This is a genomic window from Chitinophaga sp. 22308 (genome assembly GCF_052045305.1).
GTDB lineage: Bacteria > Bacteroidota > Bacteroidia > Chitinophagales > Chitinophagaceae > Chitinophaga > Chitinophaga varians_A.
The window spans coordinates 576,714-634,384 of sequence record NZ_JBQEOP010000002.1 but is presented as its reverse complement, the minus strand read 5'-3'; the positions used below and the strand labels follow the sequence as shown (position 1 = coordinate 634,384).

The 57,671-nt window shown below is 49.2% G+C and carries 46 protein-coding genes and 1 tRNA gene (2 of these 47 cut by a window edge); 19 read left to right on the top strand and 28 right to left on the bottom strand.

Features of this window, described 5'->3' with window-relative positions:
• A protein-coding gene (locus ACTJJS_RS09275; RefSeq protein WP_440663432.1) for a leucine-rich repeat domain-containing protein crosses the window boundary here: on the top strand, positions 1 to 279 show its end. It extends 2,199 nt beyond the left edge of the window; 279 of the gene's 2,478 nt are visible here — the last part of the coding sequence; the start codon falls outside the window, past its left edge; the stop codon is at positions 277 to 279.
• Between the two features lie 49 nt (positions 280 to 328).
• On the opposite strand, the gene ACTJJS_RS09270 is transcribed toward ACTJJS_RS09275, so the two are convergent.
• Positions 329 to 2,182, bottom strand: coding sequence for an outer membrane protein assembly factor BamB family protein (locus ACTJJS_RS09270; RefSeq protein ID WP_440663431.1), 1,854 nt, complete (start codon positions 2,180 to 2,182; stop codon positions 329 to 331).
• Positions 2,183 to 2,185: 3 nt separating this feature from the next.
• Complete coding sequence (locus tag ACTJJS_RS09265) at positions 2,186 to 3,265, bottom strand: AI-2E family transporter (RefSeq protein WP_440663430.1); 1,080 nt, start codon at positions 3,263 to 3,265, stop codon at positions 2,186 to 2,188.
• A 172-nt stretch (positions 3,266 to 3,437) separates the two neighbouring features.
• Here ACTJJS_RS09265 and ACTJJS_RS09260 point away from each other — a divergent pair, with 172 nt between their 5' ends.
• Positions 3,438 to 4,244 carry a hypothetical protein gene (locus ACTJJS_RS09260; protein ID WP_440663429.1) on the top strand — a complete coding sequence of 269 codons (807 nt, stop codon included), beginning with the start codon at positions 3,438 to 3,440 and terminating at the stop codon, positions 4,242 to 4,244.
• A gap of 51 nt (positions 4,245 to 4,295) precedes the next feature.
• On the opposite strand, the gene ACTJJS_RS09255 is transcribed toward ACTJJS_RS09260, so the two are convergent.
• Together ACTJJS_RS09255 and ACTJJS_RS09250 are read right to left on the bottom strand one after the other, a co-directional pair.
• Positions 4,296 to 5,849: a S41 family peptidase gene (locus ACTJJS_RS09255; RefSeq protein ID WP_440663428.1), complete on the bottom strand. Its 1,554-nt coding sequence runs from the start codon at positions 5,847 to 5,849 to the stop codon at positions 4,296 to 4,298.
• A gap of 62 nt (positions 5,850 to 5,911) precedes the next feature.
• A complete protein-coding gene (locus ACTJJS_RS09250; RefSeq protein ID WP_440663427.1) occupies positions 5,912 to 6,355 on the bottom strand; it encodes a hypothetical protein in 444 nt (147 codons plus the stop codon).
• Positions 6,356 to 6,485: 130 nt separating this feature from the next.
• Between ACTJJS_RS09250 and ACTJJS_RS09245 the strand changes: the two genes are divergently transcribed.
• Positions 6,486 to 6,986 (top strand): DinB family protein, encoded by a 501-nt coding sequence (locus ACTJJS_RS09245; RefSeq protein WP_440663426.1) that lies wholly within the window; start codon positions 6,486 to 6,488, stop codon positions 6,984 to 6,986.
• A 51-nt stretch (positions 6,987 to 7,037) separates the two neighbouring features.
• Here the strand turns inward: ACTJJS_RS09245 and ACTJJS_RS09240 are convergent, their stop codons facing one another.
• Together ACTJJS_RS09240 and ACTJJS_RS09235 are read right to left on the bottom strand one after the other, a co-directional pair.
• Entirely contained in the window at positions 7,038 to 7,406 is a 369-nt protein-coding gene (locus ACTJJS_RS09240) for a hypothetical protein (protein WP_440663425.1), read from the bottom strand.
• A 203-nt stretch (positions 7,407 to 7,609) separates the two neighbouring features.
• A tRNA-Arg gene (locus tag ACTJJS_RS09235) sits at positions 7,610 to 7,683 on the bottom strand.
• A 134-nt stretch (positions 7,684 to 7,817) separates the two neighbouring features.
• Here ACTJJS_RS09235 and ung point away from each other — a divergent pair.
• Together ung and ACTJJS_RS09225 are read left to right on the top strand one after the other, a co-directional pair.
• The gene (ung, locus tag ACTJJS_RS09230) at positions 7,818 to 8,489 is read left to right on the top strand and encodes a uracil-DNA glycosylase (protein WP_440663424.1); all 672 of its coding nucleotides are present in this window, start codon (positions 7,818 to 7,820) and stop codon (positions 8,487 to 8,489) included.
• Between the two features lie 42 nt (positions 8,490 to 8,531).
• Positions 8,532 to 9,278 carry a lysophospholipid acyltransferase family protein gene (locus ACTJJS_RS09225; protein WP_168872649.1) on the top strand — a complete coding sequence of 249 codons (747 nt, stop codon included), beginning with the start codon at positions 8,532 to 8,534 and terminating at the stop codon, positions 9,276 to 9,278.
• A gap of 71 nt (positions 9,279 to 9,349) precedes the next feature.
• Here ACTJJS_RS09225 and ACTJJS_RS09220 read toward each other — a convergent pair whose 3' ends face one another.
• From ACTJJS_RS09220 to ACTJJS_RS09200, 5 genes are all read right to left on the bottom strand, one after another.
• On the bottom strand, positions 9,350 to 10,933 hold the full coding sequence (locus ACTJJS_RS09220) for a RagB/SusD family nutrient uptake outer membrane protein (RefSeq protein ID WP_440663423.1): 1,584 nt from the start codon (positions 10,931 to 10,933) through the stop codon (positions 9,350 to 9,352).
• Between the two features lie 10 nt (positions 10,934 to 10,943).
• Complete coding sequence (locus ACTJJS_RS09215) at positions 10,944 to 14,231, bottom strand: TonB-dependent receptor (RefSeq protein WP_440663422.1); 3,288 nt, start codon at positions 14,229 to 14,231, stop codon at positions 10,944 to 10,946.
• A 114-nt stretch (positions 14,232 to 14,345) separates the two neighbouring features.
• Complete coding sequence (locus ACTJJS_RS09210; RefSeq protein ID WP_440663421.1) at positions 14,346 to 15,467, bottom strand: FecR family protein; 1,122 nt, start codon at positions 15,465 to 15,467, stop codon at positions 14,346 to 14,348.
• A 69-nt stretch (positions 15,468 to 15,536) separates the two neighbouring features.
• On the bottom strand, positions 15,537 to 16,157 hold the full coding sequence (locus ACTJJS_RS09205) for an RNA polymerase sigma factor (RefSeq protein WP_440663420.1): 621 nt from the start codon (positions 16,155 to 16,157) through the stop codon (positions 15,537 to 15,539).
• 247 nt (positions 16,158 to 16,404) lie between these two features.
• On the bottom strand, positions 16,405 to 19,188 hold the full coding sequence (locus ACTJJS_RS09200) for a putative LPS assembly protein LptD (RefSeq protein ID WP_440663419.1): 2,784 nt from the start codon (positions 19,186 to 19,188) through the stop codon (positions 16,405 to 16,407).
• A gap of 184 nt (positions 19,189 to 19,372) precedes the next feature.
• On the opposite strand from ACTJJS_RS09200, the gene ACTJJS_RS09195 reads away from it, so the two are divergent.
• The 8 genes from ACTJJS_RS09195 (at position 19,373) to ACTJJS_RS09160 (ending at position 30,488) form a co-directional block, all read left to right on the top strand.
• A complete protein-coding gene (locus tag ACTJJS_RS09195; protein WP_168872643.1) occupies positions 19,373 to 20,596 on the top strand; it encodes an N-acetylmuramoyl-L-alanine amidase family protein in 1,224 nt (407 codons plus the stop codon).
• Between the two features lie 126 nt (positions 20,597 to 20,722).
• Positions 20,723 to 21,721 (top strand): MlaD family protein, encoded by a 999-nt coding sequence (locus ACTJJS_RS09190; RefSeq protein ID WP_168872642.1) that lies wholly within the window; start codon positions 20,723 to 20,725, stop codon positions 21,719 to 21,721.
• 9 nt (positions 21,722 to 21,730) lie between these two features.
• The gene (locus tag ACTJJS_RS09185; RefSeq protein ID WP_440663418.1) at positions 21,731 to 23,614 is read left to right on the top strand and encodes an OstA-like protein; all 1,884 of its coding nucleotides are present in this window, start codon (positions 21,731 to 21,733) and stop codon (positions 23,612 to 23,614) included.
• A 93-nt stretch (positions 23,615 to 23,707) separates the two neighbouring features.
• Positions 23,708 to 24,904 (top strand): Na+/H+ antiporter NhaA, encoded by a 1,197-nt coding sequence (gene nhaA, locus ACTJJS_RS09180; RefSeq protein ID WP_168872640.1) that lies wholly within the window; start codon positions 23,708 to 23,710, stop codon positions 24,902 to 24,904.
• Between the two features lie 120 nt (positions 24,905 to 25,024).
• Positions 25,025 to 25,552, top strand: a complete 528-nt coding sequence (locus ACTJJS_RS09175; protein ID WP_168872639.1) for a hypothetical protein — start codon at positions 25,025 to 25,027, stop codon at positions 25,550 to 25,552.
• A gap of 104 nt (positions 25,553 to 25,656) precedes the next feature.
• Entirely contained in the window at positions 25,657 to 27,174 is a 1,518-nt protein-coding gene (locus ACTJJS_RS09170) for an NAD(P)H-hydrate dehydratase (protein WP_440663417.1), read from the top strand.
• 246 nt (positions 27,175 to 27,420) lie between these two features.
• Positions 27,421 to 29,613 carry a sodium-translocating pyrophosphatase gene (locus ACTJJS_RS09165; RefSeq protein WP_440663416.1) on the top strand — a complete coding sequence of 731 codons (2,193 nt, stop codon included), beginning with the start codon at positions 27,421 to 27,423 and terminating at the stop codon, positions 29,611 to 29,613.
• A gap of 245 nt (positions 29,614 to 29,858) precedes the next feature.
• Entirely contained in the window at positions 29,859 to 30,488 is a 630-nt protein-coding gene (locus ACTJJS_RS09160; RefSeq protein WP_440663415.1) for an NAD(P)-dependent oxidoreductase, read from the top strand.
• 134 nt (positions 30,489 to 30,622) lie between these two features.
• Here ACTJJS_RS09160 and ACTJJS_RS09155 read toward each other — a convergent pair whose 3' ends face one another.
• Positions 30,623 to 31,624 carry a helix-turn-helix transcriptional regulator gene (locus ACTJJS_RS09155; RefSeq protein WP_440663414.1) on the bottom strand — a complete coding sequence of 334 codons (1,002 nt, stop codon included), beginning with the start codon at positions 31,622 to 31,624 and terminating at the stop codon, positions 30,623 to 30,625.
• Between the two features lie 108 nt (positions 31,625 to 31,732).
• Between ACTJJS_RS09155 and ACTJJS_RS09150 the strand changes: the two genes are divergently transcribed.
• The 4 genes from ACTJJS_RS09150 (at position 31,733) to ACTJJS_RS09135 (ending at position 36,384) form a co-directional block, all read left to right on the top strand.
• Positions 31,733 to 31,945: a hypothetical protein gene (locus ACTJJS_RS09150; protein WP_343744086.1), complete on the top strand. Its 213-nt coding sequence runs from the start codon at positions 31,733 to 31,735 to the stop codon at positions 31,943 to 31,945.
• Between the two features lie 216 nt (positions 31,946 to 32,161).
• The gene (locus tag ACTJJS_RS09145; protein WP_440663413.1) at positions 32,162 to 34,543 is read left to right on the top strand and encodes a TonB-dependent receptor; all 2,382 of its coding nucleotides are present in this window, start codon (positions 32,162 to 32,164) and stop codon (positions 34,541 to 34,543) included.
• A gap of 21 nt (positions 34,544 to 34,564) precedes the next feature.
• On the top strand, positions 34,565 to 35,428 hold the full coding sequence (locus ACTJJS_RS09140) for a DUF4249 domain-containing protein (protein ID WP_168872633.1): 864 nt from the start codon (positions 34,565 to 34,567) through the stop codon (positions 35,426 to 35,428).
• 98 nt (positions 35,429 to 35,526) lie between these two features.
• Positions 35,527 to 36,384 (top strand): sterol desaturase family protein, encoded by an 858-nt coding sequence (locus ACTJJS_RS09135; RefSeq protein ID WP_168872632.1) that lies wholly within the window; start codon positions 35,527 to 35,529, stop codon positions 36,382 to 36,384.
• Here ACTJJS_RS09135 and ACTJJS_RS09130 read toward each other — a convergent pair.
• Entirely contained in the window at positions 36,370 to 38,745 is a 2,376-nt protein-coding gene (locus ACTJJS_RS09130; RefSeq protein WP_440663412.1) for an ABC transporter permease, read from the bottom strand. The genes ACTJJS_RS09135 and ACTJJS_RS09130 overlap by 15 nt on opposite strands.
• A 369-nt stretch (positions 38,746 to 39,114) precedes the next feature.
• Here ACTJJS_RS09130 and ACTJJS_RS09125 point away from each other — a divergent pair, with 369 nt between their 5' ends.
• Positions 39,115 to 39,504 carry a BlaI/MecI/CopY family transcriptional regulator gene (locus ACTJJS_RS09125; protein WP_168872630.1) on the top strand — a complete coding sequence of 130 codons (390 nt, stop codon included), beginning with the start codon at positions 39,115 to 39,117 and terminating at the stop codon, positions 39,502 to 39,504.
• Between the two features lie 21 nt (positions 39,505 to 39,525).
• Positions 39,526 to 41,772 carry a M56 family metallopeptidase gene (locus ACTJJS_RS09120; protein ID WP_440663411.1) on the top strand — a complete coding sequence of 749 codons (2,247 nt, stop codon included), beginning with the start codon at positions 39,526 to 39,528 and terminating at the stop codon, positions 41,770 to 41,772.
• 298 nt (positions 41,773 to 42,070) lie between these two features.
• Here ACTJJS_RS09120 and ACTJJS_RS09115 read toward each other — a convergent pair whose 3' ends face one another.
• The 15 genes from ACTJJS_RS09115 to ACTJJS_RS09045 all read right to left on the bottom strand — a co-directional run.
• Positions 42,071 to 42,355, bottom strand: coding sequence for an acylphosphatase (locus ACTJJS_RS09115; protein ID WP_168872628.1), 285 nt, complete (start codon positions 42,353 to 42,355; stop codon positions 42,071 to 42,073).
• A gap of 417 nt (positions 42,356 to 42,772) precedes the next feature.
• A complete protein-coding gene (locus tag ACTJJS_RS09110; protein WP_168872627.1) occupies positions 42,773 to 43,369 on the bottom strand; it encodes a 2'-5' RNA ligase family protein in 597 nt (198 codons plus the stop codon).
• A gap of 185 nt (positions 43,370 to 43,554) precedes the next feature.
• On the bottom strand, positions 43,555 to 44,316 hold the full coding sequence (gene tpiA / locus ACTJJS_RS09105; RefSeq protein ID WP_440663410.1) for a triose-phosphate isomerase: 762 nt from the start codon (positions 44,314 to 44,316) through the stop codon (positions 43,555 to 43,557).
• An 18-nt stretch (positions 44,317 to 44,334) separates the two neighbouring features.
• Complete coding sequence (locus ACTJJS_RS09100; protein WP_440663409.1) at positions 44,335 to 45,516, bottom strand: putative sugar nucleotidyl transferase; 1,182 nt, start codon at positions 45,514 to 45,516, stop codon at positions 44,335 to 44,337.
• A 69-nt stretch (positions 45,517 to 45,585) separates the two neighbouring features.
• Entirely contained in the window at positions 45,586 to 45,837 is a 252-nt protein-coding gene (locus tag ACTJJS_RS09095) for a type B 50S ribosomal protein L31 (protein WP_168805214.1), read from the bottom strand.
• Positions 45,838 to 45,911: 74 nt separating this feature from the next.
• Entirely contained in the window at positions 45,912 to 46,403 is a 492-nt protein-coding gene (locus ACTJJS_RS09090) for a YajQ family cyclic di-GMP-binding protein (RefSeq protein ID WP_168872624.1), read from the bottom strand.
• 97 nt (positions 46,404 to 46,500) lie between these two features.
• Positions 46,501 to 47,235 carry a head GIN domain-containing protein gene (locus tag ACTJJS_RS09085; RefSeq protein ID WP_440663408.1) on the bottom strand — a complete coding sequence of 245 codons (735 nt, stop codon included), beginning with the start codon at positions 47,233 to 47,235 and terminating at the stop codon, positions 46,501 to 46,503.
• 76 nt (positions 47,236 to 47,311) lie between these two features.
• Complete coding sequence (locus tag ACTJJS_RS09080; RefSeq protein ID WP_440663407.1) at positions 47,312 to 48,394, bottom strand: hypothetical protein; 1,083 nt, start codon at positions 48,392 to 48,394, stop codon at positions 47,312 to 47,314.
• Positions 48,378 to 48,938, bottom strand: coding sequence for a hypothetical protein (locus ACTJJS_RS09075; RefSeq protein ID WP_168872621.1), 561 nt, complete (start codon positions 48,936 to 48,938; stop codon positions 48,378 to 48,380). Before ACTJJS_RS09075 ends, ACTJJS_RS09080 begins: the two co-directional genes overlap by 17 nt.
• A complete protein-coding gene (locus ACTJJS_RS09070; RefSeq protein WP_168872620.1) occupies positions 48,938 to 49,483 on the bottom strand; it encodes an RNA polymerase sigma factor in 546 nt (181 codons plus the stop codon). Before ACTJJS_RS09070 ends, ACTJJS_RS09075 begins: the two co-directional genes overlap by 1 nt.
• A gap of 338 nt (positions 49,484 to 49,821) precedes the next feature.
• A complete protein-coding gene (locus ACTJJS_RS09065) occupies positions 49,822 to 52,296 on the bottom strand; it encodes a TonB-dependent receptor domain-containing protein (RefSeq protein ID WP_440663406.1) in 2,475 nt (824 codons plus the stop codon).
• A 183-nt stretch (positions 52,297 to 52,479) separates the two neighbouring features.
• Positions 52,480 to 54,957, bottom strand: coding sequence for an outer membrane beta-barrel protein (locus tag ACTJJS_RS09060; protein WP_440663405.1), 2,478 nt, complete (start codon positions 54,955 to 54,957; stop codon positions 52,480 to 52,482).
• 468 nt (positions 54,958 to 55,425) lie between these two features.
• The gene (locus tag ACTJJS_RS09055; protein WP_440663404.1) at positions 55,426 to 56,349 is read right to left on the bottom strand and encodes a DUF2167 domain-containing protein; all 924 of its coding nucleotides are present in this window, start codon (positions 56,347 to 56,349) and stop codon (positions 55,426 to 55,428) included.
• A gap of 182 nt (positions 56,350 to 56,531) precedes the next feature.
• Positions 56,532 to 56,960 (bottom strand): hemerythrin domain-containing protein, encoded by a 429-nt coding sequence (locus ACTJJS_RS09050; RefSeq protein WP_440663403.1) that lies wholly within the window; start codon positions 56,958 to 56,960, stop codon positions 56,532 to 56,534.
• Between the two features lie 8 nt (positions 56,961 to 56,968).
• Positions 56,969 to 57,671, bottom strand: partial view of a prolipoprotein diacylglyceryl transferase gene (locus ACTJJS_RS09045; RefSeq protein ID WP_440663402.1) — the 3' portion only. The gene runs 596 nt beyond the window's last position; only the last 703 of its 1,299 coding nucleotides appear in the window; its start codon lies beyond the right edge, outside the window; the stop codon is at positions 56,969 to 56,971.

Sequence of the window (57,671 nt, the reverse complement as noted above, 5' to 3'; positions counted from 1 at the left end):
CTGACCGATTTTTATGCTCATCACAACCAGATTAGCGAACTGCCGCCAATAGCCGCTAATACCCGTTTTGATGATTTCTGGGTGCAGAATAATCAGCTGACTGAACTGCCGGCACATATGGCACACATCTTCATCCATAATGCTGATTTCAGTAACAACCAGATCAGCCACATTCACCCTGACTTTAACCAACATGGCGCTGACAACTATGGCCGGTTATTCTGGAAAATAAAAAACAATCCGCTTCCTAAAGGCAAAGTGGGTGGCATGTATCTCTAAATAAAAAAGAGCGGGCAATGTGCCCGCTCTTTTCATATATGCCATACAGTTAGTACCCTATACAGGCCAGTTTCCCGTCCATGGTGCTTACCAGCACTCTCCGGTTGCCTATCGGCAATACCGCGTTTACCAGGCAGTTGGACAGCTTGTGTTTCCATAACAACGTATAGTCCTTACGGTTAACCGCGTACACCACGCCTGAATGCGTGGGCGTGAAGATGACGCCATCGCGTTCTATTGTTGCTGCAGGGTCCAGTTCATAGCCCATCTCGATCGGTGATTTCCACAGCAGTTGCATGGTATCGGCGGTGGCGGACACCCCGTAGAGGTTGCCGTCCATCGTTTTGATGAAAGTCTGGCTGCTGTCTGCCGCCAGCCCGATGGATTCACGCATTCTTACACCTGGCACTGTTTTACGCCAGATAACGCTGCCGGTCTGACTGTCAAATGCCGTCATGTAGCGGTCCGGCGCCACGATGAATACTTTGCCCTGTGCGCCCACCGGGTAGCAGGCTGCAGGGGAAAACATGCGGTTGGAGGCGCCGTTGTTCCATTTCCACTTCAATGCGCCGGTAGCAGCGTCGAGAGCATAAAAATCGTTGCCCCAGCTGCCGAAGTACACGTTGCCCTGGTATACCAATGGCTTATCTTCCACGAAGCCGTTCACGCCGGAAAATTCCCACACCAGTTTGCCCGTTGCCACATTGATGGCCCGGAAATGCCCGTCGGACGCGCCCACATAGGCGATACCGTTAGCCACCTCAGCACTGGCCACCACTGGTTTGCCGGTTTCAAAACGCCACCGTTGTTTACCGTTGGAAGCCTGGATACAATAGATATAATGGTCGGAAGAAGCCACCACGATGTTGTCTCCGGTTACTACCGGTGTGGCATATACTTTACCGCCGGTTTTGAACGTCCATTTCTTTTTTCCGTTGGCAGCCTGCAGCGCATAAACTTCGCCGGCCGTATTGGTAGAGATCACCAGGTCTTTCACCACTGCCATACCGGAGCCGATATCGCTGTTGTCCTGGAAAGTCCAGAGTGCTTTTACACCGGGGAATGAGTCGTTCATCGCGAAGGACGGGCGTTCAAACGGGGCCGTGTCGTAGCGGGCATGATGGCTTTTCAGCGGTTGGACCGTCCATTGCCGGTTTTTACCGATCAGTGGCGTTCTTTCTTCGAAAGTTGCCTGGTTGTTGGCCACGGTGATGATATTATAACCGCCGATGCTGTCTTTCGCGCGCAGGTTGGAGCGGCACATTACGCCGGGGATATTTTCGAAATCGTATGTTTTGTTGGTATGGCCGTGGCCGCAGAGGACCAGCTGAACGTTGTGTTGCTTCAGACGGTCGAGCGCTTCGTACCAGTTGTTGAGGTCAGCATTTTGCGGGTAGTGGTTGATATAAATAATGGGCGTGGTGGTATCTTTTGTTTTCAGCAAGTTATCGAGCCATACCACATTTTCGCGGGGCACCTGTCCGGGGCCCATGCGCATATTGGGACCGCAGTTGGTACCGATGAACCAGTAGCCGCCATGCTTAAACGAAAACGTTTCGTTACCGAATACGCGGCGGAAGGTATTGCCGCCGCTTTCAGACCATTTGGTATCATGGTTGCCGGGAATGATGTACCAGGGCTTGTTGAGGCTGTCCAGCAGCCGTTTGGCCAATTTCAGTTCTTCATCAGCGCCAAATTCGGTAATGTCTCCGGAGATGATCACAAAAGCGATGGAAGGGTTTTGATTGATGTCGGCCACGCTGCGCTGTACGTCTTCAGCTGCATGATCGCTGCCCACGTGGATGTCTGTCATCAGCGCAAACTTGAACGCGTTTTGGGCCATTGTCACTGTCCGGCATAGTGTCAGCACTGTCAGGGTGCTCAGCAGGAAAAATTGTTTCATTACTTATTCTTTAGGTGCATAGTATTTCGTTTTTTCCAGCCAGGAATTAAAGACAGTATAGAACACCGCCAGGATAATGGCGCCTTTGAACATGCCGGTAAATCCCCATGCGATCATACCACCGATAACTCCGAGGAAAAGCACAAGAAACGGAAGTTTTCCGCTTTTTGCAATGAGCACCGGTTTTAATACGCCGTCCAGCAGCAGTACGCCGGCGCCGTAAATCGCCAGGAAGATGGCCCATCCCGTATTTCCCTGCATGGCCATCCAGATAACAAGGGGTATCCACACCCACAACGGCCCTACCTGTATCAGCACCAGGAAATACACGATGGCCGCGAGTGCCAGGGCGAACGGGATACCTGCTATAGTGAAGCCTATCCATGATACCACGGCAGCGGCCAGCGCGGTGCCCATCACCCCGATGGAAACACCTTTCACCGCCTGTGCGGTGGCTGCCAGCAAGGCATAACCATCTTTGTCGCCAAACATATGGGTCATAGTAGCGCGTACCGGCCGCATCAGCCGGTCACCGCTGACCAGGAAAATAGCGGAGACCACAATCCCCAACACCACCTGCAAAGCCATTCCCAAGATGCCCACTCCCGTGGTCACTACATGATGAATGCTATGCATGATCTGCCGTTCGTAGATACCGGCCGTCTCCCGCGGCCGCAATTGCAATTCATGCCAGAACTGCGCCGCCTCCTTTCCTACCAGCGGCAGATTGGTGATCCACCCCGGGAGGTCCGGAATACCTTCGTCCCTGGCTGTTTCCAGCCAGTAGCCGATTTCTTTCAGATGATCATTGACCGTGGAGACCGCATAGGCGAAAGGTAACGCTACCACAGCCACCAGCAGCAGCGAATAAATAACGGCCGCCAGCTTACGCCGGCCCCCCAGCCACACAACACCTTTTTCGTAAAGACTGAACAGAGAAACCGAGAAAATAATGGCAAAGGTAAATACACCGAAAAATACTTTCAGTACATCATACAAGGCATACATGAGCCCCAGCAGTAGCAGCAACACAATGATCGTTTCTATGATCCTCCGGGAGGTGGATGGAATACGGGTGCTCATAACGGAAAGCCGGATTTATTTCGGACACAATCAATTTACTAAAAGATTAGCGAATAAGCAATGATTCCCGTTAGCGGTACCTTCGCGAATATTTATCCAATACCGGTAAATATCAATCCACCGGTCATCGGTATGCTTTTTTTTACCATATTGCTACCATCAGAAAACAAAAATGAAAAAACTCCTGAAATACGTCCTTATTCTCCTCGGCATCTTCCTGGTACTGGTACTGTTCGTGGCCGGATGCTTCTGGGTAACCTCGGAACAAAAACGCCGGCAGGCGAAAGAAGATGGTGAAAAGTACAGTAAAATATGCGATACCGTCAGTATCATTACCGAACAACCGAAAATTCAGCTTTCAGGGTTCAGGCCGAAAGAAATCCGGCAATTGCGCTTTAAAATCCTCAGAAACGGGCAATTTATCAGGGATACCCTGGTCAAAACCCAATTCTCCTATATCTCAGATGACAGTACTTATTTTTCGACCAATATTCCCTACCCCGTCTTTTTAAAAAAAGACACTATCGTGGTAAATACCGAAGGAGGCCTACACTATTATATTTCAGGCTACCATCACTATGCTTACCTGCATTATGGCATGATGGGCTATGTAGGTGGCCATGACTGCCGTTTTTCAGAAGACTGTGTAGTCAACAATGCGCCATCAGGTGGCACGCTCCTGAAAAACGACGGTTGGCTGCATCCGGAAAAAGACAGGTTTAAACAGATGATTGCTCCCCAAACACCGGCATTTGACAGTATCTCCAAAGCAGCTGCCATCTCCTACGAAAAAGCACAGGAGATATTTGATCAAAACAAAGCCAACAAACATCTCTTTTCGCGGAGCACCTACCGGATTGAAATTGGAGAAGAAGGCAGTTTCTACGTTTTTGGAGAAGAGAATGAGAACAATAGAAACCAGGTTGATCTGATTAAAATAAATACACAAACGGGGGAATATAAAAGAGAGAAACGATAAAGCCCTACAACGCTGAGTTATAAGGCTTTACCTTGGCTGTATTTACAAATGTTATTTCTTTTCGCTGATAAGCCGGAGCACATAAGCTACCTGGCTATCCTTCTGTTTCATATAATCCTCATAGTTCTGCCATACCTCGTAATCAGGCATGATCCCTCTTCCTTCCGGCTGGTTGGGTTTTACGGGCGCATCCTGCTCCACATACATGATGGAAAACTTCGTCTTGATTTTAGAGTGCGGCAGTTCATATACCAACCCTGCATGTCCGTTGTGGCAGTAGTAACCGCCAACGGTCTCCACACCTACGATGGTGGTATTCCTTGCATATGCCCTCACCAATGAAGCCAGGTGGGAGGCAGCAGAAGCGGTGTTTTCATCAATCAGCAGGTACAAATGTCCTTTGTAGGCCGGTTGTTTAGGATAATAAACCGGGTTGTGGACACTGTCCTGATAGCTTTTTCCGTCTTTGTAGGGCAGCAGATATTCTTTCAGGAACTTTCTGCCCTCTTTTATTTGTTCCGGTCCCCATTTGGTGTCAGTGCCTACACCCCAGAAATACTGCATATAGGGGATGGTGTCCCGGTCGAAGTTGGCATAGGCCGATTTGTTTTCTTTGAAGGGATGGTCTGTCAGGTACATCATGGGCTGCTCGAAGGTGGGATCACTGCCACCTGGATTACTCCGGATATCCAGGATCAGGTTCGGTACGGCGTTTTTATCCAGCGCCTGGAACACACTGTCAATAAAACGTACGTATCCCGGGAACCTGGGATCGTCTGCTCCGTCAGCCATGCTGAAAATGCGGAAGCTGAGCAGTCCGGTGCCTTGGTCTATCATCCGGAAGCTGTACTTGGGTTGTGTGTTATAGTCGATAAGGCTGTCGACACCGGCGCTGTAGCGGCTCTTCTGGTTCTCCTTCCGGGCGTCCAATGTTACTGCCGGCAGGGTGACTGTCTTCACTTCTTTGCTGTAGGGTGGATTAAACGTAACGGTGAACTTGTCCTTCACGCCATACTCGATCATATAACGGTAATTGAAAGACCGTTGCACGCTTCCGCTCCATTTCTGTGTGGTGTTAAACCCATCAGCAGAAAAATACTTGTAGAAGGACTGCATCAGGGAGGTGTCAGGCACGCCGTTAATGCTCAATACGCGCGAACCTGCCGGGATCTCTTTTGTCTGATTGTTGAAGATGATCTTCCCCTCAATATATTTCAGATCATAAGGGAAATACCCGCGTTGGCGGGCGTAAAAGTCCATCAGGTCTTTTCCCACCTCCGTGTAGTTATGGCAACTGCCCTCAAAATCGGTCAGCCGCAGTATTATCTTGAAGTATTCAGTGGTGCTCAGCGGCTTCCTGATCTCTTTGAAAGCCACGTTGTAAATACTGTCCACCTGCTTTTTGGTACGGTAGCGGTATAACCCGGAATTGGCCTTTTCGCGGATATCACGGAAAAGCAGCAAGTCCTCTTTCATCTCTTTGGTACCAAGTACTTTGTTGTAGATTTTCAGGCTGTCGCCTGTCGGTTGCGGCCCTGCGGGCATAGCCAATATAGCCGGGGACACCGATTGTGACAGCAAAAACAATAAAAACAATTTTCTCATAAGTTATTCTCCAGTGGCAATGATGGTTGATATAATCACTGCAATAATAAAACTAATTACGCTCAGTTATCCCCATGGTATTTTTTCTTGTCTTCTGCCGTGTAAAAACAATAAATCAGCCCTTCCATATTATCATCCCCGATCTCATTGCTGATCCATTCCCTTAACTCTTCCAGGTCGGATGTCTGTTTGATGTCTGCGGCGTTTAGCGGTACACGGGAAAAAAGGACCAGTATCCCGTTTTCCTGCTGAAGCAAGGATAAGGCCTGTTCATCGACCGGGCAGTGGAAATAGGTAGTATCACAGTCACATGCCGATAATACCTTTTGGCCGTCCACTTCCTGTATTTCAAACCAGGCATCGGTGCCCATAATATACCAGAAAGGGTCTCCGGCATCCATAGCGTAGTCCGATAATTCATCGAGTTCATTTCCAAATACTACCACTGCTACATTCTGGTTATCGACAACAGTGCAATAAGGCTTTTGATTAGACAGGTCAGTCATTTATGGCGAAATTAAAGTTAACCGGAGATATCATGCTACCGCATGAAGATACACCACCGCCCACACATTTGAAAATCGGCCGCCATAATTTGCCGGGAAATAGCTAAATTATTACGATAAAACCGATATCATGATACAGACTATCAAAGAAGGTTTGTGGAAACAATTTGGCGGCTGCATTGACATGGTGACCAACGCCGTTTCCGCTTATCCTGAAAGTCTTTGGAACACGGAGAAAAAGTTTTTCTACATGTCTTATCATGTAGCCATCTTCCTGGACTATTACCTGACCATTCCGGCAGGCCCACTCTCGTCCCCGCTTCCATTCACGCTCAGTGAAACCATCCCCGCCGACGGCATTGATGATATTGTGCCCGACAGGATTTACAGTCAAAAAGAAATACTGGATTATTTACAGGCAAGCAGAAAAAAATGCCATGACCTTATTTTGGACATGACAGAGGCAGATTTTGCACAACAATGGGTAGAAGTCGAAGGCAACAAAGTGATGACCGTGTTTGAACTGTTTTTGTATAACATGCGGCATGTGCAACATCATGCGGCACAGTTGAATATGATGTTAAGGAAAGATACAGGCGATGCGCCAAGATGGGTAAGGTCGGCGAGGTGATTGGCAACGCAGAAGAAAGTTAAGGCCAGAGAAAAAATGGTACCCAGCACCTCAATGTTTAACCAATTCCTCAACTGTCTCAATAAATCTATTTTCCATACCTCCTCGCCTCAAAAACTTACCATAAGCTCGCCCCCCGTCTAGGTCGAATTTGCTGACATTAGACCAAGCACAGGAATACTCTTCATTACCTAATGCTCTTTCAATCTTTCTTGCCATATTCCAGAACGGAGTAGCTCTATAGTTCTCGCCAATGTTAAATGATTCATATACCTCCATCTGTTCCGCTACATCTGCAGAATCCCCCCAACCACAAGTTTCCTGACCAACGATTAATAGACGTAATTTTTGGTTAGAATAAGCCGCGTTAGGGGACATAAGAAACGGTCCGGCTAAAGCATTATCAGGAAATTGGGACACTATATTTTAAAATTGCTCCTTTCTTCCTTGATACAGGTTAAACAGTTGCTCTTTCATGGGTATGAACGTCAAATCAAGTTTTACAAAATGGAAGGTAAACCCAAATCAGGATAATTCTATAATAGTAGTTGAAGAAGTGTCAACCAATTTCACGATGGGCAAAAAAAAGCTGCGCTTAATTGCGCAGCCCTTCTCTATTTTTGTATCCCGGATTGGATTCGAACCAATGACCTACTGCTTAGAAGGCAGTTGCTCTATCCAGCTGAGCTACCGAGACTTATATTTTGTTTTTCCTCTTAATGTGAAATAAATTCCTATATTTATCTCTCATTTTGGGAGTGCAAATTTATGGAAATATTTTCCAATAAATCAAATTTAATTTAATTTTTCTAAAATATTGATTTAAAAACTATGGACGTACAGATCGAAGACAGCTGGAAAGAAGTACTCAAAGATGAGTTCAACAAAACCTATTTCGCGGAGATTGTCATGCACCTGAAACACGAGAAAGCCCTCGGAAAAACCATCTACCCGGCAGGTAACAACATCTTCAACGCCTTCCAGCAAACGCCTTTCGACAAGGTAAAAGTAGTCATTTTAGGGCAAGATCCCTATCATGGCCCCGGACAAGCCCATGGTCTCAGTTTCTCCGTACCGGACGGCATCAAACCACCGCCGTCCCTCGGTAATATCTACAAGGAAATGCAAACCGATCTCGGCCTCGAAATACCTACCAGCGGCAACCTGACCAAATGGGCGGAACATGGCGTGCTCCTGCTCAACGCCTTCCTGACGGTAAGGGCCAGCGAACCAGCGTCCCACAGTAAAATAGGCTGGGAAAACTTCACCGACGCAGTAATCCGCAAAATATCCGACATGAAAAACAATGTGGTATTTCTGCTGTGGGGCCGCTTCGCACAGGACAAACAAATCCTCATCGACGCTACCCGCCATCATATCCTGAAAGCGGCGCATCCCTCCCCTTTCAGTGCGGCCAATGGTTTCTTCGGTTGCAAACACTTTTCCAAAACCAATGAACTTTTACTCAAAGCAGGCATTGAACCGGTGGACTGGCGCCTTTAATCATTTACATACTATCAGTACCTTTACCATAAGCTGTCAGTTATGTTAAAAAATATACTGGGAAGAATCTACGCACTGTACGCATTGTTGTTGTTCGCAACTACCATGCTGATAGTCTTCATTCCCATCTGGATCGCCTCCTTCTGGCCCGAGCCTACCCCTTCCGCTTTTTTTGTGGCCCTCGGCCGCCGGTGGATGAACATCTACCTGCCGCTGATCGGTTGCCCGGCCAGACTAAAGGGACAGGAACATTTCGCCCCCGGCCAAACCTATGTAATAGTATGCAACCACAATGCATTGATGGACATTCCCGTTACCACCGGTTATGTGCCCGGCGCCAACAAAACACTGGCAAAGGCCTCCATGGCTAAAATACCGCTGTTCAGCGTGCTGTACAAAATCGGCAGTATCCTGGTAGACCGCAGCAGTGAGGCCAGCCGCAAACAAAGCGTCGTGGACATGAAACATGCGCTCAGCCTGGGCATCCACATGCTACTGTACCCGGAAGGCACCCGCAACCGTACGCCCGAACCACTGAAAGCATTCTATGACGGCGCTTTCGCCCTCGCCATAGATACTCAGACACCGCTGATGCCATCCCTGTTGTTTAACACCAGGAAAATACAACCGCCCGGTAAAACATTCTTTGCCTGGCCACATCCTATCCATTATCACATACTTCCTCCCATCCCTACCACCGGCATGACACGCGATGACCTGCCGGCACTGAAAGAGAAGGTATTTAAAATCATGTGGGACTACTATACCACTAACCAGGATAAGCTGTAAGCAGAAAAGATAAAAACAAAGAACCCGTTTGATGATTCAAACGGGTTCTTTCATGTTGGTATAGGACAATATCAATAAAGCGGGTTCTGTGTCATCTTCGGGTTCGCTAACAATTCATTCAACGGAATAGGATAACGGAAATCACGCTGCACATTACAGGAACGTGTTTCCACCAGCACCGGCTGACCGGTGGCCGGGTCCACAGCGCCATACACCTGCCCGTTCATCACGTCCCCGAGCATGTCCCAGCGACGGATATCATAAAAGCGGGCCCCCTCGAACGCCAGCTCGGCAGTACGCTCCCGGCGTATCAGCTGACGCAGCTTTTCCTGCGTATTGTATTTGGTAACGTCTACTACGGGCATGCCTGCACGTGTACGGATATCATTCAGATGTTTGATGACATCAGCATTCTGCCAGTCACCCAGCTCCACCAGCGCTTCTACATAATTCAGCAGTACCTCTGCGTAACGGATGATCATATAATCCAGCGAAGGACTGGCGCCATTACGGTCTTTGGGATCAAGATATTTTTTTACCCAGAAACCGGTGGCCGTACTGTTGAGGATACCGATACGGTCACTGCCCTCGCTGGAAAACGGCCGGAGCGTGTCTTTCTCATATATCTGTCCCGGTACCAGCACAGACGCCACCAAACGCGGGTCGCGGTTGTTTTTATAGAAGGGGTCTTTCTGGTAGATCGCCAGCGAATCCGGCCCCAGCTCCTGCAATGTTTTACCCTGCAGCGTTTCAAAACTGTTGACTACTTTCATCGTGGGGGATACTACTGTCTGCCCGCCTACGCCGTACGGCGCGAAAGTTTTCCATGCATTGGAACAACCATTGTCACGGAAAAATACCCGCTCTTTGTTCAACTCACCTGCGTATGTAAACAACTCCGCAAAACTGTTTACTTTGGTATTGGTACTGCGGTACAACGCATACACATTCTGATCTATTACCTTTTTGGCAGCCATCTTAGCAGTCTCGTATTCCTTGTAAAACATCGCCAGCTTGGCGATCAGCGCCCAGCATACACCGGAAGAAATACGCCACGCTTCGTTGTTGTTGTACACGTCCGGCAAATGAGGCGCACATTCCGTCAGTTCATTCACTACAAAATCATACACCTCTTTTTCGGAATTACGGGTGGTGTTGCTGTTGGCCGGCTCCAGTGATTTAGTAACGATCGGGATACCACCAAAAAACAACATCATCTCCATATGATAATAGGCACGCATCGCGCGTGCTTCATACTTGTAACGGTCTTTCAGCGAAGAGTCCATGTAACAACGGTCCACATTTTCCAGGAAGCGGCAGGCACGACGTACGTCCTTGTAATCATCGCGCCACAGGTTCAGCGCCACGTCCCAGTTACTGTTCTGTAACCCTTTGGCAAACGCTTCATAGGCGCCACGGGTATCCTGACGGGCCACGGCTTCATCACTCAAAGCAGAGAGGAACATCAGCTGCCGCCCGCTGGAACCGCCCGGCAGACCGGCATATACCGATCCCAATGCACCGGTGGCATTGGCTTCTGTCTTCCACCAGTTATCATCGGTCACACTCACGGGGTCATCATGAGTAAGGAACTTTTCGCAACTGCTACATGTCAGCATTACGGCTGAAAAAATGACTGCATATATTCTTTTCATACGACCATTATTAGAGTTGAACATTAATACCGGCAATAAATGCCTTCATGATACCATAGGTCCACTGATCACCCTGGCTTTCGGGATCAGTAAGTTTCAGTTTACTGAAGGTGAGCGGGTTCTGCGCATTCATATATACCCGCAAACCACGGATGCCAACACGTTTCAGCCAGTCGGCCTGTGTATTGTATCCCAGCTGGATATACTTCACACGCAGGTAAGCGCCATTCTGGAACCAGAAATCAGAGGATAATTTATTATTGGTGGGCAACGTGTTCAACCGCGGGAACATCGCGTTGGTACGTTGAGGTGTCCAATAGTTGTCTGCATAGAAACGGGTAGGCACGCCACCGTCTTTACTATTGTCCATCGGCAATGCCAGCATGCCCGCCAGTACTACGTCTGACTTACCGGTGCCCTGCAACAGAAATTCGAGGTCGAAGTTTTTATACGCTACCCGGAAATTAGCAAAGTAGTTCAGCCTCGCGATAGGGTTGCCAATCAATGTCTGATCAGACCCGTCGATGATTTTATTGCCGCTGATGTCTAAATACTTGATATCACCGGGTTTAGCGCCTGGCAATACCGGTATCAACGGCTTACCGTCTTTGTCAAAATCACTTTCCTGCAACAGTCCGGCGGTTTTGTAACCGAAGATGCCGCCATATGGACCGCCCTCCTGCTGGATCGTTGTAGCGCTTACATAAGGCCCGCTCAACAGCGATACGATCTCATTTTTATTGTAGGTCACGCCCGGACGGAAAGACACGGAAACGTTCTTGCCGATATTGCCATTGTAATTCACCGAAGCTTCCCAGCCGGTGTTGCGCAGTTTGCCGGCATTGACAGGCACCTTGTCTTCAAAGCCACCGGTATAGGATAACGGCGGACGCAGAATAATATCCCTGGTGAGTTTGTTATAATAATCCACCACGATTTCCAGTTTGTTGTTAAACAAACCGATGTCCAATCCTACATCAGCCATGTTCACGGTTTCCCAGCTCAGGTCCGGGTTACCATAGGTCGTCTCCAGCCCTGTTCCTGAATTGATCGTGGTCTGGTACTGGTACAGGTCCACGTCCGACTCGTTGCCCAGCTGCCCGTAGGAAGCACGCAGTTTCATATTGCTGACCGCTTTCACGGACGACATGAATTTCTCTTTGCTGATATTCCAGCCCAATGCAACTGACGGGAAGAAACCATACTTATGTCCCTTCGCAAATTTGGAAGAGGCGTCCATACGGCCGGTCAGTTCCAGCAGGTAACGGTCCTGGTAAGAGTAGTTCAGTTTGGCATAGGAAGACAACAGGGAGTTGATGTACAGATAAGTACCGGCAGTGCTGGAACTTGTATTTTTTTCTTCCTGCGAATAACCCGCCATCAGGAAGAAATGATGGTCTTTCAGGTCGAGCGTGTAATCCGCATTGGCGGCGATGTAGTAATAGGTCGTCCTGGCTTGTGTATAGCTCCGCTGCTGCGTCCATGTTTGCAGCAGTTGCCCTGTATAATAGTCGAAGAAGTTATAGTTATCGCGCAGACTTCCCATCAGGTCGCTGTTGAGCCGGTAACTGAACTGCCCGCGGAGGTTCAGTCCTGGTATCACCTCCCATTTGGGCTGCAGGTTAATGCTGGACTGTCCGTATTCATTGACGAACCGGCCGCCTTTTTCTGCATAGGCCAGCGGGTTTACGATATCCACATAACGGCCATAGATATCTGTTGTACTGCCGTCTTTCCACGGATACTTAGGCAGAATGGTGGGCGGCACGCGGAAAACGTCTTCCAGCAAGCGGGTGCCGTCATGTCCCAACGTCCTGTTAGGCAGCAGGATATTGCGTTTAATGGCCAGCAGGTCCATATTGATCTGGAAATTTTTGGCCAGCGACACGGAGGTATTGGCGCGGATGTTATACTTCCTGCTGCTGGTCAGTGGCGTCATACCGTCCTGGTACTGGTAATTGGCGTTCAGCGCAAAGCGGGCAAGGCTGTTACCGCCGCTCACGCCGACAGAATGACTGGTTATAGGCGCTTGTTTGTTGACAATGACTTTCTGCCAATCGGTATTGGGATATTTCACCGGGTCAGTACCGGCAATGGTTTGTTGAATATCGTCTTCGGAATACAGGGGAGTTTTACCGGAATTGGCCAGTGCTTCATTGTACATGCGCATGTATTGGGGGGCGTCTACCAGGGATGGCATATTGGTGGGCGACTGTACGCCGTAATAACCGTCATACGTCACGGCCACGCGGCCGGGCGTACCTCTTTTGGTGGTGACAAGGATAACACCGCTGGCGGCCCTGGCGCCGTAGATGGAGGCTGCCGCCGCGTCTTTCAGCACCGTTACGCTTTCTACCGTAAGCGGGTCAATGAAGTTCATGTCCATGGGAATACCATCTACCAGCACCAGCGGATTGGAACCGTTGAGCGACGTGATGCCGCGTATCTTAATGGTAGCAGCATCCCCGCCGGGCAAACCGGAGGACTGGCTCACCTGCAGGCCGGTCACGCCGCCCTGCAGTGATTGTGAAATGGTAGTGATGGGCTTACCGCTCATAGCAGATTTTACATTGAGGGAAGCTACGGAACTGGCAATGTGTTTGCGCTGTTGCTCTGTGATCCCCACCACTACTACTTCATCAAGGGCCGACACTTTTTCGTTCAAGGCAATGGAAAGGCCGGTATTGCTGCGCAACACGTTGTATTCTGTGGCGATATATCCTACCAGGCTGAATATCAGCGTGGCATTTTTGGGCGCCTGTATGGTGAAGTAACCGTCGGCATCGCTGGTGGTGCCACGGGACGTGCCTTTCACGGCAATAGTGACGCCAGGCAGCGCTACCGGCGGTTCGTGCGTGTCGTACACACGGCCTTTGACAGTTAGCAGACTGTCTTCCCGCGCCAGTTTCAGCGAACGTACAGGTTGCTCTTCTTTTGGAACGATAGCCACCTGCGTACCTACAATCGTATAGCCGAGACTGGTACCATCGAGGGCCTTGTCCAGCACCTCTACCAGCCTTTTGCCGCGCAGGTGCAGCGTGATGTTTTTCTCACCGCGCACCAGCTCGTCCTTGTAGAAAATACGCCAGTTGCTCTGCGCCTGTATCTGGCGGAAAAGCTCCGGCAGCGGAGCATTGTTCACCCGCACGTTCAGCGGGGCATTCTGTGAGTAGGTTTTACCGTAGGCGCTGACCAGCCCTACGCATAACAGGATCATGATGAGCCGCATAACATGCCATAATTTGGCTGGCACTATGCCCACAGGCAGGTAGCGCCAACAAACGTAAAATTTTTGCATACATTTGTTTGGTTTAATTAATGAAATAGTTAGCCGGGCCGCCTGTTACCGCAGGCAGTCTTCACCGGAAGATGTTACCGCATCTTCCGGTTTTTTTTGGCTTTTCACTGATGCTTATCTGGTTTTAAAAATGATTGTGTTCCCCTGCTTTTCGTACTTCAGTGAAGTGGTAGCAGCTATTATGTCAAGTACATCGTTCAGTGTTTTCTGCAGGTCAAGGTTACCCGAAAATGTTTCATTGCCCGACCGCGTGTCTGTTGTTATTGGTTGATTGTAATACCTGGATAGTTTTTTTAGTATTTCATATAAAGAGGTATGTTCTGCGACCATCAGACCGTCTTTCCAGGAGATATACCCGGCGATGTCCACTTTGTCCACTGTCATGTTGCCGTTATGGCCTGTGTAAAACGCCCTGTTACCCGGCGACAACTGTACCGGCGCGCTTTTTTTTCCCGGCCCTCTGAAGGCTTCCAGCTGCACGCTGCCGCTGGCCAGCACTACCTGTGAGCTGGCATCTTCCCGGTAGGCGGATATATTAAATGCGGTGCCCAGCACGGCTACTTTCATATCGTTGGCGTATACACTAAAAGGACGCTGCGCGTCCGTGGCCACTTCAAAATATGCTTCCCCTTCCAGGAACACTTCCCGGCGCTGCTGCCCGAATGCGGCCGGATATACCAGGCGGGAACCGGCGTTGAGCCATACCCGGGTGCCATCTTCCAGTTGCAGGGAGGCTACGTTGCCATACGGCACCAGCAGGGTGTTAAAGACCTGTTTACCGGTGGCCAGCTCCTGCTTTATCTCCTGTGAGTCTATCCGCACCTGCGTGCCTTTGGCCTGGTAGGCGATGGCTGCGTGGTTATTGCGGATGGCCAGTTGCTGCTGGTTGCCCAGTATCATGCGGGTCACGGTGGTATCGCCGCGGGAATAGGTCTGATCGCTGGCGAAGGCCACCAGTGCGGGCAGCGGCTCCTGCGTCCGATGCCACTGCCACCACCCCAGTCCGGCAGACAACAGCAGGGTGATAACGGCGGCCACTTTCCACCCCGGCTGCCACCAGATTTTTACCGGCGGTTGTGTGATATCGGCGGCTATACGCTCCCACAACAGGGTCTTTTCTGCTACAGACAACTGCTCATTACCAGACGCACGCACCAGGGAGATCATTTTCTCTTTGTCCCCGCCAGCGTCGTCCGGTGCGTCTTCCATGCCGTATGATGGGTTGTTGATGTCCATAGCTAATATTTGCCCCTATATAACAGAGCAGCCTGTTTCACTTTTATAGACTTCTTTCAGAAAGAAATTTCAAAAATTTTTCAGACAGGTGAGTAACATCAGGCTAAAAGCCGGGATAGTGGTCACTGGCATCTCTTGTCTCAACTGGCGTATGGCCCTGTAGGCAAGGGTCCGGCAGGTAGGCACGGAAATTTGCATCAAACGGGCCACCTCTTCATAGGAAAGCTCACAATTATATTTCAGATAAAGTATCTCTTTCTGACGGGCCGGCAGTTTATTCATCTCCGTGGCCAGCCGCTGCATGGCCCTTTGTCGTTCTTCCTGTGCAATGATCAGGCTTTGCACATCATTGGCTTCAAAAGTGAGCTGGAAATAGTTGTCTGCGTTGGCCATGTCCCCGGGCAGGGAGAAGCGGGCGCTTTTTTTCAGGGAAGCGTTCAGCTTACGCCGGAACGAAACCAGCAGATAAAAACGGATGTTGACCTGCCGCGCCAGGTTCGCGCGTTGCATGTACAGGTCGGTAAACAGGTCATGTATGCAGTCCATGATCATCTCCTTATCCGGAAAATACCGCAATGCGTACGCATACAGCATATCAGCCGAGGCCTCGTACAGTACCCTGAAAGCCTGCTGATCGCCTGCTATGACGCCATTCCATAACGTTTCCTCATTGACTCCGGTTAGCTTCATCAGATCATTGGATTATTGCAGATCGATATCTGACTTTAAATTACACAACAGGATATAAAATTAAAAATACATAGACGGGTTTAATATTATGAAATCATTATCAAGCACAGAACCTCCGAAAAGAAGAGAAAATAACATTGGAATTTGGACATCTAGCCATTCTATTATTTAAACAATAAAAAAAATGCAGCGGAGGTCCGCTGCATTTCCAATATCAAAATAATAAAATGAAAAAATATCAAAATAGCTAAAAGTCGTAAAACTGTCGCGATCGGTTGATCCTCAAATCCCGCAGCAGGCTCGCTTTCGGGTTGATGGTGATGCTGAACTGCCGGAATGTGCCAAACGGTATCAGGTTGATCGACATCTGCCAACAGTGCAGGTCCCTGGATATGTACATGTTCGTATAGGCGATCTGCATATTGGTAAAATCAAAACCACTGTTCAGCCCCACTTTCCATTTTGGTGTCAGGCTGAAGTCGCCATTGAAACTAACGTACTGGGTTATACGTTTTACTACGCCGCCGGAATCAGGGATAACGGTATTCGTATAAGACAAGCTGTAAGACAGGTCCACACGCCAGGGGATGTCAAAATCCACATATTCACCGGGGTTGTTACGCATCATCTGCAACTGCCGCTGCTGGGCCGCCATGGCTGCGTCGGCATTGGTGATATTTTCCAGGGAGTCTATCTTTTTCTGTTTGTCCTGGCCCTTCTTGTCTTTCGACTGGAAAGAAGTGCTCAGCGAGATGCTGGCGTTGGTCAATCTGCCGAGGCTGATTTTCCCCGCCTGCCATACATATTTGTCCAGCCGGTGGCCGCGGGCGTCCACCTGATAGGGGTCGATGTTTCCGCTGGCAGAGATATTCACTTTATCAAACAGGTTGGTACGGGCGTAGATACTGAACGTGGAGAGCTTGAAGGAATCAGCCACCAGGTTGTAGCTGCCGTTGATACCGAAGCCGTCCAGCAGTTTCACTTTCTTCTCATGGTTGCCGGAGGTGTCTTTGCGGGAAAAGACCTTCATCTCCAGGTTGTTGTCCAGGCCGAAGTTAATACCACCGAAGGCTCCGGGCGAAGGCACGCCGATAACAGATCCGTCGAAGTAAGACACCCTTGCGGAGTCGCCGACATTGGAGTATTTGTATTTATAGTAATAGTTGCTGGACAGGTCCGGACGATAGCTGGCGCTGATGGTGGGGCGCACTACGTGACGGATGGCTTTCACCTTTGAATGTTTGCTGAAACCATACATGCCATATACGGCAGTAGAGAGCGACACACTGGCGCTGAGATCACGGGCCGCAAAGAAACCAGCCTGGTAAGAGGTGTCCACACCGCCGATCCCATTGGGATTGGTCGGACTTGGAGTCACTATCTTATTAGGGTTCCATGTCTTGGTGATCTTCTTCGTATACCAGTACTCGCTATAGTTGATACCTGGTGACAGGGTCAGCGTTTTCAGGATCGGGATAGAGAAAGACACCGGGATGGTATGCTGCATGCCGGTCTGCAGGGCGTCAAACATCGCCTGTTTACCAAAGGCGGAGTCTTTGAAGCTGGCCTGGTTACGTAATACGGCGTTATAGGAGATACCGATTTTTTCGTACCATTTGGGCGTGCCCACCATTTCTTTCGGCTGGAACGGATAGATGGTGTTCACCGTAAAAGTACCGTCCGGGAAAGAGATAGACACGTCGCGGGTGGCCAGGTTCTGAGAGTGGTTCAGGCCCAGGGTAAGGTTATAAGGCTTACCCTGCCATGTTTTGGAAAAAGTGATGGAAGACCCGATGTTGTTGTTGACACGGGTGCTATAGTCAAATACGTTGAACCTGTTATAGGAAGAGCTACCAAAGTTCACGCTGGCGCCGAAGTTCACCCCCGGACGGGCCTTGCTGTCCATACTGTGGTTCCAGGTGATACGAAAGTCGCGGGACTTTGTAAACTCGGACGGTACCGCCGGATCACCATAACGGGTGTTGGCAAAGCTCAGGTTCAGACCACCGTTGTATTTGTACCGTTTCCGGTACGTGGGGCTGGCCGTGAGGCTCCAGGAGCCATAGGAATAGACGTCGCCCCGCAGGGTAAGGTCCATATTTTCCCCCAGTCCGAAGTAGTAACCGCCGTTTTCGAGGCCCATCCCTTTCTGCTGGTTCACCACATACTGCGGTGGCAGGATACCGGACCGCTGGCCCTGGGTGATCGGGAAAATGGCGAATGGAATGTACAACGGGGTGGGTATTCCCATAATTTCCAGGTTGGCGGGCCCGGAAATTACCAGTTTGTCAGGGATAACCTTTATTTTACGGGCCCTAAAGCTAAAGTGCGGCGTATCGAGGTTACAGGTAGTGTACCCGTTTTTAAAGCCGAAAATGGTATTATCCGACTCTTTTTTGGTAAGTTCACTATGGATATAACCTTCGCCGTACTGGGAACGGGTATTGTAGATCTTTGCTTTCTGAGAGGTAAAATTATACCGGAGCGTGTCTGACTCGAAGCTCTGGCCTCCGTCGTTCATGACCGGGCGGCCGATGATCTTCCCTGCGGTATCTTTGGCATTGGTGGCCTCCAATACGCCGGTGTTCTGGTCGAAATTCATTTTTTCGGCAGAAAGATCAATCGATTTATATTTGGTGCTGGCAGTACCATACAGATAAAAGCGTTTGTCAGGCACCATCAGGATAATGGAGTCCTTTGCCTTATAGGTTACCGGCGCGTCCAGCGTATCTTTGGACACCTTGGGAACAAAAACGGTATCCACGGTCACCTCTTTGGAGGTATCCTGGTCTTTTGACACGATATTGGTGTCTGCACCGGGTTTTGCAGTCACTTTTAGCCCTTTCGGCTTTACGGTGTCTTTCCGGGCAGGAATGGTATCTGCCAAAGTTTTGTTAAAAGTCAGCGATGCGTGTGGCCTTGCGACCCCTGATGCATCTATAATAAAGGGAACGGCGATAACCATACCTGCAAAAGCCAGGTATGTCTGCCGTAAAAACTTTTTATAATTATTTTTGTAGCTAGAGCTCATGTGTTAAGGCGGGCACAAACCTACAAGAAATTATACAATTTATTACAAAAGACAGCTTGTAAAGTTTGATGCCCGGCAAGAGGAAACATACTGTAAACACGCATGGAGCAAAGGAATTACTAATTTAACAGATAAACTTATTTTTTTATTTTTTGTGATAACAGCACCCATTAAAATGAGAATCATGCGCTGGAACCGATTTTGGATTTTAGGACTGGGAACTCTTTTCACCTGTACCTTTTTTATTCAGGCAAAAAACAATCCAGTTTCAAAGAAACAGGAAAACCCTATCCGTACTATTGTAATTGATGCCGGTCACGGCGGTGAAGACCCCGGGGCCAGAGGAAGCTACTCAACAGAAAAGCAGGTGACACTGGCCGTGGCCCTGAAACTGGGCAAAATCCTCGAAGACAACCTACCGGATGTAAAGGTAGTGTATACACGAAAAACAGACCGCTTTGACGATCCCCGCAAAAAAGCACAGATCGCCAACGATGCCAAAGGTGACCTTTTCGTGTCTATCCACTGTAACTCCACCGGCAAAATCAGGAAAGTGGTGGACTATAAAACCGTCTACCGCAAAAAAGGGAAAAAAAAGATAGCCATAAAACAGCCTATCTACGCCTACTATCCCAGCAACGCGAAAGGCACGGAAACATATATATGGGCCACCAGTAAGAACAATGCCAAAATGGAGTCCCTAAAACAAAACTCCGTGATCGTACTGGACGCCGATTCTGAAGAGACCAAGCAGCTCGCAGACGAGAACCCGGAAACGTTCATCCTGCTCAATACCCTGCGTAACGCCTACTTCGACCAAAGCCTCCGGTTGTCTACCCTCATCGAGGACGAGTTCACCAAAGCCGGTCGTATCAGCAGAGGCGCCCGTCAGCGTAATGAAAAAGGCATCTGGGTGCTCTCCGCTACGGCCATGCCCAGCGTGCTCGTGGAACTGGGCTTCATCAGCAACCCGGAAGAAGAAGAATACCTCAACTCTGCCGGCGGCCAACAGGAACTGGCCATGGGCATCTTCAAAGCCATCAAAAGATACCGCGATGAGCTGGAACGCTTCACCAACCGCGGCTCTTCCAACACCGATGAATCCACTGCCAGCCGCCCGCAGGCCTTCAACCATGTCCGCAAACCGGCCGGTAAAGGCAAAAACACCGTTCCCCAACCGGACGATGCTTACTGCGTTCAACTGATGACCACTGATAAATTATATACACCGGGAGCTTCCATTTTCAGGAAGCTCCACGGTCCTATCAGTCACGAACAGATCGTCCTGAATAAAAAAAAAATGCACCGATATACCTGGGGACACTTTAAAACAGACCGCCAGGCCTCCACGGCTGTACGAAAAGCCCGCAAACTCGGATTCAGAGATGCTTTCGTAACTTCCTGCTGATCCCCCGCTTCACCCCTCCCCAATACCCCCACCGCCCCTCCCCCTTTTTTTATTGCCAACATTTTCTGCTACCTACGCCCCGTGCATGCTTTTTGATTATTTTTGCGGTGAACGTATACGAATCTCATGCTCAAATTATCTAATGAAACCAAGGTAGGCATACTTACCGTGCTGGGTATCACCTTACTCGTACTGGGCTTTAATTTATTGAAGGGAAAGAGCCTGTTTTCACACAACAAAACCATCTACGCTGTCTACAAACAGGTAAATGGACTGCAGCCGTCCAACGCCGTACAGGTGAACGGCCTGGTGGTAGGAAGCGTTTCTGAGCTGAATGTAAAAGACAACGATCCATCCAGAATACTGGTCACCCTCACCATCACCAAAAAAGTAAACATCCCGCGCAACTCAGTGGCCCGTATCAGCAGCGACCTGCTGGGCACCAAGACGGTACAGATGGACCTCGGCAACGCTACCGAATACCTGCAAAATGGCGACACCATCTACGCCTCCGTGGACGGCTCCATGACAGACGCCATCAAAGAGCAAATCACTCCGCTGGTGAAAAAACTCGAAGGCACCCTGTCTAATATAGACACCGTACTACTGGCCGTTAGCAGTATCCTCGACACCACCGCCAAAGGTAACCTGCAGGAAACCATGCGTAACCTGAACACCACCATGCGCAATTTCTCCAATACCTCCGCCTCCCTCAATAACATGATGGACCCGCAGAGAGGTAACGTACAAGCCACTATGAACAACCTGGCCTCTGTAACCGGCAACCTGAAAGCCAACAATGAAAAAATCAGCGGTATCCTCGACAACGCCAAAAAAGCCACCGACGCACTGGCTAACGGCAACATCGACAAAACACTGCAACAACTGCAGCAAACTACCGCCAGCCTGAACAGCACCATGGCCAAACTCAATACCACCGACGGTACGGCCGGCCTCCTGCTGAACGATAAAAAGGTATATAACAACCTCCAGGCATCACTGGGCAGCCTGAACAAGCTGCTGGAAGACCTCCGCGTCAACCCTAAACGTTATGTGCATTTCTCCCTGTTCGGTAAAAAAGATAAAACGAAACCACTGCCTTCTGATACCGCAGCGGTACAATAACAGACATACATGAATCATTATATCAGATCAGTCCTTTTACTGGCAGTGATGTGCCTGGCGGCTATTTTGCCCGCCCATGCCCAGATCCCGGCCCAGCCTGCGCCTAAAAAAGGGACCGTGATCGAAATCCTGGGTGCAGACACCCTACAGCTCATCGAAAAAGACACGATCAATGTCACCCGCTTTATCGGCCATGCCCGCTTCAAACAGGGATCTACCCTGTTCTTCTGCGACAGCGCCGTTAAAAACAACAAGACCAATATCGTGGACGCATACGGCAACGTACATATTAACCAGGCCGACAGCGTCCATATCTATGGCAATTACCTCAACTACGACGGTAATACCCGTATCGCCATCCTCCGGGAAAACGCCCGCCTAACAGACGGCAAAGTCACCATCACCGGACCGGAACTGCAGTACGATATGAACGCCAAAATAGGCAGCTATGTGAAAACAGGTCGCCTCGTAAACGGTAAAAGCATACTGACCAGCGATGAAGGATACTACTATACCGAAACCAAGGAAATGCACTTCCAGCGCAACGTAGTGCTGGTAGATCCTGACTATACGCTGTCCACAGACGCCCTGCTGTACAATACCGAAACAAAAATTGCCAATATCATTGCGCCTACCACCATCAACGAAGGAAAACGCATCATGTACGCCACCAGCGGTTATTATGATACCGACAAAGGCTATGGCAACTTTGGTAACCGGCCCACCATCGAAGACAGCACCGGTACCCTCACCGCAGACAACATCGAAATGGACAAACTCACCGGCATGGCCTACGCCACCGGTAACATGGTATATAAAGATACCGTCCGCAAAATGTCACTGCTGGCCAACCACGGTACGGTCAACCAGATCGCCAAAACGATCCTGGCCACTCAGAAACCGCTGCTCATCATGGAGAAAAATAAAGATACCATGTACCTCGCAGCAGATACGCTCTTCTCCGGCATCATCAGACCAGGCGACAGCCTCTCCATCCCGTCTGTGGCAGGACTGAAAAAAGAGCCGGTGAAAGAACCGCTGCGGGCCGTAAGGACCATCCGGCCGCCCAAAGAACATATCCCGGTCACCCTGATCAACCAGGGCGACTCCCTCGCCAAAAAACAACTGGACAGCGTGCCCGGCAACGTGATGATGTTTGTGGCCGACAGCGTGCTGGCCAAAACAAAAGACAAGCTGGACTCCAACCGGGTGAAAATGGTGAAAATGGCACAGCCGCCGCCAGTCGTCATGAAAGATTCTTTACCAGGCATCAAGCACCATGCAGACAGCATCGCGCTGTCTGCCCCACCGGCGAAAGACACAGCCGACCAACGGTACATCCTCGCCTATCACCATGTGCGCATGTTCTCCGATTCCCTCCAGGGCGTGGCCGACAGCGTATATTATTCTACCAAAGACTCTATCTTCCGCTTCTTCCGCGATCCGGTGCTTTGGTCCAATAACACCACCCAGCTCAGTGCAGACACCATGCTGATGTTCACCAAAAACCAGGCGGCCGATAAAGTGCTGATGATCAAAAATGCCTTTATCATCAACGATGCCGGCCCCGACATGTTCAACCAGGTGAAAGGCAATACCATCACCGGGTATGTGGCCGGTGAATCGCTCGACTGGATGCACGTGGAGGGTAATGCCGAAACAATCAACTACGTAAAAGACCAGAGTGGCGCCTATATGAGCGTCAACAAGGCACAATGCGGTATTATTAATATCTTCTTCAAAAAGGGAGACGTGGATAAAGTGGTGATGATCAAAGACCCCGAAGGCACCGTTTATCCCTTCACACAAAGGCCCAAAGAACAGCTCCAGCTGGAGAATTTCAAATGGGACATCAAGCGCAAGCCTAAGACGAAGTATGAACTTATGCAGTAATTAGCTGTTATTTTAGTTATTTTGCCATTTGGTCATTTAAAGAAAACAACACGATCTTTAAATAACCAAATGGCAAAACATTAAAATGACAACATGATCAGAAGCGCATTCAAAACCCTCCTGTCCCCGATCTACACTTTCCTAAAAGACAGTCGTGCCGTAGGCATCATCCTGATACTCTGCACCGTCGTGTCTATGGTCCTGGCCAATTCATCCTGGCAGGAAGGTTATGTGAACTTCTGGAATGCGCTCTTTGACCCCACCACCGGCCACCATTATCAATATCGTGCCCTGCATTTGCCCAACTCCTACCTGTTATGGATAAACGACGGCATGATGGTGCTCTTCTTTTTCCTGGTAGGCATGGAAATAAAAAGAGAACTGACCGTAGGCGAACTTTCTTCCCTGCGCAAGTCCATCCTGCCTGTGCTGGCCGCTGTCGGCGGCATGTTGTTTCCTGCGCTGATCTTCAGCCTGTTCAACAGCGGTACGGAATACGCCCATGGCTGGGGCATCCCCATGGCCACAGACATCGCTTTTTCGCTGGGTATCCTCTCGCTGCTGGGCAACAGGGTGCCCGTAAGCCTGAAAATTTTCCTGATGGCCCTGGCCATTATCGACGACCTTGGCGCTATTCTGACCATCGCTATATTTTATACGCCACATCTTAACCTTCAATACCTGCTCATGGCCGGTGGCGTATTGCTGATACCCATCGCGCTGAACCTGCTGAAAGTACAACGATTGATATTGTATTTCATTCCGGGCATCCTGTTGTGGTACTTTCTTTTCAATTCCGGCGTACATGCCACCATCGCAGGGGTGTTGCTCGCATTCTGTATTCCGCAGGATAAAATCGCGGACCTGGTGCATGGCCTCCATGACCCGGTCAATTTTATCATCATGCCCGTTTTCGCGTTGGCCAATACGGCGATACAACTGCCTTCAGATATATTGGGCGCACTGCACAATGATATCAGTTACGGCATCATTGCGGGGCTGGTGCTGGGCAAACCGATAGGTATCTTTGTCTTGTCCTTTGCGGCGGTGAAACTGAAACTGGCGAGCCTTCCTTCCAAATCCGGCTGGTTACAGCTGGTAGGCGTAGGACTGATTGCCGGTATTGGTTTTACGATGTCTATCTTTATCTCTTCGCTGGCTTACGCGGAAAGGGAATATCAGATCATCTCCATTATATCCGTGATAGCGGCCTCCCTGCTGGCCGGTATAGCCGGATTTATCTTCCTTCGTTTATTGAAGCCCGTTATCCCCATCAAGAAAAGCAAATGATGGATTGGCACTGTTATTGTGAGGCTATCGCGAATTTTATTCAACCAGTGCATACTTTAGAGTAAATAGCCAACGTTAATAGTCGCATACATTTTTTGTATTAATAAATAAGCAACATCTATGAAAAAAGTCGTGTTATTTTTCAGCTTGTTTGCCTTGCTGGCAGTACAGGCTAACGCGCAGAAAAAGAAAAGCTATGGTAGCAGCAGTGTTGAAAACTACAACACCGCACTGGGTATCCGCCTGAACCCCTGGGTGGTGGGCTTTACCATCAAACACTTCATCCAGGGCCCTCACGCCATTGAAGGACTGGTAACTACCAACCACGAACATAGAGCCAACGTTACATTTACCGCGCTGTATGAATACCATTGGAATATCGGCAGACCTGAACTGAATATGTATGCAGGTGGCGGTGCGCACGTAGGTTTCTATGACCGTCGTGACTATGACTGGGACCGTTATGTGGACAAAGGCAAAGGCACCTATGTATCTCCCGGTCTGGATGGCATCATCGGTGTTGAATGGACTTTCAAGAAGATACCGTTGAACCTGAGCGCCGACCTGAAACCTTACGTTCAGTTTGTTGGACCGACCAACTTCATCGGAGAAGAAATTGGCGGTGTATCTGCACGATATACCTTCTAACATAGCGGAAACGCTAATAACCCGTAAACGGATCATGAGGCAAGCATGATCCGTTTTTTTATGTTCCTTATTTTTGCGCTACATTTATTGTTCAACAGCAGGATATGAAAATCTTCACCGCTGCACAGATCCGGGAGGCGGATGCCTTCACAATCGCACATGAGCCTGTGAGCAGTACCGACCTGATGGCACGGGCTGCCGGCAAATGCGCCGACTGGCTGCTGGACCGCTTTGCCCCTGTTCATCCTTTTTTTATTTTCTGTGGTAAAGGCAATAATGGCGGCGACGGGCTGGTGATCGCCCACCGGTTGCTGGAAGAAGGCTATCAGGTGACCGCCTGCCTGCTGGAGTATGGCAATAAGGCCAGTGAAGACTATATATATTACTATCGGCGGTTGCAGCAGCAATATGCCGGCCGTATCCGCGAAATAGCCGATGTTACCGGTTTTCCTGAACTGCCCGCTTCCGCGGTAATTGTAGACGCTATCTTTGGTACCGGGCTAAACAAACCCATCGAGGGCTGGCTGGCCGGTATCATACACAAAATCAATGATCAGCATGGCCGTCATACCATTGTGGCCATTGATATGCCCTCCGGGCTGATGGCAGACGCCAGTTGCCGCAATACGCCCGTCATACAGGCACATTACACCCTCAGCTTTGAATTCTATAAGCTGGCCTTCCTGCTGCCCGAAAACGCCACCCTCGTGGGCGAGGTGCAGATACTGCCTATCGGGCTGTCGCTGGACTATATAACGCATACGCCTGTACGCTATCATCTGGCTGACAAAGAGATGATGCATACTATTTACACGCCACGCCCTGCCTTTGCGCATAAAGGCACCTTTGGCCATGCATTGCTGGTTGCCGGCAGCTATGGCAAGATGGGGGCCGCCGTGCTTAGCGCCAAAGCCTGTCTCCGTGCGGGCGTAGGGCTGCTGACCTGTCATATCCCCCGGTGTGGGTATGATATTATGCAGATCAGCGAGCCTGCCGCCATGAGCGTGGCCGACGAGGTACACGAGCACAGCGCGCATTTTCATGAACAGGCCGATGCCCGTTACAAAACCGTCGGCATCGGGCCGGGGCTGGGCACCGCCACCGCTACTGCCCGTTCCTTTGAAAAACTGCTCACCAGCTACAAACGCCCCATGGTGATTGACGCGGACGCGCTGAACATCCTTTCCGTATATCCGTCACTGTTATACCAGGTACCGGCAGGTTCCATTCTTACGCCGCACCCCAAAGAATTTGAGCGGCTCTTCGGCCCTTCGGCCAATGACTTCGAGCGGCTGGAACTGTTGTCCAAACAGGCGGTACGGCTGCAGCTGTATATCCTCCTGAAAGGACGTTATACCGCTATTGCCTGTCCTGACGGCGCCGTATATTTTAACGCCACCGGCAATCCCGGTATGGCCACCGGCGGTAGCGGCGACGTGCTCACCGGCATCCTTACGGGGTTGCTGGCGCAGGACTATACCCCCAAGGCCGCCGTATTGCTGGGCGCCTGGCTGCATGGTTATGCCGGCGACCTGGCCGCAGCAAAATTGTCGCAGGAAGCTATGACTGCCGGAGATATCATCTCCCATCTTGGCGCGGCTTTCCTGGAATGTTTCTATTAAAATCCTGTTCCGCTGCGCCTGTGCGTTGTGTGGCGGCCATGGCTGCCTGAGCTTCCCCTTTACGGGCTGCCCGACCCTGACATTTCCCTGAAAACCAGCTTCCATAAGGGCTTTCCTGTTAATTCTTTTCCGCCTGCGGTATTTCCTTACCTGTAATGCTTAATTCAAAATTTTATTATCTATATTTATTGGATAACATTTAGTTAATACGCTATTTTTTCAACCGAGCAATTTAAATACGCTTCTATGAGTATCGTTTTCCTCGTTCCCTGTTTTGGATTACTGGCCTTGTTATTTACTGCAGTCCGCAGCTCCTGGGTTTCCCGCCAGGACGCGGGCAATGAAAAGATGAAAGAAATAGCGCAGCATATTGCGGAAGGCGCTATGGCATTTTTAAAAGCGGAGTATAAAGTACTGATATACTTTGTTATCATAGCTGCGCTGTTATTGGGTTACATGGGCGCTTCCCATCATACCTCCCACTGGTCGATAGGCCTCGCCTTTATCATAGGCGCTGCATTCTCCGCCACAGCCGGATTTATCGGAATGAAAATAGCGACCAAAGCCAATGTCCGTACTGCACAAGCTGCCCGTACCAGTCTCGCCAAGGCGCTGAGCGTATCCTTCACCGGCGGCTCTGTAATGGGTATGGGCGTTGCCGGCCTGGCCGTACTGGGTCTCGGTTCCCTGTTCATTATCCTCAAATCCTATTTCGGCGCGGCTGCCAATACCGCCGAAATGATCAGGACCATCGAAGTACTGACAGGCTTTTCCCTGGGTGCGGAGAGCATCGCCCTCTTTGCCCGTGTAGGCGGCGGTATCTATACCAAAGCGGCCGACGTAGGTGCTGACCTGGTAGGTAAGGTAGAAGCAGGCATCCCAGAGGACGACCCGCGCAACCCCGCTACCATCGCGGACAACGTGGGTGACAATGTAGGCGACGTAGCCGGTATGGGTGCCGACCTTTTCGGTTCCTATGTGGCCACTGTACTGGCAACCATGGTACTGGGCTCTGAAACAACTTCCCAGGACATGTTCGGAGGCCTCGCTCCCATCCTGCTCCCTATGATGATTGCCGGTACCGGTATCATCTTCTCTATCATCGGAACATTCTTCGTAAGAATCAGCGATAGCGCCGGCCTCAATACCGGCGTGGTACAGAAAGCGCTCAACATGGGCAACTGGGGCTCCATCATCCTCACAGCCATCGCTTCCTGGTTCCTCGTTAACTGGATACTGCCCGACGGCCCTATGGTGCTGCGCGGCCATGAGTTCACCAAAAGCCAGGTGTTCGGCTCTATCGTGGTAGGCCTCGTGGTAGGTACCCTGATGAGCATCATCACAGAATATTATACCGCTATGGGCAAACGCCCGGTGCGTTCTATTATCCGTCAATCCGCTACCGGCGCTGCCACCAACATCATCGGCGGTTTGTCTGTAGGGATGGAATCCACCGCATTGCCTATCCTGGTACTGGCATTAGGCATCTATGGTTCCTATGCATTTGCAGGCCTCTATGGCGTGGCAATCGCCGCTGCCGGCATGATGGCCACCACCGCTATGCAGCTGGCCATCGACGCCTTTGGCCCTATTGCCGACAACGCCGGTGGTATTGCTGAAATGAGCGAACTGCCTAAAGACGTGCGTGAAAAAACAGATATCCTCGATGCGGTAGGTAACACCACCGCCGCTACCGGTAAAGGTTTTGCCATCGCCTCTGCGGCCCTGACGGCGCTGGCGCTGTTTGCCGCGTTTGTAGGCGTAGCAGGCATTAAAGGCATCGACATCTATAAAGCCGACGTGCTCGCGGGCCTCTTCGTAGGTGGCATGATCCCCTTCATCTTCTCCTCACTGGCCATTGCAGCGGTAGGACGTGCAGCCATGGCCATGGTGGAAGAAGTACGCCGCCAGTTCCGCGAAATACCCGGCATCATGGAAGGCACCGGCAAACCGGAATACGACAAATGTGTGGCCATCTCCACACAGGCCTCTATCCGCGAAATGATCCTGCCAGGCGCTATAGCCCTGATATCTCCGCTGCTGATCGGCTTTATCGCCGGTCCTGAAGTACTGGGCGGTTTCCTCGCCGGCGCTACTGTCAGCGGCGTGCTGATGGGCATCTTCCAGAACAATGCCGGCGGCGCCTGGGACAACGCAAAGAAATCATTCGAAAAAGGCGTGGAAATCAACGGCGAAACTTTCTACAAAAAATCAGAACCACATAAAGCCTCTGTTACCGGCGACACCGTTGGTGATCCGTTCAAAGACACCTCCGGCCCTTCCATGAACATCCTCATCAAACTGATGTCTATCGTGTCGCTGGTCATTGCGCCCACCCTGTCCGAAAAATTCCATACCAAGGAAGAAGTGCCGGTGACCAAGGTGAAAACCGTCACACCGCCCGCTGCCAAAACCCAACAGGTGTATGTGATGAAATAATATCATTCCAGGTAGCGGACGATTCCCCGGATAAGACCGCTATTGATCATTAACTTTATGATTAATAGCACTTTATCATCTTACCGACTGATTCGCCCGCTATTTTTTTATGATTTACTGTAATTTTTTTTGTTACAGTAAAAAACTACTGTACATTTGCTTTATGAAACTGTAATAAAAAACAAAACAGTTAAACAATCGGTCCATTGTGACTGTAATTATATCACTACAAAAACACATTAAACATGAAAGTAGCAATCATCGGTGCATCAGGATTCATTGGCAGCGCCCTTTTAAACGAGGCATTGAACAGAGGTCATGAGGTGACCGCCATTGTACGCAACCCGGAAAAAATACAGGTTAAAAACGACCACCTGACCATTAAAAAAGGCGACGTGACCAACGAAGCGGAAGTAGCTTCCCTCATAGCCGGCAACGATGCTGTCATCAGCGCCTACAGCGCCCACGATACCCCTACTTATGTGCAGGCTGTCCGGGCTATTATCGGTGGACTGAAACAAGCCGGTATCAAAAGACTGATTGCCGTAAGCGGTGCAGGCAGCCTGGAAGTGGCCCCTGGCGTACAACTGCTGGACACGCCCGAATTTCCGGCAGCATGGAAAGAAGGCGCCAGCGCTACCCGCGAAGCTTATAAAGTGATTAAACAGGATAAAGACCTGCAATGGACCGTATTAAGTCCTGCTGCCATGATCGCGCCCGGCGAACGCACCGGCAAATTCCGCCTCGGTGGCGACCAGCTTCTCACAGACGCTAACAACGAAAGCAAAATATCCACCGCCGATTATGCCGTTGCGCTCATTGATGAACTGGAAAAACCGGCACATATTCAGCAACGGTTCACAGTGGCTTACTAAACCGAACAAAACCGGCGCATTAAGTCAACTAAGTTTACATACAAAAATATAAAAGGACAGCCCACCGGATATCGGTGGGCTGTCCTTTTATATCATTTCTACCAATCTTCGCAAATCAGCCATCATCATGGCTATCACAATTCCAACTTCGACGGCGCTACGCCATACTTCTTTTTAAACGCATTGCTGAAATGCTGTGGGGAAGAATATCCTGCTTCATCGGCTATATCGGCAAGAGATGTACCGCCGGCCAGGATCATCTCCCGGGCCATCTGGAGGCGGTGATCGTTAAAATAACCAAAGACAGTATTATCAAACACGGTTTTGAAACCGGATTTAAGTTTAAACTCATTCAGGCCTGACAGGCGGGAAAGCTCTGCCAGCGAAGGCGGTTCCTGCAAATCCCGCAACAACAGGTAGCGGGCATGTTGCAGTTGCTCCAGCTCTCTTTTGCTGATATTGTGACGCTCCGTCCGTGCTCTGCCAAAGTCGTTTTCCATCTGGTCGCACTGTAGCGCTAACAGCTCCATGACCTTTGACTGAAGGAATAATTTTTTCAGTCCGCCTTTGAACTGGCACTGGCGTATTTCCCCCAGCACTGTTTTCATGCGGGGCGTAATATGCGGGTTTATCTTATCGGCCAGGATCACTCCCCTTTTTTTGGCAACGGCATTCGCCATCTTGCCCAACACCTGACCATTGCTATCGGCCAGTGCAATAAATCGTTCCGGTGAAAAATTCATTCCCAGCACTTGGATGCCCTTCTGCTTTCTCAGCTCTGCGGTCTCTTCCCGGTGGGGAGAATACATAATATTATGTTCCAGGGAAGAAAAACGGAACTTATCCGCTATCCCCTCCACAGAGGCCCTTACATCGCCCTTTTCCATAAACAGCATAGACACATGAGGCATGATATCCTCCGAAGCCACCGTCAGGTTCTCATAAATCTCCGCTGTGCAGATAATAAGGTGTATCCCGTCAAACTTGCATTCCTGTATATTATAGGCGCCAAAATCAAGCTGCTGTTCTTTGTTCTCCTCAACAATGGCCCCCGAAGGCACCAGGTCCTCCGGCGAAAAAGGAAAACCTTCCTGCAGCAATACTTCGTTCAGTTCATTTTTGATTACTACAGCCATAAAATAATCCGTTTCGTATAAGTTTTAATCCTTTTCATGTAACAGCTATACGGATAAACAGTAGCAAATTTGCACAAATATATTCCGCAAAATTCAAATCCAAACGCCATGATTGGAATATTCCGTACAAATATTAACACTGTTAAGGATAAAGACGATGTAATTGATGCCATTTCTTCCAGTTTTAGCGTAAATGCCTGTAGCGTGGACATCGAAGACTGTGATAAGGTTTTACGGGTGATCAGCCCCCAACAGCTGGCCGAAAGAACGATTATCGAGTTTGTGAACCGCCTTGGGTTCCATTGTGACATCCTTGATTAATACCCCTCAAAACCAGTCCTATGCCGAATATTGAGCTTGAAGCATAACCCCGGGCTTCAATCTCAATATTCTTTCTCATTTTTCCGCTATATCTTCGTTTTCTATTATTAACCAAAAAAATAATCTGACTACCGATAGGGGTACAGATATCCCACCACGTCTTATTAGCAACGTCACAAAACAGGAAAAGTCATTTAAAATCGAGATTTACCTATTATGAAAACTTTGGTCACCATGTTGATGGCCTTGCTGGTATTAATACTGGCAATGGGTCCAGCACGCGCACAACAGCAACGATTTACCGTTAGCGGTTATGTAAAAGACAAACAAAACGGGGAAAGCCTGGTGGGAATTTCCATCGGCAAACCTGGCACCAGCGTTGGTACTGTCACCAACCAATACGGTTTCTATTCGCTAACACTTCCCGCCGGGGAACACGAGCTTCAGTTTTCGTATATGGGATATGCCCCCGTTAAAACAACGGTTAGTTTGCATAGCAACAAAACACTCGACATCCGCCTGGAAAGCAGCAGCAGCCAATTAAGCGAAGTCACTGTCAGCGGTCAAAAGCAGGAAAAAGCGGTCAATACGCTCAATACCAGCATTAACCGCCTGGACATCGCACAGATGAAAAAGCTGCCTACCTTCATGGGTGAAGTAGATGTGATCCGTTCCATTCAGACGCTCCCGGGCGTCACCACCGTGGGAGAAGGTTCTTCCGGCTTCAACGTCCGCGGCGGCAACAGCGATGAAAATCTTATCCTGCTCGACGAAGCACCGGTATATAATTCCAGCCACATGCTCGGCTTCTTCTCCGTATTCAATCCGGACGCTGTAAAAAGCCTCAACCTGATCAAAGGCGGGTTCCCTGCTGAATATGGCGGCCGTACCTCTTCTGTGCTCGATATCCGCATGAAAGACGGTAACAACCAAAACTTCAATGTGAACGGCGGTATCGGCAATATCTTCAGCCGCCTGTCTGTGGAAGGTCCGCTGGTAAAGGATAAGTCCTCCTTCATCGTGGCTGCCAGAAGATCTTACATTGATATCCTCATGAAACCTTTTGTGAAAGGCGATATGAAGGACACCAAACTGAACTTCTACGACCTGACGGCAAAAGCCAACTACAAGTTTGATAAAAACAATACCCTCTTTATCAGCGGCTACTTCGGCCGTGATAAATTCGGGCTGGGCAAAGACGTGGACATGAACTGGGGCAATACCACCGCCACTCTCCGCTGGAACCACGTATTCACCAACCGTCTGTTCCTCAACCTGACCACCTACTACTCTAAATACGATTATAGCCTCAACTTCAGCAATGGCTCCAAAAAACAGGAGGATGAGCTGCTGCAGGGTTATAAATGGACTTCCAATATCATTAACTACGGCCTGAAACCGTCATTCACCTACTACCTGAACACCAATAACATCCTGCATTTCGGCGTACAGGGCATCTACTATACTTTCCGCCCGGGCACCGGCACCGGTACCGAAGGCGACAAAGTACGGCTGAAAGAACTGACTGACAAACATGCACTGGAATCTGCCGTATACCTGGACCATGAGTGGAAACCCACTAAAAAATTCGGTATCCAGTATGGCGGCCGCCTCTCTGCCTATCAACTGCTGGGCAAAGGAACTGCCTACTACTTCAACGATACCACACCGGGCATCCGCAAAACGCTCACCGGCAGCAAAGACTACGGCGCCAATGAACTGATCAAGGGCTATTACTACTTCGAACCCCGTATCAGCGCCCGCTATGCCATTACCGACGAGCATGCCGTGAAAGTGGCTTACAGCCGTACCACTCAGTTCATGCACCAGCTCTCCAATACAGCGTCTCCTACCCCGCTCGATATCTGGACTCCCAGTACCAACAACATCGAGCCTAGTTTATCAGACCAGTACACCGTTGGTTACTTCTACAATTCTCCCAACGACTCTTACGAGTTCTCTGCGGAGGCTTTCTATAAAACCACTGATCATCAGCTGGATTATATCGACAATGCCAACCTGCAGCTGAACCAGCTGATAGAGGCAGACCTCCTGCCTTCCCAGACCCGCGCTTATGGTCTGGAACTGTATGCTAAAAAGAATATCGGTAAAACCACCGGCTGGATCAGCTATACACTGTCCCGCTCAGAAAGAAAAACACCAGGCATCAGCCTCGATGAATGGTTCCTGAACCGCTATGACCGTACGCACAATTTCAACCTCGTGCTCACACATGAATTCACGAAGAGAACTTCCCTGTCTGCCAACTGGGTATATGCTTCCGGTACGCCAGGCACCTACGCCGACAACAGGTTACAGTTCCAGGACTGGGATATTCCATACAACAGCACCGAAAAAAGGAACAACTACCGCCTCCCGGCATTCCACCGGCTGGACCTGTCCTTTACCCTTAAAGGCAAACAGCTGAAACGCTGGAAAGGAGAATGGGTGTTCTCCCTGTATAACGTATATGCCCGCAGAAATGCCTACAGTATTTACTTCAAGCAGAATGAGGATGATCCCAACAAACGGGAAGCTGTTCGCCTGTCTATCATCGGCTCTATCATCCCGGGGATCACTTACAACTTCAAATTTTAATCTGTCTTAAAAAAGAAAGTAATGAAAAAACTGTCATTATTCATCATATCAGCGTTAGCGGCGCTCACTGCCTGCGAGGATAAAATAGATCTGGATATCGCCCCGGGCAAATCATTCCCGGTGCTTGATGCCTGGATTACCAATGAGGCCGGCCCGCAAACGATCAAATTCACCATGTCCGTACCGTTTACGGACAACAACCCGGCGCCCATTATCAACGATGCTGCTATTACACTCTTCGATCTGACCAACGGCAAGTCTTATCCGTTTGCATTTAAGGAAAATGCATACACCTATGACGCTACCGCCAACCCGATAGGCGTTGTTGGCCATGCCTACAAACTGCATGTGGAATACAAAGGAGAAATCTTTGAAGCGTATGATACCTTAAAACGGGTGCCGCCGATCGATTCCATCACCCTGAAATTCAAGAAAAAAGAAGAGGCGATGTCAGGTAAGGAAGGGTACTATGCCACCATGCACGCCAAAGACATTGAAGGCGGCGCCACCGACTACTACTGGATCCGCTCTTACCGCTCCGATACCACCCGCCGCCTGCGCGATGCCTTCTCCATTGATGGCTCCTATGACGAAGGCGTGTCTGACGGCGCTATTTTCATCCTGCCCATCGCTGAAAGCATCACGGATTTCAGCAAACCGTTCCAGCTTGATGAAAAAGTGATCGTGAAACTGAGATCAGTCACCAAGCGCAGTCACGAATTCCTGACTCAGGTAGACCAGCAGGTGAACGCCGGTGGCCTGTTTGCCAAAGTGCTGGAGAATGTAAAATCAAATGTTGACAACACAACACCTTCCGGGAAAACCAAAATCCTGGGCTGGTTTGGCACCTCTGCTGTCAGCAGGGCGGAAAAACTGGTAAAATAACAAGATAATTTTTGGCTATTCCGGTAGCTGGTGATTTACAGACGATCAAAAAATCGTAAATTAAATAACCAAATACCTGGATAGCCAAATTTCTTTTTATGCCTCCTAACCTGATTATGTATGCCATTCCCGGCTTTGTGCTGTTGATACTGCTGGAGATCACCATTACCACGATAGACCACCGGAACCTCTATGAGCCCAAAGACGCCCTCAGCAGCATTGCCATGGGGCTGGGCAATGTTTTCATCGGCCTGTTTACCAAAGGCGTTATCCTCGGCATTTATCTCTTTATTTACCAATACCGGTTCTTTACCCTGGGGTTCACCTGGTGGGCCTGGGTATTGTGTTTTTTTGCAGATGATTTCAGCTACTACTGGTTTCATCGCAGCAGTCATACCGTCCGCTTTTTCTGGGCCTCCCATGTTATTCATCACTCCTCCCAAAAATACACGCTGGCCACCGCGCTGCGCCAGAACTGGACCGGCAATCTCACCGGCACTTTCCTTTTCTGGCTATGGATGCCACTGGTGGGCTTCCATCCCATCATGGTATTAAGCATGCAGGCCATCAGTCTGATTTACCAGTTCTGGATACATACAGAGGTGATCAACAAACTGCCGCGCCCAATAGAGTTTATTTTCAATACGCCTTCCCATCACCGCGTGCATCATGGGTCGGACCTTGACTATCTGGACCGTAATCACGGCGGGATGCTCATTATCTGGGACCGTATGTTCGGCACTTTTACGCCGGAAAAGCAGCGGCCTATGTATGGCCTTACCAAAAATATCCATACCTACAATCCTTTCCGTATCGCCACCCATGAATGGATAGATATCTGGCGCGACCTGCGGCGGGCACGATCGCTCCGCGAAGCGTGGCACTACCTGCTGGACGCACCGGGCTGGAGCCCCGATGGCAGCCGGCAAACCACCAAACAGTTAAGAGGCCGATAAACTCCTGCCGGGATTCATACGGGCTGCTTTGATGCTCTGGAAACTCACCGTCAGCAAAGCAACTGTTAACGCCGTGCCGCCTGCCAGCAGGAATATCCACCAGGCGAGGCTGGTACGGTAAGCATATTGCTGCAACCAGTAGTGCATACTGTAATACCCCAATGGCACCGCTATCAGCACCGACAATACCATCAGGCGAACAAAATCCGCTGTCAGCAGCGCCCACAGGTTCAGTTCAGAAGCGCCCAATACCTTGCGGATACCAATTTCTTTGGTGCGTTGAGACACCACAAAAGCCGATAAGCCGAATAAGCCGAGACATGAAATAAATATCGCCAACACGGCAAATACCGCAGCCAGACGGCCCAGGCGCTGTTCATCAGAGAATTTGCGGGCATATACCTCATCTACAAATTTGTATTCAAAAGGCGCTGCCGGGTTGTATCGCCGAAATACTTTGCCGATCCTGTCCAGCGCAGCTACCACCGGCATTTCCGGCTTAATGCGGACAGTAATGAAGTTGTACCATTTGTAATCCAGCCGGAAAATCATCGGCGCCACTCGCTGGTATGGCGATTCCATGATCATATCAGCGGCCACGCCGATCACGCGGCAAGGCGCATCGCCATAGGTCACGATTTCTCCCACCGGATCGCGAAATCCCATCAGGCGTACAGCCGCTTCGTTGAGAATCAATGTGCCGGTATCGGCCGCATAGTCCCGTGAAAAATCACGCCCCTGCCTGATCTTCCATCCGATCGTATGTCCGTAATCGTGAGAGACGGCCACTATTTTCAATTGCAGAACAATATTGGGATCTTTTCCCTTCCAGTTGAAGCTCTTGTCACTTTCGGGCGCCTCCGTGGTGACAGCGGCGGAATAGGCCATATCAGCCACAGCGCCCGTTTCCATAAGATCGCGGCGCAGTGTGTTATAATCAGCCTGGTATAATTGCGGTGTATTGACACCAAGCGTGATAAGTCCTTCCCTGGCATAACCGGCCGGCCGGTTGCGCGCATGTTGCAGCTGACGGAAAACCACCAGCGTGCCAATGATCAATGTAACAGACACAGTGAACTGCAGCACTATCAGCGTCTGGCGTGGCAACCATGCGGCTTTGCCGGCGGCGATGGTCCCTTTCAGTACCTTTACCGGCTCAAAACGGGAAAGGTAAAACGCCGGATAACTTCCCGCCAGCAGGCCCACGAACAAGGTGAATAATACTGTCGCCAGCCAGAAAGGCATGTTGTCCCAGGGCAGCACCATCTGTTTATCAGCCAGGCTGTTAAAGAAAAACAAGGAACACTGTACCATCAGCAAACTCAATATCATGGCCATAAAGGCCACCACTATGGACTCTGTCAGGAATTGCCCTATCAGCTGGCTCCTGTAGGAACCGATTGCCTTTCGCAGCCCCACCTCTTTGGCCCGCTGTTCGCTGCGTGCTGTAGCAAGGTTCATAAAATTAATGACGGCCAGCAGTAAGACAAACAGGCCAATAGTGGCCATTAACTTCACGGTGCCGATGCGGCCGCCTGTATTGACGCCATCCCGGAATTCATTGTACAAATGCCATTGATTCATCGGTTGCAGGAAGATGTCCTCCTTTCCTGCGTTAATATGCGCTTGCACGAGGTCCTTGATTTTGCCTGATACCACAGCAGGCTTCGCATGATCGTTCAATTCCACGATCAGTTCCCAGTGATGAGTAGTCCAGTCTGTCGTGGCTTCCTGCAGCCAAACGAGCTCCCGCAGCGCTTTTCCCCACGGCAGCAGTATTTGGGTGTCATGGAAAGTAGTGTTTTCAGGAAGGTCTTCATATACGCCGGCCACTTTCAGGTCCATGCGGTTGTCCATGCGCAGCAGCTGATTTACAGGATCAGCCGGCCCGAACAATGCCCGTGCCACCGACCGGGACAGCAATACGGCCGAAGGGTCGTTCAAGGCGTCCTGCCGGCCTGCGACCATACGCAATGATAACATGGCCGGCAGATCAGGCTGCGCCCACCTTCCAACGGCAGAAACTTTCGTTTCGCCATTGGCCAGCACATGACTGTAAGTGGGGAAAACGACGGCCACCTTTTTAAAGTCCGCGCCATATTTGTTCCGCAATTCGTCCGCCAGCGGAATACACACGCCGTTGCCTGTCACCAGTGCCCCATTGTCCAATTGCGTGCTCATCACCCTGGCGAGACGGTCGTGATGGATATGGTAGTGGTCAAAAGACCATTCATCCCATACCCATAATCCAATTGTCAATGCTACGGCCATTCCGGTGGCCAGGCCAACAACATTAAGCCCGGCATACAGTTTATGCTGTGTAAAATGGCGGATAGCAATTTTCAGGTAGTTACGGATCATGCTGTGGTAATTTGCGTAGCCGCAGTGCCACGAAGAAAATGCCAATATACCTTCATTATATTTCTCAAATATTTACATATTAAAAATAATATACTTTGTCCGTTATCAGACTATTTTTTGTCCGCTTTCAATGGCAGCGCGTATCTCTGTGGTTATCCCAACATGCCGGCTGGAAGCAATCTATAGCAGCACTGACTTGATGCGACAAGGCTAAAGCCAGGAGTATGTCCTTTTTCCTGGTGCTTTCCGCTCATCCGCTTTTTATCACCCTGATCACTTTCCCGGATAAATTATTTTGCATTTACGAAAACAATCGTACATTAGCTACGAAGATATTCGTACAACAATAATCATCCTTGATAAAACATCATGACTGTGAAACAAATAAAGCCGACGGAAAGTGAACTGGAGATACTCAGCATTCTTTGGGAGAAGGGCCCCTGCACCGTACGGGAGGTGCATGACATCCTCTCTGCCACTAAAGATGCCGGCTATACCACTACGCTGAAGCTGATGCAGATCATGCATGACAAGGACCTGCTGGAACGAGATACCAGTAGTAAGACCCATGTGTATAAAGCGGCTGTTTCCCAGGAAAAAACGCGGCAACAGCTGTTGAATAAAATGATAGACACCGTCTTTGGCGGATCGGCCACCAGCCTGGTCATGCAGGCATTGGGCCAGCACCGTTCCTCTGACGCGGAACTGGAAAAAATCAGGGAATATTTAGCGGAAATAGAAAAACAACAAAAGCGATAACAGGTAAAAACGGATACTACTATGAACTTATTACCTATTACCGGCGATCTGGTGCGCGCGCTTGGCTGGAGCATACTCCATGCCCTATGGCAGTCCTTTTTCGTATATGCCTGCCTGAGGGTAGTGCTGAAACTATGGCCCATGGCCAGCGCCCGGATTAAATACAACCTGTCGTTTTTTGCGCTTTCCGGTATATTCACCTGGTTCCTCATCACTTTTTACCAGCAATGGCATACCATTTCAGCGGCACGGCAACTGCTGGTACAATACCATCCTGCCGGCGCAGCGGATATGGCCGTACCTGCGCTACAACCGGTGGCCGCTTACGCGGGCCAGCGGGAGATGGTAGCGCTGTTTCCCAGCCTGGAACTCTGTTTCCCTATACTTGTCACCTTGTACCTGGCCGGCATGCTGCTCATGACGATCAAATTCACATCCGACCTTGTACAATTGCATCACATTCGTACCACGATGGTAGAGCCCATGGGCGAAACCTGGGAAAAACACCTGCGCCGGCTGATGGGCCAACTGAAATTATCCCGCCCGGTAAAGCTGCTGGTGTCACGTTATGTGCAAGTACCAGTGATGCTGGGATTCCTGAAACCCGTGGTGCTATTGCCCATCGCGATGGTCAATAATTTATCGGAAGAGCAGCTGGAAGCCATTTTGCTGCATGAACTGGCACACGTCAAACGCAATGATTATCTGTTGAATATCTTCCAATCCATTGTAGAGACGATCCTCTTCTTCAATCCTTTCGTATGGCTGATTTCCCGTATCATCCGCCAGGAAAGGGAACACTGTTGCGACGACCTCGTGATCGCGGGTACCGTCCAACCACTGCATTATGCCAAAGCCCTGATGGCGCTGGAAACGTACCGGTTAACTTCCAACCCGATGGCCATGGCTGCTGCAGATGACAAACAACATCTGTTTCACCGCATCAAAAGAATTATGGAGATGAAAACAAAACATCTTAACTATAGTCAAAAATTATTAGCAGTCCTCATCATTGCTACCGCCTTGGTGTCTATCGCATGGCTCAACCCGGCCAAAGGAAAAGATGCCGGCAACAAAAATCCGGAAAGCACTGTCGTTGCAGATACCATTCCCGAACCGCCAATGCCACCCACTCCGCCTCCGCCACCGCCAGCGGCGCCGAAGCAGGTCTCCCCACCGGCTACACCGCCTTCTGCAGACGAAATTCCGGATGCGCCTGAGCCACCGGACGCTCCGGAGATCCCCATCCCGGTCAATGTACAGACACCACAAAATGTCATCGTGATGAACAGCAAAGGAAAAGTGCTATACTCCCCTTCAACACCGGTACCTCCATTGCCTCCGATGCCACCAATGGCCCCGATGGCCCCGATGGCCCCGATGGCTCCTATGGGCCCACTGTCCGATTCCACACCGGAACGTTATTCACGCAGAGCGGAAGCCGCCAGGAAAAAATTGGATGAAGCACAACAATCTGTCGAAAAAGCAATGCAGCGCCTGAAAGAAGTAGATATCAAAAAAATCCAGGCAGAAGCACAGGCCGCAACAGACAAAATCGACTGGAAAGCCATCGCAGAAGAATCACAGGCTGCTCAGGAAGCCGCCAGAGAAGCGCTGAAAAACATCGACTGGTCACAGATGCAGCAGGACATAAAAAACAGTATGAATTTCAAATTCGATTTTAATAACGAAGAATGGAAATCGAACAGTAAGGAATTCAGAAAACAAAGCGAAAAATTCCGCAAGGAATGGGAAAGCAACCGCAAAAAAATGGAAGCCGACAGAGCACATCAACTGAAGGAAATGCACTATACACGTGAAAAAGCGCTCGCAGCTAATAAGCAGCGAATGCAAGTAATGCGCGACTCTTCTTTAGTGTTCAAACAAATGCAGGTGATGCGCGACTCTTCTGTTTCCAGACAAATGCAGATGCGCAAACACATGGACGAACAACGGGACATGATGTTCCGTGAAGCGGACAAAGCCCGGCAGCAGGCCGACAGAGCCCGTGAAAGAGCTGACGTTGCCCGCGAAAAGGCCAATACTTCCTCTAAAAAATATCACGAACTGATCAGCAAAATGGCGGATGATAAACTGATTGACAGCCAGCATTCCTTCACCATCGAAAAAAATGGAAACGGCCTGTATATCAACGGCACCAAACAACCCGACAATGTTGCTGAAAAATATGGTCAATACCTGCAAAACAAACGGACCTATATCCGGCAGGCCGAACCCGGCAATCTTAATATCAGCGTCGAAGATTAATCGTCCCATATAAGGAAAACAATCGTTCTTCATCATCATGGAAAAAGCGCAAAGAATGATACGGCTGGAGTTGCGTCAGCGGCCCGTCGTATTCTTTGCGCTTTTCTTTATTTCAGGACTACCACCCAATAGGGGAAAGCGGTAGTCCAGGCATAGGAAAGGAACACCAGAACCTGTTATTTAACCAGGTATATATAGAAGGATAGTAACCCCAATAAGAATTACGAATTACGAATTACGAATTACGAATTGTGAATTGTGAATTGTGAATTACGAATGAGTGAAAACAACTACTACATTAGTGGAGAATAGTAAACCCGGAAACATGCTGTACAGGCCCCACACTGATCTCCATCTCTGTTACTTTAGCCATGGCCGGCCCTTTACGGCACCAGGACAGAAACTGCTCCATTACCGGTTCTTCTGCTTCTGCTAAAATCCATACGGCTTTATCGGGCATGTTTCTGATCTGCCCCTGCACTCCCAGCAAGTCCGCCATATGTTTCGCATTAGCCCGGTAACCCACGCCCTGCACCCGGCCTTTCACGATGATCTCTTTGTGTACGATTGATTTGGTTGTCATAACGTCAATGGTTATCTCAAAAATGTCTGAATCAGGATGAATACGGAACAGTATGATCCATTGGCCATATAGGTTGTATGGTCGAACGAATGTAACGATTAATCCCGGGGCGCTGAAATAGATTTGTCCGGCAGCAGGACATCCAATTCTCCAAAGCAGATTCGATGATGTTCGCCCTTCACCGGTGCCACCGGAACATGCCATGACAGCAGCCACACATTTAAGGAAAGACTGAGAATGGTTAACTTGAGGGAAACAAACTACAGATGAAAATTGAAGAAACAGGGGTCACAAAATAATAGGCTGAAAGCCTTACCGTTATGGGTATTCATGATACAGTCCGTTCAATTTTCATCCAATGCATCTCCAATCCGGCTCTTCCCGATTCAGACAATGATATATAAAAAGTCCAATCTGCTAAGCAGCATAATTGAACAATGATCCTGTCATATGCTCAATGTCTCCAAACACAATATCTCTCACACGCTGGTATTTGCCACCGGTTACCGGCCGTTTCAACAGGGTAAAACAATGGCAGTTAAAACTCCGCACAAACAACCGCTGCGTTAAAGCCGGCAGTACTTTACCAATGGCAGTTTCATCCAGCCCGCGCGCGATCGTCATGCCCGGCTTGAATGCCTGCGGCTTCAGATCAAAACACTGCATAATGCTTTTGTGCAGCTCTACCAACGGTTTGGGGTTGGCAACGTTCACACAGATACTCTGCCGCCCGTCTGCATGCCTTACCGCCTCCAGGCGCGACGTATAGATCGCAAAACCTGACTGACGCTTGGCCACCTCTTCCACCATGTCAATAAAGTCATTTTCAAAACGCGCCGGAAACTCGGACCTGAATAAAGGGATGTATACCGGAGACGTAATGCTCGCAGCATCCTCCAGAGAAGTGGCGATAAACTGCCGTATACGGTTTACATCTTTTGATACCACAACATCCGGATTCACTACCAGCAAATAATCAAATAACGCTTCCGAAGTTTCATAATTCGTATTCATAACCTGATATTTTAACACTGACTGTTAGAATGACAATACAAATATACAATCTTTTTTCTGAAATACTAATTTTTTTAGCATTTTATACTAAAAAAATACGCACCCAGCTCTTCCAATACCACCAAACAAAGCAGGGATAAGCCTCTCGGCCTATCCCTGCTCCATTTTTATTTTGCTAAAAAATACTAACCCAAGTGTTGGATGATGGCGGCGAAATCACTTGCCACCAGGGAAGCACCGCCAATCAGGCCGCCGTCCACATCAGGATTGGCAAAGAGTTCAGCTGCATTGCCAGGTTTGGCACTGCCGCCATACAGAATGGTTAAATGAAGCGCTGCTTCACGGCCAAATTTATTGGCAATCTGGGAACGGATGAAGGCATGCATATCCTGCGCCTGCGCAGCGCTGGCAGTCAGCCCCGTGCCAATGGCCCAAATCGGCTCATAGGCGATCACTACGTTTTTGAGTTGCTCTGCTGTCAGGTGGAAGAGACTTTCTTCCAGTTGTTTGGCTACAAATGCATTCTGCGTTTCAGCCTGACGGATCTGCAGCGGCTCGCCGCAGCAGAAAATCGGCTTGATGCCGGCAGCCAGCGCCTGGTCTACTTTCTTAGCCAGTATCGCATTGCTTTCCTGGAAGTATTCCCTTCTTTCGGAGTGACCGATGATCACGTAATCCACGCCCACGGACTGCAACATTTCCGCGGAGACTTCACCGGTATAAGCGCCGGATTTCTCGCTGGCGCAGTTTTGTGCCGCTACAAAAAAGCCGGGGTAGTTCTTCAACAGGGACTTGGCCTTGGTCAGGTACGGGAAAGGCGTAGCCACTACCACTTCCTGCCCTTCTGCCAGTTTCAGGCCGGTCTGCAGAATGTCATTGATCAATTGCTCACCCTGCGCCAGTGTAAGGTTCATCTTCCAGTTACCTGCAACAATTTTTTTTCTCATGTACTGTGATATTAAGTTTTATGGTCGTTGTGTGTTTGTTTCCCTGAAAACAGCCTCCAGTATCCTGCGGTCCGCCTCTTCCAGCTGCCGGCCCTTGAACCCCATCCAGGCGGCCGCGTCCCGCAAGGCTTCGGGCAAACGGTAGCCGGTCATCCCCACCTGATGCCCCCAGCTAAAGGAAGGCAGGAAGGCTGGCGGAAACCCGGCGCCGAAAATATTACAGGACACCCCTACCACGGTACCGGTGTTCAGCATGGTATTAATTCCGGTACGACTGTAGTCGCCCATCATCACGCCGCATTTCTGCCCTGCCGGCTCTGTCTCCTGCTTTGCTTCTACCCACACTTTCACTACGCCTGCATTGTTTTTGACATTGGAGCAGGTAGTATTACCGCCGAGGTTACACCACTCGCCAATCACCGCATCTCCTACGTAACCATCATGTGATTTATTGGAATAGCCGAAAAATACGCTGTTTTTAATTTCCCCGCCACCGGTACTATAAGGCCCCAGTGTGGTGGCCCCATATACTTTGGCCCCCATCTTTAAGACAGCCCCTTCTCCCATCGCCAGTGGCCCCCTGATGGCACAGCCCTCCATAATCAACGCATCCCGGCCGATATAAATGGGACCGGTAGCAGCATTAAGGATGCTGCAATACACAATGGCCCCCGGCTCCAGGAACACATTTTCAGGATGCGATATCTGGCAGCCTTCCGGTAGCGGCGCGGAAGTGCGCCCTTTGGTCAACAGCACAAAATCCTCCCGGATGGCACGGTCGTTCTGCAAAAAAATATCCCAGGGCCTGAAAATACCGGTCACCGGACCTGTATAATTTTTACGGTTGGCAGCGGGCAACAGGTGGACTTCCCTGCCCTGTATTACCTTCGCCACCAGGTGATTATCCTTGTATAACTCCTCGTCCGGCCCCAAAGCCGTTATCGCCGCTACCAGCTGCTCATCAGGCATCAGGTGCCCGTTGATCAGCACGTTCATCATGACTTCATCTCCACGACGCAGCGGAAACTTCTCCTGCAAATGAGGTACGGTAAAATGACTGACACCAGTACCCAGCCAATGCTCCCACTTCTCCTGTATGGTAAGAATTCCTACTCTGCAGGCTGCAATGGGTCTCGTATGCGTAAAGGGGTATAACAGTTCGCGTTCGGGCGTGTCGAAAAGAATGTAATGACGCTCCATAGGGGTTAAAAATAAAAAATCCCATCGATAAGCCGATGGGATTCTTTATAAAAATATTGTTGCAAACAACTATGCTTTTTTAGCGTAGCGTTTGTTGAATTTGTCGATACGTCCTGCGGTATCCACCAACACATTCTTACCAGTATAGAAAGGGTGAGAAGTATTGGAAATTTCCAACTTAATCAACGGATACTCATTGCCATCTTCCCACTTTACAGTTTCTTTGGAAGGAGCAGTGGAACGGCTTAAAAAGCTGTGTCCGTTTGACATATCTTTAAATACCACAAATCTGTAATTTTCCGGATGGATTCCCTGTTTCATATCAAATATTATTGTAAATACAGGGTGCAAAGGTAACTAAATTTCTTTAACACCCAAAGTTTATTGTAAAAAAATCAGGATTTCATATTAATATACTGCAACGGTATACCCAGATTGGCTTCCCTACATGCCTGTATAACATCCTGTAAATCATCTATTTTTTTGCCGGTTACCCGCACAATATCGTCCATAATGGCGGCCTGTACCTTTAATCCGGAATCTTTGATCATTTTCACGATCTTTTTGGCGTCTTCCTGTTTGATACCATTCCGGATGGGCACTTCTTTCTTATATACCTTTCCGCTCTGATAAGGTTCCTTGCTCTGGTCGTAAATGGTGGCTTCCAGCCCCTGACGCATGGAACGTGAAATCAGCACGTCCAGCACCTGCCCCAGCTTCATATCACTGTCTACTTCTATGTTCAGTACCAGGTCTTTTTTGTTCAGTTCAATTACCACATGTGACCCTTTGAAATCAAACCGGTTGGTGATCTCCTTTTTCACAGTGTTAACCGCATTATCCAGTGTCTGTAAATCTACTTTGCTAACAATATCAAAGGACGGCATAATTCAATTTTTTTTATCTTGGAACGACAAATATAGAAAAGAAAAAGCAGGTAGTGAACTACCTGCCCGACATATATAAATCTAAATCTAAAAAAAATTATATTTGGCGCACGTTGCCCATACCGGAAACGGTCTGGTTAACGGTCGGATTTCCTTTATATCTTACCTTGCCCACACCGGACACACTGATGTTCAGTTTTTTCTCCACGGCTACTTTCGCTTCGCCGCTGCCAGAGATGCCTACCGCTGCTTCCTGGGTCTGAAAATCAAGCGCATCAATATTGGCTGCTCCGGAAGCTTTGTATTCCACCTTGTCGCAACTGCCTTTTAAATCAACACGGCTCGCTCCGGACATGCCCACTTCGAGGTCTTTCGCATTCAGGTTCAGGTCAGCATGGGTGGCGCCGCTGAATTCCAGCTTCAGGTTGTCTGATTTAATAACGCCTTTACCGGTATAGCTGCAGGCGCCGCTGGCGGACAGCCTTTTTACCTGCTGTATCGTTACATACACGGTAATCTTTTTGCTCGGGTCAATATTTACGCCTCTGCGGGTGGTCACTTCCAGCTCTCCGCCGGAAATGTTGGTTTCAATGTAGGGCAACAGGTTCGCTTCTGCTTCTATCTGGATGCTGTTAGTGCTGCCTTGCTGCAGTTCTATATTATAAACACCGCCAGTGGAAATTTTATCAAAATTACCGGCTGGCCGGCTTTCAGTTTTCATTTGGCCATTGCCTCTGATGCGCTCATTGCGGACATTGGTGAAAGAAGCCAGTGACACAACGAGTGCTACTAAAAAGGTGGCTGGTACTACATACTTAAAGAATGTTTTCATGTGGATTTTTTTAGAGATGATTTATAATCAGGTTTTAGAATGGGCTTTGTTGTGAATACATGTGTAAAGACGGAGATCAATAGGCGTTCAGGCTGGCGTCCGAGTTAGTGCCTTTTATCTTAATGACTGGCGATCCTTCGCTGCCACCACCTGACTGTGCTTTATAAATCAGGGTGCTGGACGTTTTATTGGAATTGACATTTTTCAGTTCCAGGCCACCGGTGCTCAGATCGCCATTTACCATCACTACATCCAGCTGCAGCGGTAATCTGCGTGGCAGGTTTAATTTCAGGTCGGAGAACGTCAGTATCAGATCGGCTCCTTTAAATCCTGGCACTATCTTCTTGATGTTCAGGTCTCCGTAGGTGACCTTCATGGAGATGTCAGTCACCAGGTCACCGATGTTGGTATCTGAAAAAGCTACATGGCCGTTGACTTTCTCCACCCGCTGAATCTTATAATCATCATAATTGGCGGCCAGCTTCAGCGTTCCCAGGTTGGTAACGGTATAGTTGCTGTAGTTGGAATTCACGTCCAACAGGTCCAGCTGCTCTGCCTTCAGGTTGGAATAATTGCCCTTCAGCACTACTTTATTGGCTTTACCGATACGGCCCCTGTCGCAGTAATTAAGTCTCAGCTGCAGGTCGGCCGCATCACGGATATCGTAGGAACAATAGTTAAGTTGCAGTTCTGCCGGGAAATTGAATTTATCGGCCACCACATCTCCGAAGCTGTTCTCTACCTTGAGCCTGGCAAGGCTTTCAGGGATAAACACATCGTAGTCTATATTGACGTAGTCTTTGGAATCTTTTTTACTGCCCCAGGAAAACCAGGACCCGCCTGATTTGGATGGGTTATAGGAAGTATTGATGGACACGTTGTTACCGTTTTGATTGGCATCAATATTTACGCTTTCGGTGATTCCCTGTGCTTCCTGGTCATTTTTACCAAAGCCGGTAATGGTAATGGCCGCTTTGATTTCATTCTTCCCCCAGATGTGGAATACCACCTTCCCATATTTGTTGCTCAGGCTGAAAGCCGTGCCGGCGCTAACGGTAAATTCTTTACGGATGGTTTTTTTATACGTTACGTCACCATTGGTGGCAAAAGTGAACAGCGGCAATACAAGGCATAACAGCAAACTAAATTTCAGCTTCATATTGTTTTTTTGTGTGAGTAGTGGGAGCTGCGTGTTTTTCATGCAACTCTTCGAGGATTTTGTCAAGCAGCTCCAGTTTGAGCTGGTAATAACGGATCATGGCGCCCCGGATTCTTTGGTTGCCCGGATTGTTTTTCAGCTCATTCTCCAGTGTTTTATAGGTATCGTTACGTAACTGCAGTTCTTGTCTGGCGGCGCTGTCCAGCCCCAGCTCACTGGCCGGATAGGCGTTGATGAGCTCCAGCTTTTCATTGATACGGTTGGAATAATACACTTTGGCATCCTGCATTTCCGGTATCACGACAGCGAGGTCCTGCTGTTGCTGTTGTTTATGCCTGGCGATATAAAACAGTACAGCGGCGTTGACCAGCAATACTGCGATAACGGCGGCTTTGAACCAGTTTTTGCCCAGCAGCGAAACTACTCTGCCTTTACGGCCTCCCTCCAACTCTCTTTCCAATGCGTCCCACACTCTGGGTGAGGGCCCGGGCTCCTCAAACGCGTCCCGGTGCTGTTGGATAAAACTTTCAAAATTTTCCGGCATTAACGAATAAGATTTTGCTGTTTTACAATTTGCCTTACTTTCTCTTTTGCCCGCATGTATTGGGTTTTCACGGTAGATTCCGTAATCCCCATCATGTCGGCGATCTCACGGTGAGAGTAGTCTTCAAACAGATACAGATTCAGTACGGTGCGATATCCCTGCGGTAACCCGTGAATGGCTGATTTGACAGCGGACACGGTCCATGTGAAGGAATCCTCGTCTATACCCACTTCTTCTGCTACTTCCACTTCTTCCACTTCTTCAAAGTACACTTTTTTCTTTCTCAGATTATTCAGGCAGTGGTTGACCACTATCCTTTTAATCCACGCTGTCACACTCGCTTCGCGCTCCAGCTTGCCGATGTTACGGTGTACCTGTATGAAGGCCTCCTGTAAGGTGTCTTCCGCATCACTGACATTACCCGTCATACGCAAACAGATGTTGTACATGGCAGCCGCATAAGCATTATACAGTTCGCGAAATGCGCGAACATCCCCTCTTTTGCAGCGGTCTATTACATTCCCGTCTATTTGCGTCTGATTCAAGTTATTGGCTGATGCTTTCATTATAAAGACAATGATTGTAAAAAAGGTTGCACGCGTTAAGGCCGTTCTTTCGAGGTTTTTTACGACTGATACTAAAGCCCTTTGGGAAAAACATATCTAAATATCTAATTATAAATATTTTATATAGATATAAACCTATAATGTCTTCTTAAAAATTTTTTATAAAATTACCGGGAAGCCGGCTTTTTCGGTTTTAAAATCCACCAAACCCTGTTTTTTTGTGACGAAACACGATTTTCAGGCAACCTGGGTAAAAAACGCAGCCCTGACGAAAAGGGCCGCGTTATCCATCCTTATATATACCTAAAAAACCATCTTTAGTTTCCTCCTTTAACACGGTTTTGTTCTGCTTCCAGGCCGGTTTGACGGTTACGGGCGGCCTTCACGTTATTATTACCGAAGCGATAGTTGAACGAAAGCCGTACCTGACGCGAATCCCATGTATTTGATACAGAAGTGGTGCGGCCCAGGTTCTCAAAATAGCCACGGAAATAACTCGTCCTGAAAACATCGGTCACGCCCAGCTTTACAGAACCTTTACCTTTCAGCACTTTCTGCTGCACACCGAGGTCCAGGCCATACATCGCTTTCATTTTGAACAGCCCTTCATCAGCTACCTGTGGAGAAACATAGAAGAAAACAGCTTCTGCGCTCAGGTCTTTTGTAAGGGTAAAAGTCTGTTGGGTGCGTCCAAAGAAACCGACTGATGACAACTTCACGTTGTTTTTATCGATCACGGTTTCGTACATATTGTAGGTAAGGGACACCGTGGTGAAAGACGTCCACCATTTGGTGACGGGCACCGGTGCAGAGATGTTCAGGTTGAAAACATCCGCCCTGGCTACGTTCTGATACCTATAACGTATAGCCGTGGTATCCCCGCTGGCCTGGTCTACCGCTGCTTCCAGGATCTTGGTCATCATGTCCTTTGTATGCGTATATGCCAATGATGTAGTCAGAAACGACTTAAATGTATGCGTAACTTCAAAAGCGTTGGAATACTGCGGCTTCAGGCCCGGGTTACCGGTTATTTTTGTATAACGGTCCAGGTAGAACTCAAACGGATTCAGCTCTTCGTAATCCGGACGCTGAATACGGCGGCTGTATGTCAGGCCCAGGGTATTGTTCTTGTTCAATTGATAACTCACAGCCGCGCTGGGAAAAAGGTTGAAGTAGCTGGAGTCGTTTTTGATCACCTGCATCTGCTGGTCTTTTGTAAATGTGGAGTTACCATTGATATGGGTTTGTTCGCCACGAAGTCCCACCTGTACATATACCTTTTTGAATTGCTTATTAAAGTTGATATAAGCGGCGTTGATGTTCTCCTTATAAATAAAGTGGTTGGAGCGGCGTTCATCTTTTATCCAGTTGCCGGTACGCAGAGAGTCGAAGCGGGCATCATTGTCAGTGGTCACGAAGCTGATTTTAGCGCCGGCTTCCAGTTTGGCCCCGCCTTTCAAAGGGTGCGCATAATCAATTTTTGCAGATTTAATATCGATGCTGGAAGGCTGGCCGTTGCGGGACGTATCGCTGTTAAGCAACGCTTTGTCAGCGCCGTCGCGGGTGAAGGCCAAAATGGAAGCGTTGACTTTCTGGGTCATCCGTGCATAGTCCAGGTCAACGTTCAACTCTTTACCGGTAGAATCAAGAATACCGCGGTAGTTCAGGTTGTAGGCACCACGGTCCCATCTTGCATTTTCTTCGGTATTGGTATGCAGCACAGAGTCAAGTCGGCTACCGTTGCCCATCCTGGTCACAGCCTCGCTGGGCATCAGCCGGTCGCGGCGGCTCAGGTCTGCCATTACACCAAGTGTATGATTTTTGGAGATGAAATAATCCACGCCCAGTTTGCCTGCCTGATAATCAGATTTCTGGTCCGTGCTGGTTTGCTGGTCAAATACCTGATAGTGGCCTTCATTGGTCATGGTACGGTATAATCCCAGCCACTGGTTCTGATCCCGGTGATTATAGTTATAGGAACCGAAGATGTTTACCTTTTCGTTGCGATGGTTCAGGTTAAGTCCGCCATTGGCGCGGCTTCTCTCCCCCTGGGATACGCCAAGGTTCAGATTGCCGTTGGTACCGTAGTTTTTATTCTTTTTCAGTTTCAGGTTGATGATCCCGGCATTACCGGCAGCATCGTATTTAGCAGAAGGATTGGCGATAAGCTCTATTTGCTCCAGGTTGGACGCGGGCATGCTTTTCAGCAGTTCTGCCACATCCTGTGAGGTCATATTAGTGGGTTTGCCATCAATCATGATCACTACGCCGCCTTTTCCTTTCATGGAAATGTTACCGTCCTTGTCTACGTTGATGGTCGGTGATTTCTCCAGTACCTCCATGGCGGTACCGCCGGCGGCAGTGATGCTGCTTTCCACGTTCACCACCATCCTATCGTTTTTCTGTTCTATAAAGGGCTTGCGGGCGGTAACGTCTACTGCTTTCAGGCTTTTGGAAGCAGCTTCCATGGAGAGCGCAGGGACCGTTACGCCGGCAGCGCCCAGCTCAAAAGGTTTGCTGTAAGCTTTGTTCATGCCTACGGCTGCTGCCGCGATGAGGTACCTGCCTTGTTTTATCTGTTCAAATTCATATTTCCCGTTGATATCTGCAATAGCACCTTTTACAAGGGAGGAGTCGCCGGCTTTTAAAAGCGTAATGGTAGCGAATTCCACAGGCTGTTCGCCGGCGCGGACAACTTTACCGGCCACTTTAGGTCCGTTTTGTGCCTGGGAAGTGAATGCGGCGCTTACCATTCCTGCTGTTAATGCAAACGCTGTCAAAATTGATTTCATACGAGGGTAGATTAGAATTTTCTGATTTTTGGTCCAAGTTATCGGGAAGGCAGCTTTTCCTGTTTTAAATTCCACCAAACTCCTCTTTTTTGTGACGAACAGCTATTCTAAGGTGGGAGAGAAACGCAGCCCCCGGCGAAAAGGGCCGCGTTTTTCCATCCTTATATATCTAAAAAACCATCTTTAGTTTCCTCCCTGTTTAACGCGGTTCTGTTCTGCTTCCAGGCCTGTCTCACGGGTACGGGCGGCTTTCACGTTGCTGTTACCGAAACGGTAGTTGAAGGAAAGGCGTACCTGGCGTACATCGTTTCTGCTGACCAGCGCGGTGGTCCTGCCGGCATTGTCAAATGAACCACGGAAGTATTGCGTATTGAAAATGTCGGCCACACTCAGTTTCAGCGTTCCTTTACCTTTCATTACTTTCTGTTGTAAGCCCAGGTCCAGGGAGTACATGGATTTCATTTTGAACAGGCCTTCTTCCAGTACCTGTGGCGCTACATAAAGGAATGTAAGTTCCGCAGTGGTGTTTTTAGCGAGGGTGAAAGTCTGTTGTGTACGGCCAAAGAAACCGAAGGAAGAGAGTTTCACGTTGTTTTTGTCTACCACTGTTTCATACATATTATATAAGAGAGATGCTGTTGTAAAGGATGTCCACCATTTGGTGATGGGAACAGGTACAGACACGTTCAGGCTGAAGTTGTCCGCCTTTGCCACGTTCTGGTAGCGGTAACGGATGGCTGAAGTATCTCCGCTGGCAGGGTCCACCGCTGCTTCCAGGATTCTTGTCATCATATCTTTGGTATGGGTATAACCCAGTGAGGTGATCAGGAACTCTTTGAAGGTGTGCGTCAGTTCAAAAGCGTTGGAATACTGTGGCCGCAGGTATGGGTTACCGGCTTGTTTCGTATAGCGGTCGAGGTAAGACTCGAACGGATTCAGCTCTTCATAATCCGGGCGCTGGATACGACGGCTGTATGTCAGTCCGAACGTGTTGTTCTTGTTGAGCTCATAAGTCAATGCAGCGCTGGGGAACAGGTTGAAATAGCTGGAATCGTTTTTCACTATTTTAAGCTGTTCTTTTTGTGTTGATTCAGAATAGCCATTGATGTGGGTTTGCTCTCCGCGCAGCCCTACCTGTACGTGTACTTTTTTGAACTGTTTGCTGAAATTCACGTAAGCGGCATTGATGTTTTCTTTATAGATAAAGTGATTGGAACGGTTTTCATCTTTTATCCAGTTGCCTGCGCGCAGGGAATCAAAGCGGGCGTCGTTGTCTGTGGTCACGAAGCTGGTTTTCAGACCGGCTTCCAGTTTGGCGCCGCCTTTCAATGGATGCACGTAATCTATTTTTGCAGTTTTGATTTCAATGCTGGAAGGCTGATTGTTGCGGGAGGTATCGCTGCCCAGTATGCCTTTGTCAGCGCCATCGCGGCTCACCGCAAAGATGGATGATGTTTGTTTGTTGGTGTTGCGGGCATAGTCCAGGTCAATGTTCAATTCTTTACCGGTAGAATCCAGGATACCGCGATAGTTCACGTTGTAAGCGCCACGCTGCCATCTGCTGTTTTCAGCGGAATTAGTACGCAGCATAGAATCGATGATGGAACCATTACCTATTTTGGTGAAGGCTTGAGTCGGATTGTTACGGTCGCGGCGTGCCAGGTCTGCCATCACGCCGATTGTATGGTTTTTGGAGATGAAATAATCCAATCCCACTTTGGCAGCATGGTAATCTGATTTATACCTGTCGCTATTATTCTGGTCAAATACCTGGTAATGGCCGTTGTTGGTCATGGTACGGTACACGTCCAGGTTTTGTTCTGATTCACGGTGGCTGTAGTTATAGGAACCGAACAGGTTCACTTTTTCGTTACGGTGGTTTAGGTTGATGCCACCGTTACCACGGGGCCTGAGACCCTGTGCCACTGCCAGGCTCACGTTACCGTTGGTGCCGTAGTTCTTGTTCTTTTTCAGTTTCAGGTTGATGATGCCCGCATTGCCGGCAGCATCGTATTTGGCGGAAGGATTGGCAATCAGTTCTATTTGTTCTACGTTGGAAGCAGGCATGCTTTTCAGCAGTTCTGTCACTTCCTGGGAAGACATATTGGTCGGTTTACCATCGATCATAATGATAACACCGCCTTTTCCCTTCATGGAGATGTTACCGTCTTTATCTACGTTGATAGTGGGTGATTTCTCCAGTACTTCCATAGCATTGCCGCCGGCCGCGGTGATGCTGCTTTCTACGTTCACCACCATTTTATCGGCTTTCTGTTCAACGAAAGGCTTGCGGGCGGTAACATCCACTGCTTTCAGGCTTTTGGAAGCGGCATCCATGGCCAGAGCGGGGACGGTCACGCCGGTGGTGCCCACTTCAAAGGGCTTGCTGTATGCTTTGTTCATCCCTACTGCTGCTGCCGCGATCAGGTATTTACCTTGCTTTATCTGTTCAAATTCATATTTGCCATTGATGTCTGCAATAGCTCCTTTTACAAGAGAGGAGTCGCCAGCCTTTAAGAGGGTTACGGTGGCAAATTCTACAGGTTGGTCGCCGGTGCGGATGACTTTACCGGCTATTTTAGGTCCGTTTTGTGCCTGGGAAGTTAACGTGGCGCTTATCATTCCTGCTGTTAATGCAAACGCTGTCAAAATTGATCTCATATAAGGGCAGATTTAGAATTTTTTTGGTTTTTTAGATTTTAGATCGTTCCTGGTTACTGTTCAGTCGGTTTTCTCATGAATTCCTTCTTAAAGAACCTTGGTTAATATACTACAGTAGTTTATCAACTACAGTAGCTCATCAACTACATTGTAAAGGTATGTACCATGCAATACATAGTACCAAATCTTTACACGAACGGTCTGTAAACAGGGACGAGCGGTAATAAGTGACAGGAACAATAAGAAGACGACCCGGAAAAGGAAATGTTTCAGCCCGGAAACCAGGGAAGTGCCGAAGGTCTATTAGGGGTACAAGCGGTTAAAAAGGCCGGAAGAACGGCGCAAATAGCAAACACAAGCATATCGGAAAGGGCAAAAGGTGCGGCAGGCATCTCCCTAAGGGAAAACAAAAAGAGAAAGCAAAAGCAGGAAATTTTCTTAAAAGGGAAGTTTATAGCAGTGGGAATTTCAATTCAATCGCTCATCCACCCGGAAAAGCTGCTTAGGCATTTCTCGGCGGCGATGGATGTATTGCATTATATATATAAACAAAACCATCAACAGGGACACCGCTACGAACAGCCACGTATTAAGCAGCCCCTGAAAGAAATGATGGGCATCAAGGATCTCTCCCATTCTGCGCATCTTTTCCGTCCACGCGGCCAGCCGGTCGGTATGGGGATTGAAATCCAGATAACGCTGCCCTACCGCCAGGTGCACCCGGGCTCCCATCGCCGGCATCAGCGCCTGCAACTGTTCCAGCTGACCGATAGGTGCCACAGCAGTCAGGCACAACGCGCCGGTGCGGGTAAGAATTCTCAGTTCATAATTAAGAACGGCGGTATTTTTGCCCAATTGCAGGATACGGGCCAGTTGCAGGGTATTATCAGATTCATGGTAAACAGGCGGTAAGGCCCAATGCATGTCCGTAACCGCATTAAGTCCCCTTCTGCTGCGCCAGTTGTTATCCTGTGCCAGGCGCTGTTGCATTTTTTGCATCAGTACATTGTAGTTAAGCTGCCGCGCTTCGGATTGACTCAGGTATCCAGATTCATCCATCGATATTTCGATACCAAAGAGATCGTTTGCTGTCCGGCTGCCGGGTTTAGGCAGCAACAGGCCCAGGAATCCCGGGTTCTGCGGGTTCCCCCAAAGGCGTTCTACCAATGTCCGGCCCTGTACCGCGTTGAGAAAACGATACCCGTCCGGCACAGACAGCACCGCACCATTGTTCAGCACCACCTTTCCTTCGAGATAAGTAAAAGATGCCGTGAGCCGGTCTTCCGGACCGAGCAGGTCATAACGGTCCAGGCCATCTTCCCCTACACCGGCAAAAGCCCTGGAGGCGACGACCAGACAAGTGATTATACAATATGCAAAAACCTTTCGCATAAAACCGATTGGATGGTTTGTCAGCTCAACAAAAAATGGATAATGCAAGGTTCTGGTACGATAGGGATAAAACTACTACAAATAACTGCTACCAAGGTGCACAGGTACAGGGTCTGTTTTCCGCGATGGCAGTGCCAGCAACGGAAACTACTCATTGTTCGTATAAGCAAGATAGAAAACTTTTAGTTATCCCACCGGATATTTTCCAGCATATGGGGCAGTACGTCCTGGACCAGTTCAAAAAACACCCTTTCCTCTTTGCGTATATGCGCTTCCAGGCTGACCGCTATTCTGTCCATGTCTTCTTCCAGGCTGGTACTTTCTGTAATAGCGCTGTACATGCCGGAGATCAGCCGGTGTTCTGCCTGCAGCTCTGCGATGAGGGCGTCCACCCGGGGATCGTGGCCGCTGCATTTCTCAAAGAGGTATTCTTCTTTCTGAATGTGCGGCACCATCAGTTCCTGGAACACCTTCACCATATATTCAAACCGGGCCTGTGTTTCCAGCGGAAAACCTTCATAGGGCGCCGCATCTCTTTTCAGATAGCGGCATACAAATAACAGCCGCTTATGCTCATGCGATAAGGGTATTAGTGCTGAATGACGTTGCATATGCTATATCAGGAAGCTGTAGCGACAGCTGCATTTTTTTTACGGCAGCACCATATCCAGATAATACCTCCGACAATCATCAGAAAAGAGATGATTTCCGCTTGTGTGGGATGAAAGCCAAAAATGTTGTACTTCGTATTGACGCGGATTTTTTCCACGAAGAAACGTTCCAGGCCATTCAGTACAAGATATATCCCGAAGATCACACCGGGTATGGTAATTTTCTTACGGATAGCCCAGAGCACGCCGGTAAGCAGCAGGCAGGCCAGTATCTCATATAACGGTGTGGGGTATACGCCAACGGGCAGTACGCGGCAGTAGGGACCGTCGCAACCTGGCATTGGCACTCCTTCATTGACCACATTATGGGCATAACCGGAGGCAAAAAACCAGTCAGGCAGGAAACTGAGCGCTGCGGGTTTGGCAAAAGCCGCGTGGGGAATATGAGCAGTATCGCTGTATTGTTGTTGGAAGAATGCAATATTCCGCTGAACAGCATTGCTGAATTCAGCAGGTTGTACCTGCACCACATGACCGGTTGTATCGGTGATATAGGCGCTGTTGTAGATGCCCCAGTCACCGTCACCGGCAAACTGGCATCCCATCCTGCCGATGGCATAAGCCAGCATAAGGGCCGGCGCTGCACTGTCTATCAGGTGTTTAATGCTGATCTGTTTTTTGCGGGCATATCGCAGAATCACGACCGTGGCC

Bases quoted from the DNA above. Each gene is read 5' to 3' on its own strand.
- ACTJJS_RS09220 (WP_440663423.1), bottom strand. From the start codon at position 10,933: ATGAAAAGAATATATGCAGTCATTTTTTCAGCCGTAATGCTGACATGT.
- ACTJJS_RS09210 (WP_440663421.1), bottom strand. From the start codon at position 15,467: ATGGACATCAACAACCCATCATACGGCATGGAAGACGCACCGGACGAC.
- ACTJJS_RS09135 (WP_168872632.1), top strand. From the start codon at position 35,527: ATGCCTCCTAACCTGATTATGTATGCCATTCCCGGCTTTGTGCTGTTG.
- ACTJJS_RS09205 (WP_440663420.1), bottom strand. From the start codon at position 16,157: ATGAAGCTAACCGGAGTCAATGAGGAAACGTTATGGAATGGCGTCATA.
- ACTJJS_RS09190 (WP_168872642.1), top strand. From the start codon at position 20,723: ATGCTCAAATTATCTAATGAAACCAAGGTAGGCATACTTACCGTGCTG.
- ACTJJS_RS09170 (WP_440663417.1), top strand. From the start codon at position 25,657: ATGAAAATCTTCACCGCTGCACAGATCCGGGAGGCGGATGCCTTCACA.
- ACTJJS_RS09260 (WP_440663429.1), top strand. From the start codon at position 3,438: ATGAAAAAACTCCTGAAATACGTCCTTATTCTCCTCGGCATCTTCCTG.
- ACTJJS_RS09110 (WP_168872627.1), bottom strand. From the start codon at position 43,369: ATGAATACGAATTATGAAACTTCGGAAGCGTTATTTGATTATTTGCTG.
- ACTJJS_RS09270 (WP_440663431.1), bottom strand. From the start codon at position 2,182: ATGAAACAATTTTTCCTGCTGAGCACCCTGACAGTGCTGACACTATGC.
- ACTJJS_RS09120 (WP_440663411.1), top strand. From the start codon at position 39,526: ATGAACTTATTACCTATTACCGGCGATCTGGTGCGCGCGCTTGGCTGG.
- tpiA (WP_440663410.1), bottom strand. From the start codon at position 44,316: ATGAGAAAAAAAATTGTTGCAGGTAACTGGAAGATGAACCTTACACTG.
- ACTJJS_RS09175 (WP_168872639.1), top strand. From the start codon at position 25,025: ATGAAAAAAGTCGTGTTATTTTTCAGCTTGTTTGCCTTGCTGGCAGTA.
- ACTJJS_RS09090 (WP_168872624.1), bottom strand. From the start codon at position 46,403: ATGCCGTCCTTTGATATTGTTAGCAAAGTAGATTTACAGACACTGGAT.
- ACTJJS_RS09155 (WP_440663414.1), bottom strand. From the start codon at position 31,624: ATGGCTGTAGTAATCAAAAATGAACTGAACGAAGTATTGCTGCAGGAA.
- ACTJJS_RS09225 (WP_168872649.1), top strand. From the start codon at position 8,532: ATGTTAAAAAATATACTGGGAAGAATCTACGCACTGTACGCATTGTTG.
- ACTJJS_RS09050 (WP_440663403.1), bottom strand. From the start codon at position 56,960: ATGCAACGTCATTCAGCACTAATACCCTTATCGCATGAGCATAAGCGG.
- ACTJJS_RS09130 (WP_440663412.1), bottom strand. From the start codon at position 38,745: ATGATCCGTAACTACCTGAAAATTGCTATCCGCCATTTTACACAGCAT.
- ACTJJS_RS09055 (WP_440663404.1), bottom strand. From the start codon at position 56,349: ATGCGAAAGGTTTTTGCATATTGTATAATCACTTGTCTGGTCGTCGCC.
- ACTJJS_RS09165 (WP_440663416.1), top strand. From the start codon at position 27,421: ATGAGTATCGTTTTCCTCGTTCCCTGTTTTGGATTACTGGCCTTGTTA.
- ACTJJS_RS09075 (WP_168872621.1), bottom strand. From the start codon at position 48,938: ATGCCGGAAAATTTTGAAAGTTTTATCCAACAGCACCGGGACGCGTTT.
- ACTJJS_RS09200 (WP_440663419.1), bottom strand. From the start codon at position 19,188: ATGAGCTCTAGCTACAAAAATAATTATAAAAAGTTTTTACGGCAGACA.
- ACTJJS_RS09100 (WP_440663409.1), bottom strand. From the start codon at position 45,516: ATGGAGCGTCATTACATTCTTTTCGACACGCCCGAACGCGAACTGTTA.
- ACTJJS_RS09195 (WP_168872643.1), top strand. From the start codon at position 19,373: ATGCGCTGGAACCGATTTTGGATTTTAGGACTGGGAACTCTTTTCACC.
- ACTJJS_RS09150 (WP_343744086.1), top strand. From the start codon at position 31,733: ATGATTGGAATATTCCGTACAAATATTAACACTGTTAAGGATAAAGAC.
- ACTJJS_RS09095 (WP_168805214.1), bottom strand. From the start codon at position 45,837: ATGAAACAGGGAATCCATCCGGAAAATTACAGATTTGTGGTATTTAAA.
- ung (WP_440663424.1), top strand. From the start codon at position 7,818: ATGGACGTACAGATCGAAGACAGCTGGAAAGAAGTACTCAAAGATGAG.
- ACTJJS_RS09125 (WP_168872630.1), top strand. From the start codon at position 39,115: ATGACTGTGAAACAAATAAAGCCGACGGAAAGTGAACTGGAGATACTC.
- ACTJJS_RS09245 (WP_440663426.1), top strand. From the start codon at position 6,486: ATGATACAGACTATCAAAGAAGGTTTGTGGAAACAATTTGGCGGCTGC.
- ACTJJS_RS09250 (WP_440663427.1), bottom strand. From the start codon at position 6,355: ATGACTGACCTGTCTAATCAAAAGCCTTATTGCACTGTTGTCGATAAC.
- ACTJJS_RS09160 (WP_440663415.1), top strand. From the start codon at position 29,859: ATGAAAGTAGCAATCATCGGTGCATCAGGATTCATTGGCAGCGCCCTT.
- ACTJJS_RS09085 (WP_440663408.1), bottom strand. From the start codon at position 47,235: ATGAAAACATTCTTTAAGTATGTAGTACCAGCCACCTTTTTAGTAGCA.
- nhaA (WP_168872640.1), top strand. From the start codon at position 23,708: ATGATCAGAAGCGCATTCAAAACCCTCCTGTCCCCGATCTACACTTTC.
- ACTJJS_RS09115 (WP_168872628.1), bottom strand. From the start codon at position 42,355: ATGACAACCAAATCAATCGTACACAAAGAGATCATCGTGAAAGGCCGG.
- ACTJJS_RS09255 (WP_440663428.1), bottom strand. From the start codon at position 5,849: ATGAGAAAATTGTTTTTATTGTTTTTGCTGTCACAATCGGTGTCCCCG.
- ACTJJS_RS09185 (WP_440663418.1), top strand. From the start codon at position 21,731: ATGAATCATTATATCAGATCAGTCCTTTTACTGGCAGTGATGTGCCTG.
- ACTJJS_RS09145 (WP_440663413.1), top strand. From the start codon at position 32,162: ATGAAAACTTTGGTCACCATGTTGATGGCCTTGCTGGTATTAATACTG.
- ACTJJS_RS09140 (WP_168872633.1), top strand. From the start codon at position 34,565: ATGAAAAAACTGTCATTATTCATCATATCAGCGTTAGCGGCGCTCACT.
- ACTJJS_RS09080 (WP_440663407.1), bottom strand. From the start codon at position 48,394: ATGAAGCTGAAATTTAGTTTGCTGTTATGCCTTGTATTGCCGCTGTTC.
- ACTJJS_RS09215 (WP_440663422.1), bottom strand. From the start codon at position 14,231: ATGCAAAAATTTTACGTTTGTTGGCGCTACCTGCCTGTGGGCATAGTG.
- ACTJJS_RS09265 (WP_440663430.1), bottom strand. From the start codon at position 3,265: ATGAGCACCCGTATTCCATCCACCTCCCGGAGGATCATAGAAACGATC.
- ACTJJS_RS09060 (WP_440663405.1), bottom strand. From the start codon at position 54,957: ATGAGATCAATTTTGACAGCGTTTGCATTAACAGCAGGAATGATAAGC.
- ACTJJS_RS09065 (WP_440663406.1), bottom strand. From the start codon at position 52,296: ATGAAATCAATTTTGACAGCGTTTGCATTAACAGCAGGAATGGTAAGC.